At 59.9% G+C, this 57,671-nt stretch carries 52 protein-coding genes and 3 pseudogenes; 37 read left to right on the top strand and 18 right to left on the bottom strand.

Annotation, left to right across the window (positions count from 1 at the left end; all coding sequences use genetic code 11):
* The first annotated feature begins 803 nt into the window (after positions 1-803).
* From AC0L14_RS22005 to virB11, 11 genes are all read left to right on the top strand, one after another.
* Entirely contained in the window at positions 804-1,586 is a 783-nt protein-coding gene (locus AC0L14_RS22005) for a type IV secretion system lytic transglycosylase VirB1 (protein ID WP_473529590.1), read from the top strand.
* Positions 1,587-1,660: 74 nt separating this feature from the next.
* Entirely contained in the window at positions 1,661-1,966 is a 306-nt protein-coding gene (gene virB2, locus AC0L14_RS22000; RefSeq protein ID WP_245436993.1) for a pilin major subunit VirB2, read from the top strand.
* Positions 1,966-2,292: a type IV secretion system protein VirB3 gene (locus AC0L14_RS21995; RefSeq protein WP_019856520.1), complete on the top strand. Its 327-nt coding sequence runs from the start codon at positions 1,966-1,968 to the stop codon at positions 2,290-2,292. The genes virB2 and AC0L14_RS21995 overlap by 1 nt, the downstream gene beginning before the upstream one ends.
* Positions 2,292-4,661, top strand: coding sequence for a type IV secretion/conjugal transfer ATPase VirB4 (gene virB4 / locus AC0L14_RS21990; RefSeq protein WP_473529589.1), 2,370 nt, complete (start codon positions 2,292-2,294; stop codon positions 4,659-4,661). Before AC0L14_RS21995 ends, virB4 begins: the two co-directional genes overlap by 1 nt.
* A gap of 13 nt (positions 4,662-4,674) precedes the next feature.
* Positions 4,675-5,349: a TrbJ/VirB5 family protein gene (locus AC0L14_RS21985; RefSeq protein WP_473529588.1), complete on the top strand. Its 675-nt coding sequence runs from the start codon at positions 4,675-4,677 to the stop codon at positions 5,347-5,349.
* A gap of 51 nt (positions 5,350-5,400) precedes the next feature.
* Positions 5,401-6,288, top strand: coding sequence for a type IV secretion system protein (locus tag AC0L14_RS21980; RefSeq protein ID WP_473529587.1), 888 nt, complete (start codon positions 5,401-5,403; stop codon positions 6,286-6,288).
* A 24-nt stretch (positions 6,289-6,312) separates the two neighbouring features.
* Positions 6,313-6,471 (top strand): type IV secretion system lipoprotein VirB7, encoded by a 159-nt coding sequence (locus tag AC0L14_RS21975; protein WP_436251093.1) that lies wholly within the window; start codon positions 6,313-6,315, stop codon positions 6,469-6,471.
* Positions 6,468-7,181, top strand: coding sequence for a type IV secretion system protein VirB8 (locus tag AC0L14_RS21970; protein ID WP_473750730.1), 714 nt, complete (start codon positions 6,468-6,470; stop codon positions 7,179-7,181). Before AC0L14_RS21975 ends, AC0L14_RS21970 begins: the two co-directional genes overlap by 4 nt.
* A complete protein-coding gene (locus AC0L14_RS21965) occupies positions 7,178-8,059 on the top strand; it encodes a TrbG/VirB9 family P-type conjugative transfer protein (RefSeq protein ID WP_473529585.1) in 882 nt (293 codons plus the stop codon). The genes AC0L14_RS21970 and AC0L14_RS21965 overlap by 4 nt, the downstream gene beginning before the upstream one ends.
* Positions 8,056-9,195, top strand: a complete 1,140-nt coding sequence (virB10, locus tag AC0L14_RS21960; RefSeq protein WP_473529584.1) for a type IV secretion system protein VirB10 — start codon at positions 8,056-8,058, stop codon at positions 9,193-9,195. Before AC0L14_RS21965 ends, virB10 begins: the two co-directional genes overlap by 4 nt.
* The gene (gene virB11 / locus AC0L14_RS21955) at positions 9,179-10,219 is read left to right on the top strand and encodes a P-type DNA transfer ATPase VirB11 (RefSeq protein WP_027056317.1); all 1,041 of its coding nucleotides are present in this window, start codon (positions 9,179-9,181) and stop codon (positions 10,217-10,219) included. Before virB10 ends, virB11 begins: the two co-directional genes overlap by 17 nt.
* A 122-nt stretch (positions 10,220-10,341) precedes the next feature.
* Here virB11 and AC0L14_RS21950 read toward each other — a convergent pair whose 3' ends face one another.
* The 7 genes and pseudogenes from AC0L14_RS21950 to AC0L14_RS21920 all read right to left on the bottom strand — a co-directional run bounded on the left by AC0L14_RS21950 (position 10,342) and on the right by AC0L14_RS21920 (position 18,152).
* Entirely contained in the window at positions 10,342-12,882 is a 2,541-nt protein-coding gene (locus tag AC0L14_RS21950; protein ID WP_473750729.1) for a two-component system VirA-like sensor kinase, read from the bottom strand.
* Between the two features lie 986 nt (positions 12,883-13,868).
* Positions 13,869-14,474, bottom strand: a pseudogene (locus tag AC0L14_RS21945) (ISKra4 family transposase); the annotation flags it as partial.
* Positions 14,475-14,488: 14 nt separating this feature from the next.
* Positions 14,489-14,616, bottom strand: a pseudogene (locus AC0L14_RS21940) (IS630 family transposase); the annotation flags it as partial.
* Between the two features lie 112 nt (positions 14,617-14,728).
* Positions 14,729-15,616: a dihydrodipicolinate synthase family protein gene (locus AC0L14_RS21935; protein WP_473529582.1), complete on the bottom strand. Its 888-nt coding sequence runs from the start codon at positions 15,614-15,616 to the stop codon at positions 14,729-14,731.
* Positions 15,617-15,634: 18 nt separating this feature from the next.
* Positions 15,635-16,273, bottom strand: coding sequence for a LysE family translocator (locus AC0L14_RS21930; protein ID WP_010914002.1), 639 nt, complete (start codon positions 16,271-16,273; stop codon positions 15,635-15,637).
* An 84-nt stretch (positions 16,274-16,357) separates the two neighbouring features.
* On the bottom strand, positions 16,358-17,047 hold the full coding sequence (locus AC0L14_RS21925; protein ID WP_097572440.1) for a B3/B4 domain-containing protein: 690 nt from the start codon (positions 17,045-17,047) through the stop codon (positions 16,358-16,360).
* A 391-nt stretch (positions 17,048-17,438) separates the two neighbouring features.
* Positions 17,439-18,152: a carbonic anhydrase gene (locus AC0L14_RS21920; RefSeq protein ID WP_473750727.1), complete on the bottom strand. Its 714-nt coding sequence runs from the start codon at positions 18,150-18,152 to the stop codon at positions 17,439-17,441.
* A gap of 682 nt (positions 18,153-18,834) precedes the next feature.
* Between AC0L14_RS21920 and AC0L14_RS21915 the strand changes: the two genes are divergently transcribed.
* Together AC0L14_RS21915 and glmS are read left to right on the top strand one after the other, a co-directional pair.
* Positions 18,835-19,479: an acyl-homoserine-lactone synthase gene (locus AC0L14_RS21915; protein WP_473750726.1), complete on the top strand. Its 645-nt coding sequence runs from the start codon at positions 18,835-18,837 to the stop codon at positions 19,477-19,479.
* Between the two features lie 456 nt (positions 19,480-19,935).
* Positions 19,936-21,759: a glutamine--fructose-6-phosphate transaminase (isomerizing) gene (gene glmS / locus AC0L14_RS21910; RefSeq protein WP_473750724.1), complete on the top strand. Its 1,824-nt coding sequence runs from the start codon at positions 19,936-19,938 to the stop codon at positions 21,757-21,759.
* Positions 21,760-22,155: 396 nt separating this feature from the next.
* Here the strand turns inward: glmS and AC0L14_RS21905 are convergent, their stop codons facing one another.
* Together AC0L14_RS21905 and AC0L14_RS21900 are read right to left on the bottom strand one after the other, a co-directional pair.
* On the bottom strand, positions 22,156-22,419 hold the full coding sequence (locus tag AC0L14_RS21905) for a hypothetical protein (protein WP_006329192.1): 264 nt from the start codon (positions 22,417-22,419) through the stop codon (positions 22,156-22,158).
* A gap of 332 nt (positions 22,420-22,751) precedes the next feature.
* Entirely contained in the window at positions 22,752-23,915 is a 1,164-nt protein-coding gene (locus AC0L14_RS21900; protein WP_473750723.1) for a porin, read from the bottom strand.
* Positions 23,916-25,206: 1,291 nt separating this feature from the next.
* Here AC0L14_RS21900 and hemN (AC0L14_RS21895) point away from each other — a divergent pair.
* On the top strand, positions 25,207-26,532 hold the full coding sequence (gene hemN / locus AC0L14_RS21895) for an oxygen-independent coproporphyrinogen III oxidase (protein WP_473750770.1): 1,326 nt from the start codon (positions 25,207-25,209) through the stop codon (positions 26,530-26,532).
* 77 nt (positions 26,533-26,609) lie between these two features.
* On the opposite strand, the gene AC0L14_RS21890 is transcribed toward hemN (AC0L14_RS21895), so the two are convergent.
* On the bottom strand, positions 26,610-26,690 hold the full coding sequence (locus AC0L14_RS21890) for a hypothetical protein (protein WP_473529593.1): 81 nt from the start codon (positions 26,688-26,690) through the stop codon (positions 26,610-26,612).
* 990 nt (positions 26,691-27,680) lie between these two features.
* Here AC0L14_RS21890 and AC0L14_RS21885 point away from each other — a divergent pair.
* From AC0L14_RS21885 to AC0L14_RS21830, 12 genes are all read left to right on the top strand, one after another.
* Positions 27,681-28,070 (top strand): hypothetical protein, encoded by a 390-nt coding sequence (locus AC0L14_RS21885; protein WP_473529578.1) that lies wholly within the window; start codon positions 27,681-27,683, stop codon positions 28,068-28,070.
* A 588-nt stretch (positions 28,071-28,658) separates the two neighbouring features.
* On the top strand, positions 28,659-30,689 hold the full coding sequence (locus AC0L14_RS21880; RefSeq protein ID WP_473750722.1) for a conjugal transfer protein TraG: 2,031 nt from the start codon (positions 28,659-28,661) through the stop codon (positions 30,687-30,689).
* Between the two features lie 118 nt (positions 30,690-30,807).
* Positions 30,808-31,221, top strand: coding sequence for a CopG family transcriptional regulator (locus AC0L14_RS21875; protein WP_473750721.1), 414 nt, complete (start codon positions 30,808-30,810; stop codon positions 31,219-31,221).
* Positions 31,218-32,186 (top strand): P-type conjugative transfer ATPase TrbB, encoded by a 969-nt coding sequence (trbB, locus tag AC0L14_RS21870; protein ID WP_473750720.1) that lies wholly within the window; start codon positions 31,218-31,220, stop codon positions 32,184-32,186. Before AC0L14_RS21875 ends, trbB begins: the two co-directional genes overlap by 4 nt.
* A gap of 11 nt (positions 32,187-32,197) precedes the next feature.
* Positions 32,198-32,506, top strand: coding sequence for a TrbC/VirB2 family type IV secretion system protein (locus AC0L14_RS21865; protein ID WP_010914020.1), 309 nt, complete (start codon positions 32,198-32,200; stop codon positions 32,504-32,506).
* A complete protein-coding gene (locus AC0L14_RS21860; RefSeq protein WP_006329217.1) occupies positions 32,506-32,778 on the top strand; it encodes a VirB3 family type IV secretion system protein in 273 nt (90 codons plus the stop codon). The genes AC0L14_RS21865 and AC0L14_RS21860 overlap by 1 nt, the downstream gene beginning before the upstream one ends.
* Positions 32,772-35,222: a conjugal transfer protein TrbE gene (trbE, locus tag AC0L14_RS21855; protein ID WP_473750719.1), complete on the top strand. Its 2,451-nt coding sequence runs from the start codon at positions 32,772-32,774 to the stop codon at positions 35,220-35,222. Before AC0L14_RS21860 ends, trbE begins: the two co-directional genes overlap by 7 nt.
* Positions 35,219-35,944 (top strand): P-type conjugative transfer protein TrbJ, encoded by a 726-nt coding sequence (gene trbJ / locus AC0L14_RS21850; protein WP_065004902.1) that lies wholly within the window; start codon positions 35,219-35,221, stop codon positions 35,942-35,944. Before trbE ends, trbJ begins: the two co-directional genes overlap by 4 nt.
* 31 nt (positions 35,945-35,975) lie before the next feature.
* The gene (gene trbL / locus AC0L14_RS21845; protein ID WP_473750718.1) at positions 35,976-37,298 is read left to right on the top strand and encodes a P-type conjugative transfer protein TrbL; all 1,323 of its coding nucleotides are present in this window, start codon (positions 35,976-35,978) and stop codon (positions 37,296-37,298) included.
* Entirely contained in the window at positions 37,299-38,024 is a 726-nt protein-coding gene (gene trbF / locus AC0L14_RS21840) for a conjugal transfer protein TrbF (RefSeq protein ID WP_010914023.1), read from the top strand. It begins immediately after the preceding gene.
* Positions 38,021-39,049 (top strand): P-type conjugative transfer protein TrbG, encoded by a 1,029-nt coding sequence (gene trbG / locus AC0L14_RS21835; RefSeq protein ID WP_473750717.1) that lies wholly within the window; start codon positions 38,021-38,023, stop codon positions 39,047-39,049. The genes trbF and trbG overlap by 4 nt, the downstream gene beginning before the upstream one ends.
* Before the next feature lie 11 nt (positions 39,050-39,060).
* Positions 39,061-40,263: a TraB/TrbI/VirB10 family type IV secretion system protein gene (locus tag AC0L14_RS21830; RefSeq protein ID WP_473750716.1), complete on the top strand. Its 1,203-nt coding sequence runs from the start codon at positions 39,061-39,063 to the stop codon at positions 40,261-40,263.
* Between the two features lie 120 nt (positions 40,264-40,383).
* Here AC0L14_RS21830 and AC0L14_RS21825 read toward each other — a convergent pair whose 3' ends face one another.
* Genes AC0L14_RS21825 through AC0L14_RS21815 form a run of 3 tightly spaced genes read right to left on the bottom strand, consistent with a single transcriptional unit; the run spans position 40,384 to position 43,663 of the window.
* Complete coding sequence (locus tag AC0L14_RS21825; protein WP_027056295.1) at positions 40,384-41,385, bottom strand: tyrosine-type recombinase/integrase; 1,002 nt, start codon at positions 41,383-41,385, stop codon at positions 40,384-40,386.
* Positions 41,382-42,317, bottom strand: coding sequence for a tyrosine-type recombinase/integrase (locus AC0L14_RS21820; protein WP_473750714.1), 936 nt, complete (start codon positions 42,315-42,317; stop codon positions 41,382-41,384). The genes AC0L14_RS21825 and AC0L14_RS21820 overlap by 4 nt, the downstream gene beginning before the upstream one ends.
* Positions 42,314-43,663, bottom strand: a complete 1,350-nt coding sequence (locus AC0L14_RS21815) for a tyrosine-type recombinase/integrase (RefSeq protein ID WP_473750713.1) — start codon at positions 43,661-43,663, stop codon at positions 42,314-42,316. The genes AC0L14_RS21820 and AC0L14_RS21815 overlap by 4 nt, the downstream gene beginning before the upstream one ends.
* A gap of 54 nt (positions 43,664-43,717) precedes the next feature.
* On the opposite strand from AC0L14_RS21815, the gene AC0L14_RS21810 reads away from it, so the two are divergent.
* Positions 43,718-43,984, top strand: coding sequence for a DUF2274 domain-containing protein (locus AC0L14_RS21810; RefSeq protein WP_473750711.1), 267 nt, complete (start codon positions 43,718-43,720; stop codon positions 43,982-43,984).
* A 539-nt stretch (positions 43,985-44,523) separates the two neighbouring features.
* Here the strand turns inward: AC0L14_RS21810 and hemN (AC0L14_RS21805) are convergent.
* A complete protein-coding gene (gene hemN, locus AC0L14_RS21805; protein WP_473750710.1) occupies positions 44,524-45,873 on the bottom strand; it encodes an oxygen-independent coproporphyrinogen III oxidase in 1,350 nt (449 codons plus the stop codon).
* A 157-nt stretch (positions 45,874-46,030) separates the two neighbouring features.
* On the opposite strand from hemN (AC0L14_RS21805), the gene AC0L14_RS21800 reads away from it, so the two are divergent.
* Entirely contained in the window at positions 46,031-46,786 is a 756-nt protein-coding gene (locus AC0L14_RS21800) for a Crp/Fnr family transcriptional regulator (protein WP_473750709.1), read from the top strand.
* 3 nt (positions 46,787-46,789) lie between these two features.
* Here the strand turns inward: AC0L14_RS21800 and AC0L14_RS21795 are convergent, their stop codons facing one another.
* Complete coding sequence (locus AC0L14_RS21795) at positions 46,790-47,329, bottom strand: hemerythrin domain-containing protein (protein WP_473750769.1); 540 nt, start codon at positions 47,327-47,329, stop codon at positions 46,790-46,792.
* Between the two features lie 129 nt (positions 47,330-47,458).
* Between AC0L14_RS21795 and ccoN the strand changes: the two genes are divergently transcribed.
* The 9 genes from ccoN (at position 47,459) to AC0L14_RS21750 (ending at position 55,921) form a co-directional block, all read left to right on the top strand.
* Entirely contained in the window at positions 47,459-49,069 is a 1,611-nt protein-coding gene (ccoN, locus tag AC0L14_RS21790; RefSeq protein WP_473750707.1) for a cytochrome-c oxidase, cbb3-type subunit I, read from the top strand.
* A gap of 11 nt (positions 49,070-49,080) precedes the next feature.
* Complete coding sequence (ccoO, locus tag AC0L14_RS21785; protein ID WP_473750706.1) at positions 49,081-49,812, top strand: cytochrome-c oxidase, cbb3-type subunit II; 732 nt, start codon at positions 49,081-49,083, stop codon at positions 49,810-49,812.
* Positions 49,813-49,822: 10 nt separating this feature from the next.
* Complete coding sequence (locus AC0L14_RS21780) at positions 49,823-49,972, top strand: cbb3-type cytochrome c oxidase subunit 3 (RefSeq protein WP_473750705.1); 150 nt, start codon at positions 49,823-49,825, stop codon at positions 49,970-49,972.
* A gap of 2 nt (positions 49,973-49,974) precedes the next feature.
* Positions 49,975-50,838, top strand: coding sequence for a cytochrome-c oxidase, cbb3-type subunit III (ccoP, locus tag AC0L14_RS21775; protein WP_473750704.1), 864 nt, complete (start codon positions 49,975-49,977; stop codon positions 50,836-50,838).
* A gap of 210 nt (positions 50,839-51,048) precedes the next feature.
* Positions 51,049-52,608: a cytochrome c oxidase accessory protein CcoG gene (ccoG, locus tag AC0L14_RS21770; RefSeq protein WP_473750703.1), complete on the top strand. Its 1,560-nt coding sequence runs from the start codon at positions 51,049-51,051 to the stop codon at positions 52,606-52,608.
* Positions 52,605-53,102: a FixH family protein gene (locus AC0L14_RS21765; RefSeq protein ID WP_473750702.1), complete on the top strand. Its 498-nt coding sequence runs from the start codon at positions 52,605-52,607 to the stop codon at positions 53,100-53,102. The genes ccoG and AC0L14_RS21765 overlap by 4 nt, the downstream gene beginning before the upstream one ends.
* The gene (locus tag AC0L14_RS21760) at positions 53,099-55,378 is read left to right on the top strand and encodes a cation-translocating P-type ATPase (protein WP_473750701.1); all 2,280 of its coding nucleotides are present in this window, start codon (positions 53,099-53,101) and stop codon (positions 55,376-55,378) included. The genes AC0L14_RS21765 and AC0L14_RS21760 overlap by 4 nt, the downstream gene beginning before the upstream one ends.
* Entirely contained in the window at positions 55,375-55,530 is a 156-nt protein-coding gene (ccoS, locus tag AC0L14_RS21755) for a cbb3-type cytochrome oxidase assembly protein CcoS (protein WP_473750700.1), read from the top strand. Before AC0L14_RS21760 ends, ccoS begins: the two co-directional genes overlap by 4 nt.
* Positions 55,531-55,744: 214 nt before the next feature.
* On the top strand, positions 55,745-55,921 hold the full coding sequence (locus AC0L14_RS21750) for a DUF3363 domain-containing protein (protein WP_473750699.1): 177 nt from the start codon (positions 55,745-55,747) through the stop codon (positions 55,919-55,921).
* An 85-nt stretch (positions 55,922-56,006) separates the two neighbouring features.
* On the opposite strand, the gene AC0L14_RS21745 is transcribed toward AC0L14_RS21750, so the two are convergent.
* The 3 genes and pseudogenes from AC0L14_RS21745 to groEL all read right to left on the bottom strand — a co-directional run.
* Positions 56,007-56,231: a hypothetical protein gene (locus AC0L14_RS21745; RefSeq protein ID WP_473750698.1), complete on the bottom strand. Its 225-nt coding sequence runs from the start codon at positions 56,229-56,231 to the stop codon at positions 56,007-56,009.
* Positions 56,232-56,571: 340 nt separating this feature from the next.
* On the bottom strand, positions 56,572-57,348 hold the full coding sequence (locus AC0L14_RS21740) for a sulfite exporter TauE/SafE family protein (RefSeq protein WP_473750697.1): 777 nt from the start codon (positions 57,346-57,348) through the stop codon (positions 56,572-56,574).
* A gap of 122 nt (positions 57,349-57,470) precedes the next feature.
* Positions 57,471-57,671 (bottom strand): annotated as a pseudogene (groEL, locus tag AC0L14_RS21735) (chaperonin GroEL); the annotation flags it as partial.

Raw genomic sequence — 57,671 nt, 5'->3', positions numbered from 1 at the left:
TCATTGGGAGGTGGCCGGCGGCGCCAATCCTGTTCCCGGCGATCGGCAGGTCCGGTTACGGTTACGGTTACCTTGCGAGCTAACATTTCTCAGTTGATGCAATACCTTCCTTTTGAGCCTGTCACTGTACTTGCCGAGAGCGCTGTCGGACTGCGTCAATCCGCCTGCGGTTTCTGCCGATGGGACTGTGCGTGACCCACCAGTTCGCGGCGCGGCCGAACAGCTGAACCAGGTCTCGCACCAGGCCGGCTGCGCCGCCACGTCTTCCCAGTTGACCCTCGTCCCGCGTAGTTGCGCCTCCGACGAGCTTCGCGGACGAACTCGCGGTTTCAACCAATGCCTGAGTATACAGGGCGCATGGCTGTCTCTTGCAACAACGGCAGCATGCCGCAACATTGGGCTGCTCGGCGCCCTAGTCGGTTCTCGCGTTCGATCGACCCAAGCTTCCGCAGCCTGAGATGAACCCGCCAAGCTCCCCATTTTGTCCTTCGGCCGGCGCTGACACAAGATTCCATCACCGCCCATGCCAAGTCGCGGTTGACGCTGCAGGAGAAACGGACGTCCGGGGCGGGCAATCCCGCGCAGGAATGATCCACCACGATGGTCGAGATGTGCCGGCTGATCGCGCCCGCGCAACCCGCGCATGCGCAAGGTGCCCATGCACCCGGACATGAACAAGCTCTTTGCTTCAGTTGAAACCGAAAAGCTGAACTTGAACATCACGCAGTAACAAACCTGCCCGATAAGCGCGTGCCGGACAGGGCCAGAACCGGTCCGGACGCTTGGAAAGGTAGGGGATAGGAATGTTTATTGCAGCTTGGCCGCTGGCCATCGCCCTGTTGACATCCATGTCATTCCCAGCCGAGCCCGCGCCACTTTCGCCCCGTGAATTCCACCGCCTATCGCGCAAATGCGCTCCCTGGGTTGCGCCGTCCACGCTCGCCGCGATTGCCAAAATTGAAAGTGGCTTTGAAACGCTGGTGGCTCATGACAACACCACAGGTGAGCAGCTTCGCTGGACAGACCACCTGAAAGCGATGCGGGGCATCAAGAACCGCCTCGAAGCACAACATTCTGTCGATGTCGGATTGATGCAGATAAACAGCAAGAACTTTTCCTTCCTCAATCTCACGCCGGAAAAGGCTTTCGAGCCCTGCGCCTCGCTATCGGCCGCCGCCCACTTGCTTGAAAGCCGGTATGCCGGCGGCACGACTGCTCCGGCGCAGCAACTGGCGCTTCGCCGTGCCATCTCGGCCTACAACACGGGCGACGTCACGCGTGGCTTCACCAACGGTTATGTACGCAAGGTCGAGTCGGCCGCAAAGGACATCGCGAGTCATCTCGAGCGAACGCTGGAGCCGACCGCTCCAGATGCGCCACGCCTTGAGGCATCCGGGCGGAAAGCCGTGCCGCCTCTGCTCCAACAGAGCCAACAGGCCAATGGAAAGCAGCCCAACCAAAATTCTTGGGACATCTGGGGCTCGTATGAGTCAAACCGCTCCGGGGCCGATCCCTCCGGTCCGACAGGCAGCCAGGCTGCGGAAGAGCGGGAACCCTCGAACCCGAACAAACTCGTATTCGATTGAACCATGGAGATACAATGATGAAGCCACTCAAAATACTTCGTGCGCTTAAAACGCGTGTTCCTTCGCCTTTTTCCATGCTGCGCACGGCGGCTGAATATGTACCGGCCGCTGCTGCAGGCGCCGCGTGGACGGTCTTCTCCATCGGGCCAGCCTCGGCTCAGGTGACCGGAGGGACGGATCCCGCCAAGATGGTCCAGAATATCTGCACCTTCATACTTGGCCCCTTCGGACAATCACTGGCCGTGCTCGGACTCGTGGCCATCGGCATCTCTTGGATGTTCGGTCGTGCTTCACTTGGCTTGGTTGCGGGTGTCGTTGGAGGGATCGTCATCATGTTCGGCGCCAGCTTCCTGGGCAAGGCACTCATAGGCGGTGGCTGATGAGCGACCGGTTGGAAGTGAGCACCCTCTATGTGGCGGCGACACGCCCCGCACTGTTTCTGGGGGTGCCGCTGACGCTGGCCGGATTGCTGATGATGTTGGCTGGTCTCGTCATCATTGTCCTTCAAAACCCACTTTATGAAATCGTGCTCGTGCCACTCTGGTTCGGGGCACGGCTGGTGGTTGAGCGTGACTATAACGCCGCAAGCGTCGCGCTCCTCTATTTGCAGACTGCCGGCAGAAGCGTGGACGGGCCGGTCTGGGGTGGCGCGAGCGTCAGCGCCAATCCGATCAGAGTGCCGAAACGCGGAAGAGGAATGGTGTAATGTTTGGCGCCAGTGGCCGGACCGAGAGATCTGGCGAGATCTATCTTCCGTATGTCGGTCATCTCAGCGATCAGGTTGTCCTGCTGGAAGACGGATCGATCATGGCCATGGCACACGTGAACGGCCTGCCCTTTGATTTGGAAGACGCAGAGATGCGCAATTCGCGCTGCCGCGCGTTCAACACTCTCTTGCGCAACATCGCGGATGACAATGTCACGCTATACGCTCATCTTGTGCGCAATAACGATGTGCCGGAGCCGGCATCGCGCCAGTTTCAAAGTGCATTTGCTGGCAGTCTGAGCGAGGCCTATGAGCGCCATGTGCTGTCGGGCAAGCTCTTTCGCAACGATCACTTCCTCACTATCGTCGTGTCCCCCCGCACCGCAATCGGCAAGATAGGCTGGCGCATTGCCAAATCCCCCAGACGGAATGACAACGATCTGGCCACACAAATGCGAAGCCTGGAGGACCTCTGGCAGATCATTGCTGGCTCACTCGGCGGTTACGGTCTGCGCCGGTTGGGTATTCGCGAGAAAGGCAACGTGCTCTTCACGGAAATTGGTGAGGCGCTTCGGTTGATAATGACTTGCCGGTTTCTTCCGGTTCCGATGGTTACCGGCTCGCTTGGCGCCTCGATCTACACTGATCGGGTCATCTGCGGGAAGCGGGCGCTTGAGATTCGAAGACCCGGGGATAGCTCCGTGGGATCATTGTTTTCGTTCCGTGAATATCCGGCGACGACGCGGCCAGGCATGTTAAATCCCTTACTGTCCGCCAACTTCCCGCTTGTCCTGAGCCAGAGCTTTTCCTTCCTCACTCGGCCACAAGCTCATGCGAAGCTTAGCCTTAAATCCAGCCAGATGACGAGCGCCGGCGACAAGGCTCTCACCCAGATCAATGAACTTGCCGAGGCAGAGGACGCACTGGCAAGCAACGAGTTCGTCATGGGTTCGCATCATCTGAGCCTGTGCGTCTATGGCGACAGCCTCAATAGCCTTGCAGATCGCGCAGCAAATGCACGCGCAAGGCTGGCCGACACAGGCGCCGTTATCGTCCAAGAGGGTATCGGCATGGAGGCCGCGTACTGGTCCCAACTCCCGGGGAACAACAGGTGGCGCACGCGCCCCGGCGCGATCACCTCGTACAATTTTGCCGGGCTTGTCTCATTTGAGAACTTCCCCAGCGGTTCCAGCTCCGGCCACTGGGGCAAAGCTGTTGCGCGCTTTCGCACAAACGGTGGAACGTCTTTCGACTACATCCCCCATGAGAATGACGTCGGCATGACGGCGATATTCGGACCCGTCGGCAAAGGCAAGACGACGCTGATGACCTTTATCCTCGCGATGCTTGAGCAAAGCGTGGTCGATCGCAATGGTGCCATCGTCTTTTTCGATAAAGACCGGGGTGGTGAACTGCTGGTGCGAGCCACGGGAGGGACATACCTTGCGTTGCGCAGAGGCGCTCCGAGCGGCTTGGCCCCTCTGCGCGGACTGGACAACACCTCCGCCTCGTTGGACTTTCTGCGCGAATGGCTGATGGCCCTCATCGAGAGTGACGGCCGTGGTCCGATCTCGCCGGAGGAAAGCCGTCGACTGGAACGTGGCATTCTTCGTCAACTTTCGTTCGAACCCGCCATGCGCTCACTTGCGGGCCTGCGCGAATTCCTGCTGCACAGCCCCTCGGAGGGCGCGGGAGCACGGCTGCAGCGGTGGTGTAGAGGGAATGCGCTTGGATGGGCCTTTGACGGCGATGAGGACGAAGTCAGGCTGGATGCCTCCATTACCGGCTTCGACATGACGCAGCTCCTGGAATTTGAGGAGGTCTGTGCGCCGGCCGCCGCATATCTTCTGCACCGCGTGGGCGCTGTTGTCGATGGCCGTCGGTTCGTCATGAGCTGCGACGAATTTCGCTTCTATCTGCTCAACCCGCAGTTCTCGGCTGTTATCGACAAGTTCCTGCTCACCGTCCGCAAGAACAACGGCATGTTGATACTCGCAACGCAGCAGCCTGAACACGTGCTTGAATCGCCCCTCGGAGCCAGTCTCGTTGCACAATGCATGACCAAGATCTTCTACCCATCACCGACGGCCGACCGGGCCGCGTATGTCGATGGCTTGAAGTGCACCACGCAGGAGTTCGAGGCAATCCGCCAGGGAATGGCAATTGGCAGCCGCAAGTTTTTGCTCAAGCGCGAGAGCGGGAGTGTTGTTTGCGAATTCGATCTTGGCCAGATGCGCGAGTATGTAGCCGTACTCTCGGGGCGGGCCAACACCGTGCGCTTTGTCGACCAGCTTCGTGACCAGCACGGAGATGCCCCAAGTGCGTGGCTCGACAAGTTCATGGCTCGTTACCACGAAATTCAAGACTGACGGAGGAATATTCATGAGATTTCCCACGCTTGCAGCAACGACGCTTGCCGCTTCCTTTCTGCTTAGCGGACAGGCCCGGTCGCAATTTGTCGTCATCGACCCGGCGGTAGTAACACAAGCGGGCTTAACAGCGGTTTCCACTGCGCAGATCCTGATAAAGTCAGCCCAGACGCTCGCTTCCACGATGGAAATGGTGGAGATACTAGGGTCGTCATTCGGTGTCACGGGGCTGCTAAGTTCACTGAACCAAGGAAATCACTACCCGTCGGGCAATCAGCTTGAGAGGCAGATGTTTGAGGGTCAGGCGCCAACTTCGATTAAAGCGCGTGCAATTGCGGACAACCCAAACCGGAAAGTCGACGGCACGGATTCAGAAGCGAAACTGTTACAGGGACAAATCGCTGGTGCCATCAATGCCGCAGCTCTTGCAGCCGACACTCTGGGCGTAATGGACAAGCGCCTTAAGGCCAACGACAACACGCTTGGTCAGCTTTCCCGCTCGGGAAATATTGTGCAGGCCACCGTCACCAACGGTCTGGTCCTCAAGCAGATTCATGATGCGATTATCCAAAATGTCCAGGCCACGAGTCTGCTGACGATGGCCACTGCACAAGCGAGCCTTCACACCGCAGAGGAAGCCGCGATGCAGCGCCGCGAACGCCAGGAGACCGCCAGAATTTTTGAGTAGCGAGCTGAGTTCATCCGACTGCGCTGATCAGGGGCAAATAAGGCTCACGCAATGGTTTTCAAAATTCCTGCGCCATTCACGGCCATACACGCGATCTTTCATGGGGCCTTTACGTTGGGGCTGCACAAAGTGATTGATAGGATCCAAGAGGCGGTCAGTGCGCCTCTGGTTGCGTGTGTCACGCTTTGGATCATAATCCAAGGCTTTCTGGTCATGCGTGGTCAAGTCGACGCGCGCGGAGGTATCTCGCGCGTAATCATGGTATCGATTGTCGTCGCGCTCATCTTAGGGCAGGCCAACTATCAGCAGTACATTGAAGCGGTCTTCGACGACACGATTCCAAAGCTTGCTCACCAGATCAGCGGAAGCAACTTGCCCTTCATCGGTATCCCCCAGAAGCTCGACGTAATGTTTGCTGCAAGTCAGGTTGCCTTTCAGCGGATTGCTTCCGAAATTGGGCCAATGAATCAGCAGGACATACTTGCCTTCCAGGGAGCGCAATGGATTTTGTACGGCGCGCTCTGGACAGCGTTCGAGATCTATGATGCCGTTGGAATTCTGACGAAGGTGCTCTTGGCGATCGGCCCCCTCGTTCTTGTAGGCTATCTTTTTGATCACACTCGAGACATGGCTACCAGATGGATCGGCCAACTGCTCTCGTACGGGCTGCTGCTTCTCCTCCTCAACATCGTTGCAACGATAGTTATCGCGGCCGAAGCAGTCTCGCTGGGAGTCATGCTTGCGGTGATCAGATACACGGGTACGACAGCAGCCAAGATCATCGGGCTTTACGAGCTCGATATGCTTTTCCTAGCTGGTGACGCTCTGATCGTCGCGCTTCCGACGATCGCCAGCAGCATCGCCGGCGGTTCTTGGGCTGGTGCGAACCAATCTCTTAGCAGCTTAAATCGCCGCATTGCCAAAACGGCAGGTGGTTAATCAATCTACAACGCGGTGCCACACATGAAATACTGTCTACTTCTGTCAATACTTGCTTTGGCGGCCTGCAAGACAACCGACAGGCTTGCGACCTGCACCGGTTCGCCATTCCAACTGAACGTGGGACAATGGGAAACCACCCCTGAAGATCTTGAAGTCGAATGTGCGGAAGAGCCCAAGTGAAATTTCCTGAACATGCCCTTCTGGTGGAGAAAGAAACGCTAGCCGCCCACTACAAGAAGGTGGAAGCGTTTCAAACTTCACGAGCAAAGTCTGCGCGGCGCCTGTCAAAGGCCCTTGTGGCCTTTGCGGCAGCGGCAGTCCTAGGAAATGTTGCGCAGGCATTTACCATCGCTGCCATGGTCCCGTTGGCCAAGCTCGTACCTGTGTTCCTCTGGGTACGCCCGGATGGAACAGTTGACAGCGAAGTGTCAGTCTCTCGACTGCCGGCAACCCAAGAGCGAGCCGTCATAAATGCTTCGCTGTGGGAATATGTACGCCTGCGCGAGAGCTACACAGCCGATTCCGCCCAATACGGCTATGACATCGTATCCAGTTTCAGCGCACCGGCTGTGCGGCAGCAATATCAAGATTTCTTCAATTATCCGAATCCCACCTCGCCGCAAGTCACAGTGGGCAAGCTCGGCAAGCTCGAAGTCGGGCATATTTCCTCAAACGACATCAGTCCGGACGTTCAACAGATCCGATACAAACGCACCCTTTCCATCGATGGGCAGATGCCGTTGGTGACCACCTGGACAGCAACCATCCGCTACGAGCGCCTGACAGATCTGCCTGCCCAATCAAGGCTCACCAATCCGGGAGGTCTACTCGTCACTTCCTATCAAACCTCGGAAGATAGCGTATCGAACCTGGGTTACGTGCAGCCATGACAAAAAGAGCGTTTCTCGCACTGGCCTGTTCACTACTTTTAACGCTGGAGGCTTCCGCGGAAGACACCCCGCTTGCCGGCAAGCATGATGCGCGGATGCGCTACTTGGCTTACCGTCCCGACGAAGTGGTGCGCCTGTCGACCGCGGTGGGGGCAACGCTGGTCGTCACATTCGCGGCCAACGAGACCGTCGCAGCCGTGGCCGTTTCCAATAGCAAAGACCTGGCTGCGCTCCCTCGCGCCAACTACTTGTTCTTTAAGGCCAGCCGGATCCTCCCGCCGCAGCCGGTCGTCGTTCTGGCCGACAGTGAGTCCGGTACCCGGAGATACGTCTTCAGCATTTCAACGAGAGCGATGCCAAAATTAGATGAGCAGCAACCTGACTTATACTACAGTGTGCAGTTCACCTATCCCGGTGATAAGGCTGCTGCACTGAGACAGGAAGCAGAAAGGCGCTCGATTCTTGGTCAGGCCCGGGCAAAAGTGCTGCAGGAACAGAGGGTTCAGGATTTGTTGAATCGGCCCGCTGCAACTGCCAGTCCCGACGAAAGCAATTTTCACTACGTCGCAAAGGGCGATCGATCGCTGGCGCCGCTGGAAGTTTTCGACGATGGCTTTACCACCGTATTTGGCTTCGCAAGCAATTCCCGCATACCCTCCCTCTACATTATCAATCCCGACGGCAAGGAAGCCGCTGCCAACTACACAGTCAAAGGGGACTATGTTGAAGTATCCTCAGTCGCCCGGGAATGGCGTCTGAGAGATGGCAATACGGTATTGTCGATTTTCAACAGGGCATATGATCCTGTTGGACGAGCGCCGGGGACCGGTACAGTGAGACCCGACGTGTGGCGCGTTTTGAAAGGCTCGGGCCGATGAATGAAACCGGCCCACAGTCGGGACATGATGTAAATGCATCCGGATCGTTGGTCTCGGAGCCGGCCCGCCGGCATGTTTCGGGATCACAGAAATTGGTCGTCGCCGGTCTTGTTCTCATCTCATCTCTATCGCTCATCTGGCTCGGAGGTCGTCCCAGCACACAAGACGAACCATCTCAGCCAAACCCGCCAATTTCCCCGAACGCCGAGCCGTTCCGCCCCGTGCCTATTGAGCTTGCTCCCGAACCTCCAGCACCTGCAAAGGCGGCGCAGGCGGCAGATCCTGCGCCATCCACGCCGCAACCCGCGGCAGCTGAACCGCCGCCCGAGGAATCACCAATTTTCGCCTACAGCAGCAGCAGTCAAAAGCCCGACGTGGCTCAGCGGAGCGAAGACGACCACAAGGATGCTCCCGCGACCGCGGATGAGATTTCGATCGGTGGCGATCTGTCGGGCCGATTGAAGCCAGACATACAGGAGCCGAGCCGGGCCACACTTTTGCCGCACCCTGATCTCGTGATTACTCAGGGAACGATCATTCCTTGCCTTTTGCAAACGGCAGTCGACACAAATTTACCCGGTTATGTGAAGTGCGTCTTACCTAAAGACGTCCGCGGCGCCACCAACAATGTCGTGCTCTTGGATCGTGGGACGACCGTGATTGGCGAGATCCAGCATGGTCTCGAACAGGGGGATGCGCGTGTCTTCGTGCTGTGGACGCGCATCGAAACACCTGACCATGCCCTCGTTTCGATAGCATCGCCGGGCGCTGACGAGCTCGGCCGCTCCGGAGTGCCTGGCACGGTGGATAATCACTTCCGGGAACGCTTTGGCGGAGCAATGCTGATGAGCGTCCTTCAAGGCGCGTTCCAGGCGGCCGGTCAATACGCGGCGAGCTCTGGCGGAGGAAGCGGCATCAACAGCTTCCAGAGCAATGGCGGACAAGCCGTCGAGACGACACTGAGAGCGACGGTCAACATCCCGCCAACCCTGAAGAAAAACCAGGGAGATGCTGTATCCATCTTTGTGGCTCGCGACCTCGATTTCTCGGATGTATACGGTCTCACGGCAACCGTCGTGGCGCCAGCCCCCCAACATCGCCAACGCCGGAGAGACAACAATGCGATCGGAGGCTGACCCTCAATTGCGTTTGCTTCTCGACCCCGTTCTGAAATGGCTTGAGGAGCCGAGGACCGAAGAGGTCGCTATCAACCGGCCTGGGGAAGCGTTTGTGCGACAAGCCGGCGTCTTCACGAAACATCCGCTACCACTAGGTTATAACGATCTGGAGGACATCGCGATTCTCGCTGGAGCGCTGCGCAAGCAAGATGTCGGACCGCAAAGCCCCCTCTGTGCGACTGAGCTGCCGAACGGAGAGCGGCTGCAGATCTGTTTGCCGCCCGCTGTTCCCTCAGGAACAGTAAGCCTGACGATACGGCGTCCTTCAAGTCGTGTGACCGAACTGAAGGAAGTTTCTTCTCGCTACGAATACTCACGCTGGAATCAATGGCGGTCACGAAAACAGCGCCAAGAGCGGCAGGACCAAACTATTCTTCAGCAATACGACGATGGTGACTTGGAGAAGTTTTTGCAAGCGTGTGTTTCGGGACGGCTCACGATGCTGCTTTGCGGACCTACTGGAAGCGGCAAAACGACAATGAGCAAGACTTTGATCAACGCTATACCCCCGCAAGAGAGACTGATAAGTATCGAGGACACGCTGGAGCTTGTAATCCCGCACGAGAACCACGTCCGGTTACTCTATCCGAAGGACCGAGCCGGCGTAGGTGCGGTGACAGCCGAGCAACTGCTGCAAGCGAGCTTGCGCATGCGCCCTGACCGAATATTGCTCGGCGAGATGCGCGATGATGCTGCATGGGCCTACCTTAGCGAAGTCGTCTCCGGCCATGCGGGATCAATATCAACGATCCATGGGGCTGATCCGGTCCAGGGCTTCAAAAAGCTCTTTTCCCTTGTCAAGAGCAGCCCGCAAGGAGCCGCTGTGGAAGATCGAACGCTTCTTGACATGCTGTCGGCTGCCGTTGACGTCATTGTGCCGTTCCACACCCAAGGTGACCTGTACGAGGTGGGAGAGGTATGGCTCGCCGCCGATGCCCGGCGACGGGGAGAGACAGTAGCCGACCTCCTTAACAAGCACTAAGGCTAGAACAACGTCTCGGGATCGATAAGTCCATTGTGATGCGACGCGTCGTTTTGTTCTGCTTCGATGTCTTTTGCCAGGCCTTCTCACATTACTTGCATAGAATGAGCGAGTCGGCGGCATCACGCCATCATCATTATACGAATCGCATGCTCTATTGTCCTGGACGAGACCGGTCTCGCTAGCCGAAGGACGAAGGCCTGATTGTCAGATGTGACCGGCATGGGGTCGATGTCACCGATGACTATGAAAGGCACCGTCATGATGGCCGGGCATACGGACTCTGCCCGTCCTCGCTCGAGGAAAGCCGTCTTCGCCAAAATCAGCAGGTCAGCTGCCTTCCCGCTCTCGATCCAGCCGCAAAGACTTTCGAAGGTCGCGAAGCCGATCGGCTCATAACCCAGCGCGGCGATATTGTCCTTGTGAATCTCCAACTCTGCTGGATCGGGCTCCACGACTGCAATGATTCCGCCGTTGGCCGGTGATCCGTTGTATGGGCCGAAAGTGACGTCAGCGCTGACTGGCTCCTCCTCGGAGGCTGGCAAGTAGATATCAAAGCGCGTACCTCGGCCAACAACCGAGGTGACGTCTAGGCATCCTGCGAGCGCGCTCACGTGCCTGTCAACCGCAGCAAGACCCAGCCCGGTCCCGCCGACGAGAGAGCGCGTGGTAAAAAAGGGCTCAAAGACATGCGGAAGTATCGAACTTGCGATTCCTGGGCCATCGTCGCTGATGGAGAGGAGAACGTAATCTCCAGGTCTCAAGGTGCCCTGAGCCAGCGGCTTGGTTTGGCACACCTGGGCGCGAGAAACGCTAACCTCGACGCGGCCCTCGTTCAAGACAGCCTCCGACGCGTTCTTGCACAGATTCATGAGGATCTGCTGCATCTCGGTTGGGCTGCCCTCGACCACCGTTTGCCACTCGTTGATCTTGAAGTTCAACTGAACACCCGCACGAACTGTTACCCGCAGCAATGGCGCAAGATCCATGACAATTTCGGAGACGTTGAAAGGCACTGCAACGCGCTTGCGGTTTCGGCTGAGTGACAAGATCTGGTCAACGATCAGCTTGGCGCGGTGTCCAGCTAAGATGATTTGGTCGATGTGGTTCCGTATTCTGGAGGGGCGACGCACCAGACCTTGGGCAATTTCTGAATATCCGATTATTGCGCCTAAAATATTGTTGAACTCATGTGTGGCGCCGCTTGCGATCGTGCCGACGGTCCTCAGCCTTTCCGCCTGCTCCCATCGACTCACCAGAAGGTCGCGTTCGGCATTTACACGTTGCATTTCAAGATGGTTGCTCAAACGCACAATGGCACTGGCAAGAACCCACAGGTCGCCTGCTGAGGGGAGTGAGCGATCTCGTTCAAAAACAAGGATGCAAACCACAGCCTGCTGATCGGAGGCCCTGCAAGCAACAATTTGACAAACACCGGAAGTGTCTAGGGCGGTGCGAACCATTTCCGCCGCCGGAACGACGCGAAACACTGGCCGTCCGGCGCGGACAAGTGAAACGACTTCATCAAGAAGCGCGGCGTTCCAGACACGCATGCACGTGTTCGTCACAAAGCACTCGGTATGCCTGCTGAGACTCGGATCCACCTGAGCAAGCGCGCATTGATCCGCGTCGAAAGCGCGTTGAACAAGTCTAAGCGCTGCTTCGGTTGAAAAGCGCGGCGACGCGTTCTTTGCTTTACTTTCGTTGAAGCGAGCTTCGATCTCACGCATTGCCTCTTCAAGCTCCAGCCGCCTTTCCAACCGGTTCGTCCGCACATGCAGCCTGAAGGCCCGAATGATCGCAAACAAGCAGAGGCATATGGACACCGAGCCAAAGAAAAGTCGTGTGCGCTGCGCTTGCGCGCTGGCCAAGCTGTAGTCTTTCAGATATTCGCGCTCCAGTTCGGCGGCCTTGGCGAACGTGTTAAAGGATGCGATCCGATCGGCTGCGCGGTCCACTCTCGACAACGCGGACAGGATAGCGCGGCCGTTGCGGACAACATCGTGGGTGGCTTGGTCCTGGCTCGGAGGAAGTCGGCTGAGAGACTGATCGATCTGTGATGCGAGGCTGAATCCCGGTCTGGCCGAAAACTGAAGGATCAAATTGGAGAGTTCAAGCCTGTTGGACGGCGCCCCCTCAAGGCGATTAACCGAGCGAGCAAACCGTACGAGAGAGCTTTGCAGAAGCTCATTTTGCGCAGCCGCTGCCGAGATGGCAGCCTCTGTGTTCTCGACGGACTTTTTGAGCTGTGCAAGCAACCTGGAGTGCGCTCCGGAGCTCTCATCGGGCGAAATCTCGGCAAGGCGTCGCAAGTTTGTAACGTTCCTTTGCAATGCTTGGAGGGTAGAATCAACGGGGCGGAAGTCCAATACCATGTCGGTTCGAGCGCGGGCGACATCGCGCTGGAGCAATGCGTAGTTGATCTGAATCGTTCGCAGTTCACTTAGGACCGCCTCGTCGACCTGTGGGTCCTGCCTCTGTATCCCGACCAAGAGCGCAAACGAGGCCGCCAGGGCGATTACAAAAACGTTGTCGGTACTGAGCCTTTTTTCACAACGAAACGGCGTTTGATGCGCGGTGCGCGCCTTGCGAAAGTCCGATCTGAATTCTAGCTCCTCATTGCTTCGGTGTGCGGCCGGATGCTGCTGGAACAGGAAAACCATGTGTACCTCTCCCCTCATAAAGACGGCTTGGACACCGTCGCACTTTGCCCCCTTGGCCCCGCTGACCCTCCGTTGAATTTCGCGGCGATTAGACTTCGACCGTTCTGTTCCGAACTCTGGCCACTCGCGAGCTCGACGCGAACGTGGAAACTGAAGGCACGGCGTTACGGCACGTGAGAACGATAACTGGGCTATCCGTGAATGCTGATTTGATAGTTGTTGAGAAGGGAAGGCACCAATGCCAGGCTGACACCGCGTGACGGATTCAATCGAGATTTGCCTGTTTTCGCGCGGCGAGTCGAACCACGCCGATGTTGAAGGTACCGTTGAGTCTCGTCATAATGACGGCAGGAACCGAATACTCGTGAGCCTTCGTTGCGTCAGTCCGCTCAAGCCATCACGCACGCGGCAGAGCTAACTTCCGGCAAGAGTTTCATAGCTGGGCCAACAAATTGCGCTCTATGCCTGACCAGAGTAAGCAGGACGTACGTACGATCGGCATGATCCCCGAGGAGCGTTCGCACTTCATCTCTTATCCGGCGAAGGATAGCCCATTGAGCAGCTCACCATCGGTTATGAGATCGAGGCGACACACAAGGCGGGCAACCGGTCGCAGTATTCGGAACTGTCTTCCGAGAGATCATGGAGGGACAGACAAGCCGCACGCTGCAGCAGCCTGGGGATGACACCGGTCGGCCAGCCATTATGCCGCTAACCCGCTTGCGATCTCTGTGCATTGTATCTCCTGCGTGCAGCCCCTGCATTAAGCCAGCGTCGACGACCAGAGCCCATGTTCCACCAAACAAGGGTTAGCTTTCAAGAAGCTGATTGAACAAATTGATTGTTTGGATCGCACGCATCCGAACAATGGATGCAGCTAAATGCAGCGGCGGTTTTCGTTAGATGCGAGCGAGTGTCTCTTGGCAAGAACCACCGCGGGGCGCGGGCGAGGTGAGGGGCTGCACGCCAAGCGCGTCGGGACGGTCATCGAGGATCTGCGCGCGGGTTTGCAGCAGAAGATGTGCGCCGATCCTGCTCCACTTCATCTGCCGTTTGTTGGCGACCCGCTTGGAACGGCGTTGAGGGTGGCCTTGACGAGGGCCGAAGAGATTCCGGACCGCTAACGCTCGCCGTAATTAATCAGGCTGGCACTGTTGGAGGCGATGTAGGCCTGGTGAACTCGCCGATGGCGGTCAGGAACTTGCGCATGTTCGGCTAGCCTGTTTCGAGACCTTCCGCGTCGAATTGCAGGTCGGCGATTTCGTGACGGGCCCGATAGACGTCAACATGCCAGAGATGCCATTTGATCCTGCGCAGAGTTTCGAGCAGGTCCTGTCCGGTCTGCTCGTCCTGGTTTTCGAGCCCTTGCACGAACTGCCGAAGGACCCTGATGCGCACGGTGATATGGAACCAGTCGGCGATTCTTCCCCACCGTCGGTGATGAAGGTGATATCCTGATTGGCTTGGACGGGCTGCTTCTTGAGATGGTCGAGAATGCGCCGTTGCGGCTCGCGATCATAGCCATAGACGAAACCGATGTAGCGCGGAGCACCCTCTTCAGGCAGCGAGCGGCCTACGATCAGCTCGAAATTCTACTTCCGGTCGTTTGGTCGCGGATGAAAGTTCGATGCGGCTGCAGAACGCGTTTGCGATGGCCGCCCATCTTCCCGGCGCTACCGGAGCACGATAACGTTGCGACCATTTCACCACCGAAGAGACCGCAAAGCCAAAGCGCGACCAACCCGATCCAATTCTGCGCCGCCCAACTTCCATCTCGAACGGTGCGCGGAACACCCGCGCGCCGGGTGCCTAACTAGCAGTTGCACTGGGCATGCCCTGTGCTCGGCTATTCGAGCTTCTCCAATGCCTGCCTAATGTCATCTCCGGCGTCCTCCGGCAACGGCAAAATAGGGCGCGGTGGCTGGACGTGCGCCAGACCGAGGTAGTCGGCGATGACGAACATAACGCGGAAGCTGCCGTAGTGTTTGAACAAGGTCCAGAGCGGCCCGAAAGCGCGGTTCAACCGAGTGGACTCCACCGCGTCGCCGGACTGCGCTGCACGCGTCAGCGCAAGCGCCGGGACCGCCAGCAGACCTGCCGCAACGCTGTACCAGGTGTCACATCCGGCAAGCAGGGCATCCGCCGCGCCCCAATCGCCGCTGTATCCGATTGTGAACGTGTCAGGCGTCATCGACCGCAAACGTGCCAGTTCCCCCGCGTAATCGTCATTCGCCGCCAGAGGCATTTTCACCGCGACGATGTTGGACACCTCTGACAGCCGGGCGATCAATGCGTCGCTGAATGTGAAGCGCGTCGTGCTTGGATTGTTATATATGCACAAAGGCAATTCCCCCGCCTCGGCCACCGCGACGAAGTGCTGGAAGACTTCGTCCTCGTTCAGGGGAACGTAGGACATCGGTGCCAGGAGCAGGCCGTCAGCGCCAGCGGATTTGGCATCGCGCGCCAGAGCCTGAGCTTCATCGGTACGCAATGCACCCACACCCACGACAAGAGGCGTTTTGCCGCCGATGCATTCCACGGCAGCCTGAACGGCACGCTTGCGTTCTTCCCTGGTGAGGTAAGCATAACCGCCCGTGCTCCCCAGAAGGCCGATGGAGTCCGCTCCGGCGCGTTGAATACGCTCGAGAAAACGAGCCAGACCCTCGGTGTCGACATGCCCTTCCGCATCGGTTGGCGTAAGGGGGAACGCCGACAGGCCGCGAAACAAAGTCATCATCCATTCCTTTCGAAACTACATACGGGAAAGCAGCATACGCAGCCCGGCGAACGCGAAGAACATCGCCAACAGACTTTCGATCCAGCGGCGGCAGCGGCGATACAGAGCCACCATAGGCGGTGTGGAGAAGACAATGGCGTAGCCGCAGAATATCGTGACACTTAGGATGGCGCAGCCACCCAATATCGCCGCGATGCTCTGCCACGATGAATTCGGGCCGATCCCCAGCGTGACGAGCGCGATCCATGCTAGCACGGATTTTGGGTTCGCCAAATGCATCAAGAGGCCCTTCCTATAGAGCTCACCCCGCGAAAGAGCGACTTGGTCGGTCGATGCGCGCACCGCCAGCTTCTCGTTCGACGTAAGCGCCGACCGTCCCGCCCTGAAGGCGAGGAATAGCAGGTAAAGCCCCCCGAAAACCTGCAGAACGAGCAGTGCCTGGGCGTACCTGGCCAACAGGGCGGAGATGCCGGTGGAGGCCATAAAACCCCAAAAGATCGAGCCGCTGACGACGCCGGAGGCGAGCATGAGCGCAGCACCTCTGCCGCGCGCCATCGCAACCCCCATAATGCGCATGTTGCTCGGGCCGGGGCTCCCCGCGGCAATGACATATGCAGCAAAGACGATGAGCAACTGATGGAGATCGACATTCATTCTCTCAGCCCTTGATAATCTCGATCGGATCGATCGCGCCGGATGCCCCGGGCGGCCAGGGATCCGCTCGCTCGACAGGAAACCTCATCCGGCGATGGCAATTTCTTGGCTCGCGATTTTGCAGCCAGGCATCAAGGCATTCAGCCCTCCGACCATGGCATCCGTCGCCTCTGCCAATGCATCGTCCGGCATGGTCTCCAACGCCTCCAGTACGAACCACATCCGGCCTGTTAGGGTCTTCAGGCGGGTTCGAGTGCCCTGTCGCCAGTTCCAGCGTCGGCAGGTGACGCCAATGTCGTCGCGCCAGATGACCTCACCGGGCAAGGGAGGATCGTTGACCGCCTCTCCATTCATCATGGTGTCGAACGTCTCACTCCCGTCAGCGATCGTCAGGTGGGGTCTTCCGACATAGGCGTCAAAATTCTCTCCACCCACCGGGACTGCGTATTTCAGGCTGATGGCGTTGTAGAGATCGACGATCGGGTTGATCGTCGAAAGAGTGCCGTCTTTCAGAACCCGCTTTCTGAGGGCCTGGGCTGAGCACGGCGTACGGTTAGGCTTCGCGCCAAAGACGACGTAGGCGTCGGACCAACTCGCCAGATGAGCTTCTGCCCAAGCCGGGCCATCCGCCAACGCGCAATCGCAGGCTTCACCAAGCAATCGGGGATCGAAACGTCCTTCTCCAGCTGAAGTGGCATCGACGTAGACGCTCACGGCTCTAAATCCCGATGCAATATTCTTAATTCGACCGTCGATGATGGGACCCTCAAACATCCAGGCAACTCCATCAGTTCGAGCGCAAGCAATCCATGACCGGCGCGACCAGTCACGATCGCTTCCCTGACTGCAAGCCAATATTGCAGTTCACTGGTCCAAACTAAACTGCCACTTTTGGAGATTTTAATTGGTCCAGTATAAGGAGGGTTCTCGCAGCACGGGAGCGACGCGTCGAATTTATCAATCCCTGATCAAGCAGATCCAGGCCGGAGTGTACGGGTGTCGGTGACGCCACCCAGTTCTCCGCAAGCAAGCGGTTCCCCATGATCCGGTCATGCTGTTGTGAACCCTAGGGCATTATGGTCGATGCCAGCGCCACCAGGGTGGCGTCGTACTGTTCGAACCCCCCCGATTGTTACCGCGGTTTTGCTTGACGCGCGCGATGACCTTAGCTGAGGCCTAGGATGAAGCGCCGATTGGAGGGACGGATCGACCGCGCGTTAGATGCGTAAAGCGTCGTAAACCGCTTGATGTCTGCGGTGTCGACCTCGACCGGTTCCATTGCAACCATCCACTCCACGTTTTCGGTGCCGAGCGAGGCCGGCAAAAGCCCGTTGGGATCGAACTCGTCAACTGCCATCTCCTCGCCGGGCCGGGCCGGAAAGACCTTGGCGAGACCGGCAAAGCTGATATTTGTCGCGCCAGGCGTAAGAAGGGCGCTCAGCACACCCAGAGTATCGCTCTTTGTGTCTTTATGGACAAAATGCGCTTCCATCGGGAAGCTCATGCCCGCCACGTGATGCTCGCTCGGCGCGTGGAAATGCAACTGTGCCAGTTGGTAGACGCGATCCCCGCGGGTCAAGGTGCTGCCTTCCGGCATGTTGATTTGAATGGTGTGGCCGTTGTTCACCATCCTGCCGCCGCCCTTGAGCCAACTGATGTCGATGCGCGGTATATCCGCCTTTACCGTGCCGGCGATGTCGATGGGTGACTGCTGCCTGCCCGCCGAACAGGCGAAATTTCTCGTGTCCAGATCGACCCAATGCTCCGGCCCGACCGAGCCGCCATATCCCCAATGGGCGCTGGCCGCACGCGCGGTCTCGGCGCAGATCGGGCATATGCCCAGCGCGATGAATCCTCTAATCAGGTTACGACGATGCATATTGCCTCGCTCCTTGATGCGAACCTTATATGTCCCTGCTTCCAGTTGGTGCAGTCAAGGCACAGCCGCAAGGGCGGGCGTAGGTTGAGCAGCGCCACCAGCGTACACGCCAGCCAGTCTCGTCGAATTGGTAAACTGGAAGAAACGTTGCAGCCGGCGATCGTTTGAGGCCACGCTCGCCGGTCCGTGGAAATGGCTGGCGATGTGGCCCAGATTCACCGTGCTGCCGCTGATCAGGCCAACAACCAGCACAGCCGGCGTCGCCGGCCGGTCTGTTAACGGCGGTATGTGGCGCGTAACGTTGAAGCGGGAGTGTCGGGCAGGTAGTGCATTGCGAAGGATTCCTCTTTAGTGAGACGAATTCCTCCATTCCAACTGATTCCCGACCTCTCGGCCACCTAGTGTGTAGCCTGCCCACCATGCTCTCCAAGACCATAAAGGCATGGATCAAACTCGCGAATCCGCCTTGGAAAGCAGGTCTCAAAGGCCAAGGGGACCTTCCATCTGGAAAATGCCAAAGCAAAGCTCGGCGTTCGGACGATCCATGCGGTTGCCAGGCTGGCTGCCTCCGGTCAGGCGAGATCCGGATCCTTCCGCGAGGATAGCTGTAAACGTCTACAGGCTGCATCGCTGTGCGCTTTGCCCTTCGATGGCGGGAACACACCCCGCACGGAGGCGACGAATGATTCAGCTGATCACACCTGGCCTCTACAGCGAATTCGCAGGCGAGCTCAAAGAGATGCACGGGCTCAGATATCGGGTTTTCAAGGAAAGGCTCGATTGGGAAGTTCAGACCGGAGGCGAAATGGAAACAGACACCTTTGACGACTTGAAGCCTGTCTATCTGCTGCTCAAGGGATCCGATTGGCGAATTCGTGGCTGCGTGCGCCTCTTGCCAACCACTGGACCGACCATGTTGCGCGACACATTCCCGGCGCTGCTGGGTGAGGCTGTGGCGCCCGCGAGTGCCGACATATGGGAAAGCAGCCGTTTCGCGCTCGATCTGCCTCCATCAACGCCCAAGGCGGCAGGCGGCCTTGCCCAAGCAACCTACGAGCTCTTCGCCGGCATGATCGAATTTGGCTTAGCCAACAATCTCACCCGGATCGTGACGGTGACCGATACGCGTATGGAACGGATCCTTCGCCTCGCAACATGGCCATTGTCGCGCATCGGACAGCCGCAGCCCGTCGGCAAAACGGAGGCGGTGGCCGGTTTTCTCGAGATTTCTCACGCCAGCCTGTTGCGCATCCGCTGGAGGGGACGTCTGAACGGGCCGGTACTGTGGCAACCGATTCTCGGCCTGCCGCACGGCCCATACGGATAGCTAAGACGTGGTGCGTGGCCCCAGGGATCGGAAGAGGGTTTGCTTCTCGTCGCCGAAACGAGTCATTGCGTCCGGCCTGGAGAAGCAAGCCGAGGAAATGATGCATGAACCAGCGCCCGCACAATTGAACGGCGAGACCAAAGAGTGCGCTGGGGCTACCCAATCGCACTTGGCCCAAGTATTCCCCGTCTCCTCCGGCCGGCTTGCATGCTATTAACGCAGGAGATGGCGCCGGCCAGGATATCCGCAGCCCCTTGAAGGCGGGAGCGTACGCCCGTTTCACATCATCCGTATTGGGCTGAGGTTTAGTTCATCCATGGCGTGGATGATGGCTATCCCAACAATCAATTTTACCGAACTGACTGGATTCCATTAGAAGACTCTAACTGAGCGCACGCCGGGCGGCGTCCCTCGTCTGCGTCGGCTGAGGCTGCCGGGAAGAATTCGGAGAAGAATATGTGCGGGATTGTTGGCATCGTTGGGCAACAGCCAGTGTCGGAGCGCCTGGTCGACGCGCTGAAGCGTCTGGAATACCGCGGCTATGATTCGGCCGGCATTGCGACGATCACCGAGGGTACCTTGCACCGCCGGCGCGCCGAGGGCAAGCTCGTCAATCTCGAGAGGAGACTCAAGGAAGAGCCGCTGGGTGGTACCATCGGCATCGCCCACACCCGCTGGGCAACCCATGGGCCACCGACGGAACGCAATGCACACCCGCACTTCACGGATGGTGTGGCCGTCGTCCATAACGGCATCATCGAGAATTTCGCCGAACTGAAGGACGAATTGGCGGCGACGGGAGCCGAGTTCCAGACCGACACCGACACCGAGGTCCTTGCGCATCTCCTGGCAAGACACCGTCGGGAGGGCATGAGGCGTGGTGAGGCGGTGCATGCCATGCTGAAAAGCGTCAGGGGTGCCTACGCGCTTGCCATCCTCTTTGAGGATGATCCGTCGACTATTATTGCGGCGCGCAATGGACCACCGCTGGCGATCGGTCACGGCGACGGCGAGATGTTCCTGGGCTCCGACGCGATCGCGCTTGCTCCATTCACGAATGAAATCACCTATCTCATCGACGGTGACTGGGCCGTTGTCGGCCGGACGGGCGCTGATATCTTTGATTACGACGGCCAACCCGTCGCGCGTCCGCGCCAGACCTCCGTGGCCGTGGCCACTCTGGCCAACAAGGGCAACCATCGCCACTTCATGGAGAAGGAAATCCTCGAGCAGCCCGAGGTCATCGCCGATGCGCTCGGTCATTATATCAATTTCATCGAAAATGGTGCCGATGCGGTTTTTGGCATCGACTTCGCCAAGATCCCGAGCTTGGCGATCTCTGCCTGCGGCACCGCATATCTCGCCGGGCTGATCGGAAAATACTGGTTCGAGCGCTATGCGCGCCTGCCGGTCGAAATAGATGTTGCATCCGAATTCCGCTATCGCGAGATTCCGTTGTCGCCGCAGTCTGCGGCTCTGTTCATTTCCCAGTCGGGCGAAACCGCCGATACGCTGGCATCGCTGAGGTACTGCAAGCAGCTTGGGCTGAAAATTGGCGCTGTCGTCAATGCGCGCGAATCGACCATCGCTCGGGAGGCCGATGTGGTCTTCCCGATCCTTGCCGGCCCAGAGATCGGCGTCGCCTCCACCAAGGCCTTCACCTGCCAGCTAGCCGCTCTTGCCGCACTCGCCATCCACGCAGCCAAGGCCCGCGGAACCGTGACCGAAGATGAGGTGCAGGCGCTCGTCGAGAGCCTCGCCGAAATGCCGCGCCTCATGAGGCAGGTACTGGACAGCATCCAGCCGGAGATTGAGCTTCTGTCGCGCGAACTGTCAAAGTGTCATCATGTCCTTTATCTCGGCCGTGGCACAAATTTCCCACTGGCGATGGAGGGTGCGCTGAAGCTCAAGGAGATTTCCTACATCCACGCCGAAGGCTATGCGGCGGGTGAATTGAAGCACGGTCCTATCGCATTGATAGACGAGAACATGCCAGTGATCGTCATCGCGCCACATGATCGCTTTTTCGACAAGACCCTCTCCAACATGCAGGAAGTGGCCGCCCGCGGAGGGCGCATTATCCTCATCACCGATGGAAAAGGGGCAGCCGCATCGAAACTCGATACGATGCACACGATCGTGCTGCCGGCCACCGACGAGATTATCGCGCCGATGATCTTCTCGCTGCCGATACAGCTTCTTGCGTACCACACGGCGCTCTTCATGGGCACAGATCTCGACCAGCCACGCAACCTGGCAAAATCAGTCACCGTCGAATGATGTGACGCCTTCATTAGTCGCAACGCTCGCCCATTCGGAAAAAACTCCAAGCACTTCAACCGGGGCTCAAGCGCGCCGCTACCGCCTTGCCGTTATTTGCTGGAGCATGCCGTTTAGCGACGATTGGTTATCCCTTTGGCCTCCCCTCACGCTGCTTGGCTGTGCCTACGGGCAAACCCGGTCGAGAAAAGCATCGAATACGCAGCAGTAGCGCTAACCACAAAGCGATCCTCCTGCCGCATGCGGATAAAACCCTTCGCTGTCCACTATTTCGTCCTCGCTCGCTGATTGCGGCTCGCCGCGGTCTTCGTCGGTGAGACGGTTGCCCTTTGACTTTGCCAGGCGGCCAGCTGCGATGTGCGGGCTGTAGGAATCCCGTGTAACCTCGTTCTGGATCTAACGCTCACCGATAGGCCCGGCCAGTCGCAAGAGGACCGGGCGATGATCGGACACTTCCAGGAACCGCTCGATGGTTCGGTCGAGCGCGAGGATCATGAAATCGTGGCCGCACGGCACGAGATTGGGCGAGATAAAGACATGGTCGATCAGCGACTTGAAGGGCGCCTTGACGCAGGTGATTTGCTTGTCCGAAGCATCCTGCGCGGCGAGCGCGGTCAGGCCGGCGGCGGTCAGCGCGGTCTCCGGAAGCCAAGGTTGCATTGAGTCGCCGCCGATTCAGTCGTTATCGAAGCTGGGATACTGGGCGAGTTCGGCGATTGCTTCGGCGATCATGCGCCCACCCATCTGCCGGCGGCCTCCACCGTGTCGCCGGACTGCGCCGCACGCGTCAGCGCAAGCGCCGGGACCGCCAGCAAACCTGCCGCAACGCTTTACCAGCTGTCACATCCCGGCAAGCGGGGCATCGGCCGCGCCCTAATCGCAGCTGTATCCGATTGCAAACGTGTCAGGGCTTATCTGCCGCAGGCGTGGCAGGTCCCCCGCATAATCGTCATTCGCCGCCTGAGGCCACCGAGATGAAGCTCTTCCTCCCGTTAGAATGAACGTTCGAAACGGAGGATGCCGCCGACACTGCTCTTTTTGTTGGCATTAGCCCAGCTAATGGAAGGGTCGACCTTGCCGACGGCGAAGTCGCCGTAGCGGTCATAGTCGAGTTCGGCTGTAATTGTGAAATCTGAAAGTAACGCATAGGCGACGTTTGCAGCCACACCATAGTTCTTGAGCTGATCACCCGAGAGCTGAAGGTTGAACGAAGTTGTCTCATTGAGCTTGTAAGTGGCGCCGGCCCAGAAAGCCCAGTTACCGCCCCAACTTTTGTAGAACCCGCGACCATGAGCGTCGATTGCGTTAGTGACGTCATCGTTGAGCTTGCCGCTGGAGCCGTAGCCGAACATTCCGAATAGCGAGAGTTCGTCGGTAACATCGACGTCGATGCGGACCTTGCCGGCGACCGATTCGTAGTTGCTATCATAAGCGACAACGCCGGTGAACGCGCCCCAGTGTTGTGTGTATTTCACTCCGCCGACTAGGTGCGGAACGTAGCTGTCGATGGTGCCGACCAGGCCCGAGCCTTCTTCGAGTGAAACCACAGCCGAAAAGCCGTTACCGGCGTCAAAGTAGTACTGAACCACATTGGTATCGAAGGCGCCGTACGGGATAAGCATCTGATTGAGCACGTCGCCCGCGTAGCCAATAAACATGTCGAAGGCGGACCAGTCCTTGCCAATTCGGAGGCCACCAAGCTGAACCCAGGCGAAAGTCAACGTGATGCCTTGGCTGAAGGCATAGTATCGAGGACTGTCCGAACCGGAATAGGCGGTGTGCTTGCCGTAGTTCATGCGGGTCTCGATGAAGGTCTGCAATGTACCGAGTTCGGTCTCTTGCCCGGTCCAAGTTTTTAATGTGAAGCGCGTGTGGTTTTGCCATATGCCCTGGGCCTCGCCAGTCTTCACATCCGTGGTTCTAAATTGGTCATACGTTACGACATCGCCGAGGCCGATGTCGTAACGGACATAGCCGCCGATGCGCAGGCAGGTCTCGGTGCCGGGGATGTAGAAGTAACCAGCGCCGTAAACGTCGCAGATCTTGACGTATTCAACGGGCTCAGGCTCGGCCACGACGATGGCGCCGGCGGCTCGGGCACAGGAAACGGCGATCGGGGCCGCAGCTGAGCCGAGCAGGAGGCTCCTGATGTTCATACTTGATCTCCGTTCAAATATTAAAGAAGGGGACGTCAACGAACGAGCCAGCCCCTTCCTGTCCCCACAATCGAAAACGATGCACATCGCGCTGCGCCCATCGCAGTGTGACGCACGGGTCATAATAATGATTCAACAACAGCGGCGATGAAGCTGAATCATACTTTCACGCGATGAGATGTTGTTCTCATATCACCTGCTTGAAATGCCCAGGAAGGAATCAAACACTTCTGAGTCGATCGCCATGATTATCTCCGATAGCTGCGGGCGTACCGTCACAACGGCTTCGAAAATCACCCCGCAAGTGACGTGCCAACCTCACGACCAAGCTACGATTGACACTCAAGTTTGCCGTCGGACCTTGGTTTGCGTTTCCTTTTTTTGCTCCGAGGGTCAAGCTGAGCACGAAAAGCAAATGTTTCGGACATGGTTCGTCTGTTCGCTTCGCGACAGTATCGTTCAATGGCGATAGCTTTTTGTTTGTTTTGAGCCTCGACATTGTTGACGTCACGCGGGGGCACCGCTCGGTACGTCAGCTGAGATGCCCCACTGATGCCGACATGCCTACGCGTAAGCGTCCTCGTTAGGGCGAAGGGCGACACTTCGGCGGAGGTGCACCAGCTTTCCAGTTAGTCCGGACAAAGTGTTCCGAAAGGCGGGGAAGGTCGAAACGAACCGTGCGAATTCGCTCGATTGTCAGTTGCGAGCGATGCTTGAGTTGCGCTTCACTCCGGCGCTTTGCCGCGCCACAGGAGCGCGATTTGTCGGTGATCATGCGCCTGGCGTAGCGCTACTTTCAGAATTGGTTCATCAGGCTTGCAGCCTTGGCATTGCGGCAGACCTGGACGGTCTCCTCAAGCACATTCCCGCCCTGACAGACGGTGCGCCACAGCCAAAGCCTCGTGTCGGCAATTAAACGACGAACTCTGAGATGCCAGATATCGTTACGTGACGCCGTCTTACGACCAGCCGGCGAGCAAAAGTCTGGTCCCAACGCCGAATCGACTGGTCGGATGCGGCATGCCGCGTTCCAGCATCTCCTCGCCCCAGGCCGGACGCTGAAGGGAGGGGATAGTAGCCCAAAACGGTGTGCACGATAGTCTCGACGGGAAACCCATGGCGCTTGTCGCTGACCAGCGCGTGCTCATGCCGTCGCTGTCCAGCCAAGGCTGAACGGCGCTTGTCGCTGGGAAAAAATCGGGCCTAAAGCGGAACGGCCTGATATAGCGCAAAGACACAGGAGAGCGCAGCGGTAAGGATGGAAGGCATCAGCATGGGACGGTAACTGTTGTTGCAGACCACAAAATATCGCGAGGCCCGCCTGCCTTGGTACACCATCTATCCGACTGTCTCGGAGTTCTCTGGGGCGGTCGGCGCCGAGGCTTATGAGGAATGGCTCAGGAATCTACCGGCTGACGATCCGGCGTCACTCTACTTGCACGTTCCGTTCTGCCGATCAAAGTGCTGGTTTTGCGGCTTCCCCTCCGCCATCACTCGCCATAATGCGCCGATCCTCAACTATCTGGCGGCGCTACGTGACGAGATAGGTTTGGTCTCGGAGCACGCGCCGCAGGCGCTGCCCGTGAGCGATGTGCATTTCGGCGGCGGAACGCCAACTCTCATGGGGCCAGTTGAGTTCCTCCCCCTGATGGAGTTCCTGCGCCGCCAATTTGCGCTCGCGAAAACAGCTACGATCGCCGTCGAGATCGATCCACGCACGTTCACGGCCGAGATGGCCGAAGCCTTGGAAGCAGCCGGCGTGAACCGCGCGAGCCTCGGCCTGCAGAGCTTCGATCCCATTGTTCAAAAAGCGATCAACCGGGTCCAGAGTGAGGCGCAGACGGCGGCTGCCGTCGAAATGCTGCGTCGGCATGGAGTGAGAAGCATCAACTTCGACCTCATCTTTGGTCTCCCGCATCAAACGGTTCAGTCTTGCGTCGAGACCACGAGGGCGGCGGTCGCCATGCGCCCCAACCGGCTCGCGGTGTTCGGCTACTCGCACATTCCGTCCTTTATTAAGAATCAGCGCCTCATCGAGGAGGCATCTCTTCCAGGCTGCGCTGCCCGCGCCGAACAGGATGCGGCCATTGCCGTGACGCTGATTGCCGCCGGCTACCGAGAGATCGGGCTCGACCATTTCGCCTTGCCGGACGACGATCTCTCGCTGGCACAGAAAACCGGTCGCCTGCGGCGCAACTCGCTGGGTTACTCGGCCGACACCTGCAAAACCCTGATCGGTTTCGGCGCGTCGGCTATCGGGCGTGTCGGCGAGGGTTACGTCCAGAACGAGGTTACACGGGATTCCTACTGCCGGCACATCGCAGCTGGCCGTCTGGCGACGTCAAAGGGCTACCGTCTCACCGACGAAGACCGCGCGCGAGCCGCAATCATCGAGCGACTAATGTGCGATCTCGAGGCCGATGTGCCGGCAATCTGTGCCGCCCACGGATCTGATCCGATCCATTTTCTCGATTCAGCTGAACGCTTGGCGATGCTTGCCAAGGACGGGATTGTGGACATCGAAAAGGGTTTTGTCCGCGTACGGCGGCAGCATCGCTTTGCGATTCGCGCTGTCGCTGCCGCATTCGATGCTTTTCTCGACCGGGTTGCCCGGTGAGTCAGCCAACCAGTGTGAGGAGGCCAAGGCGACGCCGAAGCGAAATTCGACGCCCATGCGGTTTCCCTTCTTGTAGGTCAGGATTTCATAGCCGTCGCAGCGTAGCAGGCCTCAAGCGGCTTCCCGCCCTCGAAGAAGGCCACGGTGTCGCCATCGATCGTGATCCGCTCGACGTTGGTGCGATAGCCGATCTCGTAATAGGTGCGTACTCGTCTGAGCTATGGTCGCCGCTCTCCGCCTTATAAGCCATGACTGGATCGAGTTTCCATCCTTCAGGAAGGGATAGACCAACTGCTAATCCCCGGCCCAATCCGACAGGGCGCGCTGCTTGATCTGGTCGTCCTCAAATGTAGATCTGCTGGACCGCGGGATCGTGGCTATGTGCGTGATCTTTCTCAGCTGCTTGATCGTGGATCTTGCCGCTCCCGCCGACGGCCACGATGTTGAAGGGCCTGCCCTCCACGGCTGGTGAACGATCCCGCCGACACGATATAGAGCTTGCCTCCCAGAGGGTCGGTCACGACGATGTTGTCCCCCTGCCGCGGCGATGCACGGCCGTGCCCGTCCATCGAATAGGGGTCGTGAGTTTTAGCGAGTTGGCGATCTTGCCAGCGACGATATCAGTTGGTGGAGCTGCCCGTCCTGCGTAAAAGCATAGGCGTTGATGGTTTTATCTATTTCCAAGACGAAGTGCGCACCGTCAGAACAGCCATTGTCTCAGTCGAGGGCGGCGAGAATATCCACGCGGAACATTCCGCGAACGATGCATAGCCAAGGCGCGAAGCTTGGCGTTTTGGTGGCGCTCAACAAGGCGACAGCCGCAATGGAACGTGCTGCCAGAGAAGCCGAATCCGTAGAGGCGGGCGGCACGCTGCGGCCGCGCGTGCAAATCCGTAGGGTCGAGGAACTATTGAAGGGCAGAAAGCCCACGCTTCGACCTGTCTATGACAATATCTCTGCCGCCGCTGCCGCCCCGGCAGGCGGCCGCCGCGATTGCCAACGCCACAGGAAATACGGGACTCGCCGTCCTTCAGATATTCCATCGCCGGCAGCGGACAGAAAGCCACGGACGATCAGTCGTGAGCCGACACCTGTGAACAAGCCGTGTGCGACATTGCAATCATCCATCTATTGGCTCAACTGCCCACATGGCCGTGAATGAACTGGATTTGTTGGTTTTCCAGATGGCAGTGGAAAGCGTCCGCTCACTCTGCTTGAGCTTCAACGACAAAGCGGCGGAAATAGCCGCGAGGAGCCGCGGAATCCTGCTTTTCGACGTGCGGGTCAATGATGACGCCGAGATCCAGCGGGTCGCAGCCATCCGATATCAAGGCGGCCAGATTGGTGTGGTGGCGTTGGACAGACAAGGCCTTATTAGCCGCTACTGCGTTGTCAACGGTACCTTCTCCCGCTTCATTGCACCGCTGGAGAATTGGACCAGCATGCCGGTGTCAATGCAGGCCAAAATCGATGTCACTCACCATGCCGGCCTCTTCCTAGGCGCGTTGCGAAATGCCGGTCATATGCTTGGCAACTAGCGCTTGGCGGAACGCATCTGTGGATTTTTGAATTCGCCTCGGCGTTGATCTGAAAAGAAAGATGCTTGGCTCAGAAATGGTGTCTGGCTAACAAGGAGCACAGCGAATTGAGACTGAAACGCAGTCCAGCTGGGAAACCCAGCGCGAAGGCCGGAAGGTAAGGTAACTTACCTGAGATAGAGGCAACGGGAAGGCGCCTTCCACTTATAAGGCATCGCCCAATATGTCCGAGTTCGCCTGAGGAATTCCCATGGCGGGCAGGGCCACTTCGCGATCAGATCTCGATAGGCCTGCTGTACCTCAGACCGGACTCGATGTTCAGGATTTCCTCAGCGGCTTGCCCGCACACCACCGCCAGCTCCCCGACCCAATATCCGACGTGCTCACGATAAGCACGAACGATATGGGTCCCCTCCGACATAGCAGTCAAGACTCGCTCGGGAATGCGCGAATATTGACACACCTCCAAGGAGAGCAACGGCGCGCCAAACAGCCTCTCATCGCACCAAGTCGCACATAGGGCGCATTCCTGTTCCGGCCGCCCCGGGCGATGCTTGATCCACCTCTCCAGAACAGCGGAGCAAGCCAGTGACGCCCACGAAGCTTCTGATTGGGCAGATCGCCATTGTGTTCGCCATCGTTCTCGTCGGCGTGTGGGCTGCCACGCAATGGTGCGCTCATATGCTGGCCTTTCAGGAACAACTCGGCGCGCCATGGTTTGTCGCGGCTGGCTGGCCGATCTACGAGCCGTGGAAACTGTTGGAATGGTGGTTCCAATTCGATGCCTATGCGCCCGAGATATTCGACAAGGCGGGCATGCTTGCGGGCACCAGTGGATTCATGGGCTGTGCCGCTGCGATCGCTGGTTCCCTCTGGCGCGCGCGCCAGCGCGGGTTGGTCACCACCTATGGCTCCTCTCGATGGGCGGCGACGCGGGAGATCGAGAAAGCAGGGCTGTTTCAGCCGGCAGGCGTCATCCTCGGCAAACTGAAGGACCGGTATCTGCGTCATGACGGGCCGGAGCACGTCATGGCCTTTGCGCCGACACGTTCGGGCAAGGGCGTCGGACTGGTTGTCCCAACTCTTCTCTCCTGGTCCGGCTCGGCCGTTATTCACGACATCAAAGGCGAGAACTGGCAGCTGACCTCCGGCTGGCGGTCGAAGTTCTCGCATTGCCTTTTGTTCAATCCGACTGATCCGCGATCGGCCCGCTACAACCCGCTGCTGGAGGTACGCAAAGGTTCGGACGAGATTCGCGATGTCCAAAACATCGCCGACATTCTAGTCGATCCGGAAGGCGCGCTGGAGCGGCGGAATCATTGGGAGAAGACCAGTCATTCACTTCTGGTCGGCGCTATCTTGCACGTGCTCTACGCCGAAGAGGAAAAGACTCTTGCCCGCGTCGCCACCTTTCTGTCGGACCCGCAACGCTCGTTTGCCGCGACTTTGCGGCGAATGATGACGACCAACCATCTCGGCGCGGCCAACAAGCCTCAGGTCCATCCCGTCGTGGCCTCGGCGGCACGAGAGGTGTTGAACAAATCGGAGAACGAACGTTCAGGCGTCCTCTCGACCGCCATGTCTTTTCTCGGGCTCTACCGTGATCCGACCGTGGCGGCGGTAACATCGGACTGCGACTGGCGCATTGCCGATCTGATGGATGCCGAGTGGCCGATGTCGCTCTATCTGGTCGTGCCGCCATCGGACATTTCGCGCACCAAGCCCTTGGTGCGACTGATCCTGAACCAGATCGGCAGGAGGCTGACGGAGCGGCTCGAGGGTGACCCAAAGAAGAGCCGCAAGCATCAACTGCTCATGATGCTGGATGAGTTTCCGGCGCTCGGTCGCCTCGACTTCTTTGAGACCGCGCTCGCGTTTATGGCCGGTTACGGAATTCGTGCCTACTTGATCGCGCAATCGTTGAACCAGATTTCCAAAGCGTATGGCGAGAACAATGCCATTCTGGACAACTGCCATTTGCGAATTGCCTTTTCCTCCAATGATGAGCGCACGGCCAAGCGAATCTCGGACGCGCTTGGCACGGCCACGGAACTCAGATCCATGCGCAACTATGCGGGCCACCGGCTGGCACCTTGGCTCTCGCATGTCATGGTGAGCCGCCAGGAAACCGCCCGCCCGCTGCTGACACCGGGCGAGGTGATGCAATTACCGCCCGCGGACGAACTGGTGCTGGTTTCGGGATTGCCCCCCATCCGGGCCAAAAAGCTGCGATACTATGAGGATCACAATTTCACCGAGCGGGTGCTGCCTTCGCCGGTGTTGCGCGACGGACCCTACGCGGACTGCCCGATGTCGCGGCCGGACGATTGGACTGGGCAAGTACGCGGCGTCGACCCTCGTCTTGCGTCCGACGATGAAAGCCCTGGCGCCGCGCTTGCGGACGAGGGAGGTGTTCAGCAGCAGCGCCATCCTGGCCTACCCGAAGAACATACCGCCGTCACCCAGGAACCGGACCAGGACGATCTGTCCAGACCCGCAGACGATGATAGCGAGGCGATGGCGGACAAGCGCGTCATGGACCGGATCTCCACCGTCGCAGGTGCCTATGGCATCAACGAGGGAAGGGGCGATGATAAGGATATCGTCCCCGGCTTCTGAACGCTTTCCGCAGCTCGGGCGTATCTCAGCGTAGATAACGGCCGTAAGCAATTTTGGGCATCTCGATAATGCTTGTTCCGCCGCCGGCCCGCCAGCGCCGGCCAGTTGGAACAAGCGCATGAAGCCCCACCGCATTCGTCACCAGTTTCTGCTCGAACCGGAATTGAGCGAGAAGCTGGACAACCTCAGCCGCGATCCCTCGACCACAAAATCCGCGGTCGTCGCGAAGGCCGTAGAAGCTTTCATCGAGCGGCGTGGCGAGAATGAACTCGATCGGCGCTATGGCATGAGGCTGGACCGTCTTTCCCGCGACCTCAGTCACGTCAGGCGCGATGTCGAGATGACATTGGAAAGCTTGGCGCTCTTCATCCGCTTTTCGATCACGCTTCATGCCCACACGCCTGTTCCGGACAAGGCGACGCAGGCGATTGCCCAGGAGCGTTTCGACAAATTCGTCGAGCAGGTCGGTCGCCAGATCGCATCGGGGAAACGCTCGCTTGGCAAAGACAATGGCGGAGGAGGGGAAGGATGAGCGCTCATCCAGAGGCCGACCACCGACGCCGCGCCATGCTGCGCACCGCCATGGGTCCGACGATCACTGAGGCGATGGCCGATCCATTGGTCATCGAGGTGATGGTCAATCCCGATGGTGCGCTGCGGCTCGACCGGCTGGGAGAAGGCCGAATCGATACGGCCGTGCATATGCATCCTTCCGAGGCGGAACGCATCATCCGCCTGGTCGCTTCCCACGTGCGTGCCGAGGCGCATGCGGACAATCCGATTGTCAGCGCCGAATTGCCATCGGGCGAACGCTTCGAGGGACTGCTGCCGCCTGTCGTGCTGGCGCCTTGCTTTGCCATCCGCAAACCAGCCGCAAAGCTCTACACGCTGGCCAACTATGTTGCGGATCGCATCATGTTGCCGCTGCAGGCCGATGCGTTGATAAAGGCAGTCCGAGAACGGCGCAACATCCTTGTCGCCGGAGGCACGTCGTCGGGTAAGACGACGCTTGCCAATGCGCTGCTGGCCGAAGTCGCCGAAAGCGACGAGCGAGTGATCCTCATCGAGGACACCCGCGAACTGCAATGCGCAGCAAAGGACTGCGTTGCCCTGAGAACCAGGCGGGGCTCGGTCACACTCGCCGATCTCGTGCGCTCGACGCTCCGGCTCCGCCCCGACCGCATCATCGTCGGTGAAGTCAGGGGCGCGGAAGCGCTGGACATGCTCAAGGCATGGAACACCGGGCACCCCGGCGGCATCGCCACGGTTCATGCCAATTCGGCGCGCTCTGCCCTCTATCGCATCGAGCAGCTTGCACAGGAAGCTGTCGTCACCGTGCCGCGCCGCCTCATCGCCGATGCCATCGATCTCATCGTCTTCATCGCGGGGCGCGGCTCGTCGCGCCGCATCGATGCAATCGCTGAGGTCACAGGTCTCGACGGCAGCGGCGACTACGCCGTCACCCCACTCACGCCTCCGCAACTCCAGCAACTCTGAAAGGCCCCCTTATGCGCAAGAAGCTCCGCTTTCTTTCGTTTGCCGCGCTCGCGTTTCTTCTCACAGTTCCGGCGCACGCTGCCGGCTCCGGCATGCCTTGGGAACAGCCGCTGCAGCAGATCCTGGAATCGGTGCAGGGACCGGTCGCCAAAATCGTCGCGGTGATCATCATCATCACCACCGGCCTGACCCTTGCCTTCGGCGATACTGCAGGCGGTTTCCGCCGGCTGATTCAGATCGTCTTCGGCCTGTCGATCGCCTTCGCCGCATCGAGCTTCTTCCTCTCGTTCTTCTCCTTCGGCGGCGGGGCGCTCGTCTGATGGCCGCCGGAGTGCAACATATCGAGGGCTTCGAGGTTCCCGTTCACCGGGCATTGACTGAACCGATCCTGCTGGGCGGCGCGCCGCGGGCGGTGGCGATCCTCAACGGCACGGTGGCTGCGGCCATCGGACTAGGCTTGCAGCAATGGATTGCCGGGCTAGTGCTCTGGCTTGGCGGCCACACGCTCGCGGTCTTTGCCGCAAGGCGCGATCCCGACTTTGCCAGCGTGCTTGTCCGTCACCTTCGCCTGAGGGGATGGCTCGCATGCTGAACCTTTCGGAATACCGCGGCAAGGCCGACCGGCTTGCCGACCATCTGCCCTGGGCAGCACTGGTGGCGCCCGGCATCGTGCTCAACAAGGACGGCAGCGTTCAGCGGACTCTTCGGTTTCGCGGGCCCGATCTGGAAAGCTCGACCGAAGCCGAACTCATCGGCATCTGCGCCCGGGCCAACAATGCGCTTAGACGCCTTGGCTCCGGCTGGACATTGTTTTTCGAGGCCGAGCGCATCGAAGCGCTGGGCTATCCGTCCTCGCGTTTCCCGGACGCGGCGTCATGGCTGGTTGATGAAGAACGGCGTGCTGCCTTCGAAGGCAAGGTCGCGCATTTCGAGAGCCGCTATCACCTGACCTTGCTGTCCATGCCGCCACCGGACGCCCAGGCGCGGGCGGAAAGCGCGCTCGTCGACTCGCATCATTCAGAAGGCGAAAGAGACTGGCGCCAGGAGATGGCGCGGTTCCGTGACGAGACCGACCGTGTGCTGGATCTTCTGTCGGGCTTCATGCCCGAAGTGCGTCTGCTCGATGACGCCGAGACGCTGACATACCTGCACGACACAATCTCGACCCGCCGCCATCCGGTCGCCGTGCCGGAAACGCCGATGTATCTGGACGGCATCCTGGTCGATGTGCCGCTTACCGGCGGCTTGGAGCCGATGCTGGGTGAGCAACATCTTCGCACACTTACCATCCTCGGCTTTCCGAACCTCACCCGGCCCGGAATCCTCGATGCCCTCAATCATCAGGATTTCGCCTATCGCTGGATGACGCGCTTCATTCCGCTCGACAAGACCGAGGCCACCAAGACGCTGACCCGCTTGCGCCGGCAGTGGTTTGCCAAGCGCAAATCGATCGTCGCAATCCTGCGCGAGGTTGTAAGCAACGAACCCGTTCCGCTCGTCGACAGCGACGCCGACAATAAGGCGCTCGATGCCGATGAAGCACTTCAGGCCTTGGGCGGCGATTATGTCGGCTTCGGGTATCTCACTACAACGGTGACGGTATGGGACGAGGATCGCCAAGCCGCCGCTGAGAAACTTCGCGCGGTCGAGCGCATCATCAATGGGCTCGGGTTCACCACCATCCGCGAAAGCGTCAATGCGGTCGAAGCCTGGCTCGGCTCGCTGCCGGGTCATGTCTATGCCAACGTTCGTCAGCCGCTCGTTCACACGCTGAACCTTGCCCATCTCATGCCGCTTTCCTCGGTGTGGGCCGGTCCTGCGGCGAACGAGCATCTGGCTGAAGTCACTGGACGAGAGGCCCCGCCGCTCCTCATCGCCGAAACCAGCGGGTCGACTCCGTTCCGGCTTTCTTCCCATGTCGAAGATGTCGGCCACATGCTGATCGTTGGACCCACCGGCGCCGGAAAATCGGTGCTGCTTGCCCTGATCGCCCTGCAGTTTCGTCGCTATGCCGGCGCGCAGGTCTATGTCTTCGACAAAGGCAATTCGGCGCGCGCGGCAACGCTTGCCATGGGTGGACAGCATCATGCGTTGGGTTCGGACGATGCTCTTGCCTTCCAGCCGCTGCGCAATATCGGTGATCAGGGTACGCGCAGCTGGGCAGCTGAATGGATCGCCGGCCTCATCGCTCATGAGAATGTCACCGTCACGCCGGAGGTGAAAGAGGCGATCTGGTCGGCGCTCAACAGCCTCGCCACCGCGCCGGCGCAGGAGCGCACGCTGACCGGTCTGTCGGTCCTGCTTCAGTCCAATGCGCTGAAGTCCGCCTTAATGCCCTACACGCTCGACGGTCCCTTCGGCCGATTGCTCGATGCCGACGACGATCGGCTGGCCTTGTCGGATGTGCAGTGCTTCGAGACCGAGGAGCTGATGCATAGCCAAAGCGCTGTGCTGCCTGTGCTCACCTATCTCTTCCATCGCCTTGAGGAGCGGTTCGACGGGCGACCGACGCTGCTCATGCTCGATGAGGCCTGGGTCTATCTCGACAATCCGCTTTTTGCTGCCCGCATCCGCGAATGGCTGAAGGTGCTGCGAAAGAAGAACGTATCGGTGATCTTCGCCACGCAGTCGCTTGCCGACATCGCCGGCTCTGCAATAGCGCCGGCGATCATCGAGAGCTGCCCACAGCGCATTTTTCTCCCCAATGATCGTGCCGTGGAACCGCAGGCACGGACTGCCTATGAGCGCTTCGGTCTCAACGACCGGCAGATTGAACTGATCGCCCGGGCCACGCCGAAGCGGCACTACTATTTGCAGTCGCGCTGCGGCAACCGTCTCTTCGAGCTCGGGCTCGGCCCCATCGCGCTTGCACTTTGCGGCGCCTCGGGTCCAGCCGCGCAAAGCCTGATCGACAGGGTCCTGTCCGAGCACGGGCAGGACAGCTTTGTCTTTCGCTTCCTCGGCGCCCGCGGCCTGGATTGGGCGGCCGAGCTTCTCCAGCAATTCCCTCAACCAACCAAGGAGCAATCGTCATGATGCGGCGCCGCTTTCTCTCGGGCCTGATCACCCTTTCGTTGATCGCCAAGCCGATGGCCGACTACGTGCAGCCGGCCTACGCGCTTATCGTGTTCGATCCGTCGAACTACGCACAGAACGTGCTCACGGCGGCGCGCTCGCTGGAGCAGATCAACAACCAGATCCAGTCGCTCCAGAACCAGGCGACCGTGCTGCAGAACATGGCACGCAATCTTCAGAGTCTGGATTTTTCTTCCGTGGGTCAGCTTACCGGCTCGCTCCAACGGATCGACGGTCTGATGGACCAGGCAAGTGGCCTGAGCTTTGATCTCAACAAGCTTCAGGACCAGTGGCGTAATCAATATCCGGAAAGCTACGACGCCACGATCAAGGTCAGCGATGTGGCGAGCGCCGCACGTGACCGCTGGCAAAGCGCAATGCAGGCATTCCGTCAGACCATGGGTGTTCAGTCGCAGATCGTCGAGAATGTTCGCGGTGATGGCGACCTGCTTGCCGATCTCGTCAACCGCAGCCAAGGCGCGGCCGGTGCGCTTCAGGCAAGTCAGGCCACTAACCAGCTCCTTGCGCTTTCGACCAAGCAGCAGATGCAGATCCAGACGCTGCTCGCAACGCAGTTCCGCGCTGAGGCCGAGGATGCGGCGCGCAAGGCGCAGTCCGAGGAGGCCGCGCGCGAGACGACAAAGCGCTTCCTCGGCACAGGCACGGCCTATCCCGGCAACTGATCACCAATCTCTTGACGACGAGGAAGGCGGCATGAACGACCTTGGGGTCATTGATCGCTTCATGGAGACCTTCATCCGCTACATCGATAGCGGGTTCGGTCTGCTCTCGGGCGATGTCGCCTTCCTTACCACGACCCTGATCGGCATCGACGTCACACTTGCCGGCCTCGCCTGGGCATTCGGCGGCGAACCCAACATATTCGGCCGGCTCATCCGCAAAGTGCTCTATGTCGGCGTCTTTGCCTTCATCTTGAATAACTTCAAGAACCTCGCCGACATCATTTATCGGTCTTTTGCCGGTCTCGGCATTAATGCGTCATCCGGCAACCTATCTGCCGACAATCTCCTGCATCCGGGCCGCATTGCCGCAACCGGTTTCGAGGGCGCCTGGCCGCTTCTCGATCAGGCAAGCCAGCTTCTCGGCTTCCCCGAAATCTTCGGCAACGCGCTCACCATCTTCGTGCTGCTCGTGGCCTGGTTCCTGGTCATCATCGCCTTCTTCATCCTCTCCATCCAACTCTTCATCACCATCCTCGAATTCAAACTCACCACTCTGGCCGGATTCATTCTTGTGCCCTTCGCGCTTTGGAACCGGTCAGCGTTTCTCGCCGAGCGCGTGCTCGGCAATGTCATCTCGTCGGGCATCAAGGTGATGGTGTTGGCCGTCATCATCGGCATCGGCTCCACGCTCTTTGGCGAGTTCGCTTCCGCGCTGCAAGGCAAGGAGCCGGATCTGGCCGCCGCCATGTCACAGGTCCTGGGCGCCTTGGCGCTCCTTGGTCTCGGCATTTTCGGACCTGGGATAGCCTCCGGTCTTGTCTCGGGCGCGCCGCAGCTTGGCGCGGGCGCCGCACTTGGAACCACGGCAGCCGCAGCCGGTGCATCGCTCGTTGCCGCAGGCGCAGCATTTGCCGGCGCGCGCATGGCAACCGGCAGCGGTCTCGCCGCACTCCGTGCCGGCACGACCATGGGGTCAGCGGCTTCTACGGCCTGGCAGATGGGGCGCGCAACATCGCCCGAGTCCGGCCTGCCCGGTGTAGCTGCTGGAATGCATGGTGTGACCAGCGCCGCCGGCGGCGCCGCAATGCGGGCGGCACGATCTGCCGCAGGAGGCTTCGGGCGCAGCGTTGATGCCGGGCGCGAAGCTGCCTGGACCGCGACCGGTGGTGCGCCGACCGCATCCATGACCGGAAGCCCTACTGGTCCGGTCGCTGATGCCGCGCCCGGCTGGGCCAGGCGCCTGCGTTCCGAACAGACAGCCCGTGCCCACCGTCACGCCGCCATGCAGGCCGTCCGTGAAGGCGACAGGCCGGGAGGCAGCGCCAATCCCTCTCTCAATGACAAGGACGACTAAATGCTATTCAAGCGACCCATTCAACGTTACGGCAAGACGCCCGAGCCGGTCACGCCGTATCAGAAGGCCGCGCAGCTCTGGGACGAGCGCATAGGCTCATCTCGAGTGCAGGCCCGCAACTGGCGGTTCATGGCTCTTGGCTGTCTGACCTTGGCGGCCGGACTTTCCGGCGGACTCGTGTGGCAGTCGATGCAGAGCCGCGTCGTGCCTTACGTCGTCGAGGTCGACGGCTTCGGCGAGGCACGCGCCGTTGCGCCGGCAATCCGGGACTACGAGCCCTCCGATGCCCAGATCGCGTGGCATCTCGGCCGCTTCATTCAGAATGTCCGTTCCGTTTCCACCGATCCGGTGCTGGTGCGGCAGAACTGGCTTTCGGCCTATGACTTCGCCACCGACCGCGCGGCGCTCTTTCTCAACGAGTACGCCAAGGCGAACGATCCTTTCGGTCAGATCGGCACACGCAGCGTGTCGGTGCAAGTGACCAGCGTGGTCAGAGCTTCCGACAGCTCGTTCCAGGTCAAATGGGCCGAGCAGGTTTTTGAGCGCGGCAGCCTTGCCAGCACGACGCGCTGGACCGCGATCCTCACCATCGTGATCCGCCCGCCAAGCAATACTGACCAACTGCGCAACAACCCGCTCGGCGTCTTCATCAACGCCATCGATTGGTCGCGCGAGCTCGACAGTGCTGCGCCGACGTCCGTTTCCCCAAAAGGAGTCCACCAATGAAGAATAGAATGTCGTCGGTCCGTGCCGTGCTGATCCTGTCGGCCTCTACAGCGGTCCTCTCCGCCTGCGCGTCGAAGCCGGTACCGCCGCCTGAGATTTCCTATGATGCTGCCGATTTCAAACCAGCCGCAATCGAGAAGCCGCCGGAGAAGCCGGTCAAGATAGTCGAGGTGCCAAAGCCGCTGCCGCTACCCGGTCAGTTACAGCCCAATCCGGGCAGGGTGGCCGAAGACAAGCGCTCTCCTGAAGAACGGGTCTCCGATGCCAATAAAGCAGCGACGCAGCAACCTACCAGGTATGGGTACATGAATGCGGTTCAGGTTTATCCATTCGCCGATGGCGCGCTCTATCAGCTCTACGCCGCACCGGAGCGCGTCACCGATATCGCACTCCAGCCGGGCGAGAAGCTAACAGCCGTGTCGGCCGGCGACACGGTGCGTTGGGTGATCGGCGATACCGTCAGCGGCACCGGTGACAATCAGCGCACCCATGTGCTGGTAAAACCCTTCGCGCCGGGGCTTAACACCAATCTGGTGATCACCACAGAACGACGCACCTACCATTTGCAGCTTCAAAGCACCGAGAAAACCTCAATGGCGGCGATCTCTTGGACCTATAGCGAGGACCAGATCATCGCGCTACGCCAGCGCAACGCTCAAGCCGAGGCTGCCATGCCGGTAGCTTCGAATGTGGCGCTCGAGAATATCCGCTTCCGGTATTCAATCACCGGCGACACACCACCCTGGAGGCCGATGCGCGCTTTCGACGATGGCAGCAAGGTCTATATCGAATTCCCCCGTCGCATTGATCAGGGTGAAGCGCCTCCTCTCTTCATCGTCGGCGCTGATGACAATGACCAGCTCGTCAACTTCCGTATGCGCGGCAACTATTACATCGTCGATCGCCTCTTTGCTGCCGCCGAACTGCGCCTCGGCGCCAAACAGCAGCAAGTGGTGCGCATCACCAGGACTGACGGCCGGCAACCGCCGCGGCGGATTCCGCTCTTTGCGCGGCCCAGCAGGTGAGGGGAGCGCTCATGACCGATACTTCCCGATCCGATGCGCCGCCGAAACTCGATCCCGAGCAGCTGCAATTGCGAGCCTCGCCCCGCCGCGCTGTCCGATTCAGGCGCGGTGTGATCGTCGCCATCGCTGCAGTCGGATCCGGTGCCATTCTGGGCGTCACGATGATGGCGCTTCAAGGACCGGCATGGCGTATCAAGCACCAGGCAAAGGACCGCTATAACACCGAGCGCAAGCCACCCGCCGAGGGACTAGAAGCGCTTCCCAAGGACTATTCCGGGATCATGCCGAAGGCCCCTGTGCTCGGACCGCCACTGCCCGGCGACCTCGGTCGCCCCATCCTTGAACGCCAACGTCAGCTCGGCATCGCGCCAGGGCAGGATATCTCCGCCGAGGAGCAGCGCCTTGCCCAGCAAGCAATTGAGGCGCGCGAGTCGCAAGTCTTATTCCGGATCGACAATCGACCCAGACAGACAGATGTCGCCGGCGACGGGCCGCGTGCGCAGCAGCCGTCTGAGGCGCTTCCGCAATCCGGAGCGACGCGCGCGTCAGCTTCCGTTGCCCCAGCCGAGGGTGACCAGAACAACCAACAGCGCAAGCTCGATTTTATCAGTCAGCGGAACACAAGCGGGATCTACAATCAGCACGCGCTGCAGACGCCGGCCTCACCCTACCAACTGATGGCCGGCAGCGTGATTGCGGCCAGTCTCGTCACCGGCATAAATTCCGACTTGCCTGGCCTTGTCGTCGCGCAGGTCACCGAGAATGTGCACGACACAGTCACCGGCAGCATTGTGCTCATTCCGCAAGGCTCACGCCTCATCGGCACTTATGACAGCGTCGTGGCTTTTGGGCAGAGGCGCGCATTGCTGGTCTGGCAGCGAATAATCCTGCCCGACGGTTCCTCGATCGAAATCGACAATCTGCCAGCGACGGATACTGCCGGCTATGCCGGGCTTGAGGACAAGGTCGATTTTCACACCTGGCAGCTGATCAAGGGAGTTGCTCTCGCGACGCTATTGGGCGTTGGTACCGAGTTAAGCTTTGGGGAAAACGAAAGCGACCTGGTCAAGGCGATCCGGGAATCCACTCAGCAAAACATCAGTCAAGCCGGCCAGCGCATCACCGAAAGGAACCTCAATATTCAACCCACCATTACCGTCCGCCCCGGTTGGCCCCTACGCGTCATTGTACACAAGGATCTCGTATTCCGCTAGCGGAATACGAGATCATATGCCGCCCTGTGGACTATCCCGAGTTGCGTGGGCGGGTGGTGGTCGAAGGGGCAATAAAGCGAGAGGATCGGGGCGCCAAATATCGGCATAGTTCTGGTCCTTCTATAGCTGGTTGAGGAACGTCAGCAGCCGGTCATCGGGACGGAACTTGCCCGGCTTGCTGTCAAAGGGGATGGTTTTTGCGAGGATCTTTTCCTTCAGGGCCAGATCCGCATCGAGATAGATTTGGGTGGTTTCAATGGATTCATGCCCCAGCCACAACGCGATAACGGTTTGCTCCACCCCGGCATGCAACAGGTCCATCGCCGTCGTGTGGCGCAAGCAGTGGAATGTGATGTGCTTCTTCCTCAGCGAGGCACAGACTCCGCTGGCGGTGGCCAGATGCTTTGTCAGCAGGCGCTCCACGGCGTCCGCACTCAATCGCCCGCCGCGCATGCTTGGAAAGACAATGCCGTCTTCGGCGGCGCTTGTTTCATCGAGCCATGCTTCGAGGACTTTGGCGACAGGTTTGCAAAGTGGGATGGCGCGCTGCTTTCGCCCCTTGCCGAGGACTTCGACATGAGCGCCGGTGCCCAGCGTAACATCCTGGCGTCTCAGGCCGGTCACTTCGGACAGGCGCAGGCCCGTCTGCAAGGTCGTCAGCAACAGCGCGTGATCCCGTCGGCCCTTCCAGGTGCTCCTGTCCGGCGCGTTCAGAAGCGCGTCGACCTCCGGGCGCGTCATGAAGTCGATCAGCTTGCGATCAAAACGCTTGGCCGGCATGGCGAGGACGCGCTGGATTTGAGCGCTGTGGGTCGGCATTTCATAGGCGGCGAAGCGGAAGAACGACCGAATGGCGGTGAGGCGAAGATTGCGGGTGCGCGCGCCAACGCTCCGCGTCTTCTCGAGCTCGTTCAGGAACGCAGAGATGAACGGGGCGTCGATCATTTCGAATGCCAGGCGATCCGGCGACGTGCGCAACCGCTTCTGCGCGAAGCGCAGCAGAAGCCTGAACGTGTCCCGATAAGATCTGATCGTATGCGCGCTGACCCGCTTCTGCTGCATCAGCCGCTGGGTGAAGAACCGTTGCAAGAGCGCCGGGAAGGTCGGGAGCGCGAGGGTCATGTGGAGGCCTCCCAATAATGCTCGAGCCGCGTCACAGCCTGCTGCATGAGAGATGGGTTCTGGTGCAGATACCAGTAGGTGTAGTTGAGATGGGTGTGCCCGAGGTAGGTGGACAGCGCCGGCAGGCGGCGCTCGGGATCCGCGCCTGCGCAATAGCATTGCCGCAAGACCTCGACGGCCATGGTGTGGCGCAGATCGTGCAAACGTGGCCCCGTCGCATCCGAGATGCCGCGCAATCCGAGTTTCCGGGACAGTCGGCGGAACGACAGTTCCAAAACCGAATGCGTAATGCGACGGCCAAGCGGCGAGATGAAGAATGGCCGGGCGCTGTGTCCCGCCAGGAACGCATTGCGCTGTTCCAGGTACTGCTTGAGGACAGCGCAGGTCGTCGCATGGACTGGGACCAGGCGGGATTTTCCGAACTTCGTGTTGCGTATGGTCAGGACACCGTGGTCGAGATCGACGTCCTCCAAATCAAGGTTCAGTACTTCGCCGAGACGCATCCCGGTGACACTCAGCAGGCCGAAGATCGTATAGCGCGACCAGCGCGAGATCGGCTTGGCTCCCCGCCGTCGTTGCAGGCTGGCGGCGAGAACGCGGGCTATCTCTTCCTGGCGGAAGATATGAGCCTGGAAGGTGCTTCGTTGCCGCGGCAGCAAATCCGTCGGGGGAATCTCGGTGCGCGGGTCCGTCACGATACGGTAGCGCGCAAAACTGCGCACGGCGCGCAGTCGTCCGGCGAGGTAGTTAGGATCGGTCGATTCAGGCTGTTGCGCCCAGGTCAGAGCCAGCTTCGATGTGATCCAGGCAGCGCGCCGCCGCTCCATGAACTGCGCAAAATCCAAGAGCAGCCGCTCGTCCTTTTTCAGCTTGAAGCCGAGGGACCGGCGCAACTCCAGGTAATCGACAATGCCGTCGCGCAAACTGTTCATGGCATAGTCCCCGGCCATGGCAGGGCGACTTTGCGCAAAGCATCCAGATCGACCTTCGCGTATCGCCGCGTTGCATCCGGGCTGCGATGCCGCAGCATCTGGCCAATATCCGTCAGCGACAGCCCTTGGCGCAGCATGTCGACGGCAAGCGCATGACGAAGCTGATGCGACCCAGTGAGACCGGGCTTAATCCCGGCACGCCTGATCGCACGCGCGACGATCTGGCCTACGTCGCTGGACGACCTCAAACCTTCAAAGGGGGCGCGGGAGCGCAAGAACACTCTGCGGCTGGCCGATTCCGGCCGTCCGCGCTCCAGATAGGCTGCAATCGCCTGCCCCGTGTCATGAGGCAAGGGCAACGGCCGTTCCGTACGGCCCTTGCCATGCACGCTCAGCGAGCCTTCACCCCAATCGATATCCCCCAGTTCAAGCCGGACAACCTCTCCTGCGCGCAGCCCGAGCCGCGCGAGCAACAACAGGATGGCTCGATTGCGCAACCCGGCTGGCGCCCGCCATTCCTTGCTCGCGTTCAGAAGAACCCGAACACAGTCGGCTGGCATCGCTCTCGGAATCGACGCCATCGACCATCCGGCAACGGATGGGACTGCCGCGGCAAGATCGGTATGGATGTAGTCGCGGTACCGCGCGAAGCGGAAGAACGACCGCAGTGCCGTGACGATGTGCTTTGCCGAAGCGAATGTGCGGTCCTGCGGCGCATTTCGCCGGATGTAGTCCGCAATCTGGCTGGCATGCACGGATGCGAGATGCAGTTCGCCCTCGCCGGATATGTCCGTCAGAAAGCGCCTGACATATCCGGGGTAATTCTCGATGGTCGCCGCTGCCAGGCCGCGCTCATCGTGCAGGTAGGACCTGTATTCCTGCAAGACCAAGTCAACAGGAGATATCTCGACCGAAGCCGTGGCCCTGCCGTCGATAACGCCTTTTTCACGAAGCCAGGCCGTCACGCCGGACAGCGTGATGCGGTCGCCGCCCTTGAGACAGCGGAGTTGAGCCCGATCACGCAGGAATGCTTCTTCATGTGCGGTCGTTATCTCCTCGACCGCGATGCCCTCCCGGTCCAGCCATCGGCTGAACTCATTGATGAGGAACGTTTTCTTCCAATAAGAAACCTGCGAGTACCCCTGATCGGCAAGATACTCGGCATAGGGCTCAAAATAGGGAGCCAGCGGACCCTCGACCAAAAGCCGAGAGCGCCTCTTTCGACTTGCTCTGTTCATCGGAAACACAGTGTCGGCGGGTTCTGGACGAACCAAACTATGCCGACTGGTTCTCCTAATATTACCACAGAAAGGAAGCACATGCGCACGCAACTCGGGATAGTCCACAGGGCGGCATATGATCACGTGCTGCGCCCATACCCAAGTTGAACAGGAGTAATCATGGTAGATCTGAAACTTGGAAAACTTCCAGACCGGACACCTTCGAAGATGACCATTACCGTTAGCGCCGACCTGAACCAAGCACTCAAGGACTATGCGGCGCTTTACCGTCAGACCTATGGCGAGTCTGAAACGGTAGCGGAACTCATACCTTTCATGCTGGCAGGGTTTCTGGAAGGTGACAAAGCGTTTGCGAAGGCCAGAAAGGAAAGCTTGCCTGCCGCGGGCATGTCAGAGAAATCGCGACGCGTGTCAGGTTCCGAGTAATCGAAGCACAAAGTTGGTCAATGGCGCAAGCCGCCCGATTGCCTAATACCCCGGCGGTCGCGGCCTACCGATCCGTCATGGTGAGGCCTATGCGCGAACTTCGAGCAAGCTGGAGGTCAAGTAAGTGCCTGGGCGGCCCGGAAACCGCGAACAGGCGCAGGGCGTGCTAGCCGCACTGATGCATGGTTTCAGACACGTGGGAACGCCGTGCGGTTGTTACTCAGAATGAGCTCATCTCAAAGGGGCATTCAAGAGCCGCAGCGCTGAGTAGCGGAAGCCGCAATGGGGTGCGTCGCTGACATTCAGTGAAAGACTGGGCCGAACAATCCAACCTGCTTGGGCGGATACGAAGTGGAGCCCTGCCTGCAGGGTTCCGGCGGGTCCCAGCCCTCTGCCATGCGACCCCCTTTGGGAAATACCCGCGTCGTCACAGCATCGTAAAGTGGCGCCATATACACTATCGAATTGTTAGCTGCTGGTTTCGGCGATTTTGAGGAGGTTCGCGATCGACTGAAGACGGTGACGTTCGTCTGTGGCACTCAGACTGCCACTGAGTGCCTGGCCGTTCCACTTTCGAAATATTTGTCGAACTTCGCTGCAATGCTCCTTACAAAGGGACGACTTTCCGCCGATACGACGTAACTGTCACCTTGGAGTTCAAGCGGTCGAGCAGGGTCGCCAATGGCGATGGAGCTTGCTTGGAAAAGAAGCTTTTGTCCGGCTTCCCCGAACCGTTCCACCAGATCGGCTGCTGAAAAGCCGAAATCGCACATCAAGCGCTCGATGATCCAGCCGCGAACACGGTCATCTTCGGAAAACGCGATGCCGCGGACCGCGGCCAGATGTCCCCCCTCGACCATGCGTCCATATTCGGCTGTCGACGGCATGTTCTGCGAATAGCCCTGTCGAAACCGGCTGATCGATGACGGCCCGAGCCCGATCAGTGTTTCGCAGCGATCCTCGGTGTAGCCCTGGAAATTGCGGCGGATTGTTCCCGCGCGAGCCGAGACTGCAAGCGCATCATCCGGCCTGGCGAAATGGTCTATTCCAATCGCCTCGTATCCGGCGCCCATGATCAGACGGGCGGCAATTTGCCACTGAGCGAACCGTTCGGCCGGACCCGGCAACCATGCCTCGTCGATCATAGTCTGATGCTTCTTGAACCAGGGCACATGCGCGTAGCCGAACAGCGCCATCCGGTCCGGCTCCAGAGTCAGCGCCTGCGCCACGGTGGAACAGACGCTCTCCCTGGTCTGATGCGGCAGGCCGTAAAGCAAATCGAGGTTCACGGACCCTACGCCGCGAGAGCGAATGCCGTCGACAACCGCCTTGGTCTGCAAAAAGCTCTGCTCGCGGTTGATCGCCTTCTGCACCTTCGGATCGAAATCCTGAACGCCGAGGCTCGCCCGCGCCATGCCGATCTCGGCAAGTGTATCAAGGCGGGCTTCGTCCATGTCGTTGGGTTCGATTTCAACGCTGATCTTCGCATCGGCAAGAAAATCGAAGCTATCCCGCAGGACAGTTCCCAAGGCTATCATATCCTCGGGCTTCAGCATGGTCGGCGAGCCGCCGCCGAAATGCACGGCGCGGACATGGGCCTTGCCGCCGACAAGACCGGCGACAGTCGCGATCTCCGCGTGAAGCGAGCGGAGATACGAAGCCACCGGCTCGTAGCGGCGGGTCTGCTTTGTATGGCACGCACAGAACCAGCACAGCCGGTCGCAATAAGGGATGTGCAGGTAGAGCGAGACCTCGTCACCGCTTTCGAGCGCCTTCAACCAGCTTCGATAGACATCAGCGTCGACGCCAGGATGGAAATGCGGCGCGGTCGGGTAACTGGTATAACGCGGGACGTTCTCGCCAAGCCTGGCAGCTAATTCCGGTCTCATTTGGTGGTCCGCCGTTTTTGCCTCGCCGGAAGTCTGGACGCGTCGAAGAGCCAAAGCCCTGATTTCGGTCAGCCTCCAGCACGGACAAACTGCCGCAAGGATTTCTCTGCCATCGCTTGCTATCCTGCCGAAACTTGGGATCGGTAGCGCGAGCGTAATGACAGTACGGCAAGACATTCACAGTTCCGGCATTCCCGTTCTTTGCCTGTCTTGCGCAGCACGACATCGCGGCGTCTGCGGTGCGCTCGATCCAAACCATTTGGTTGGGCTCGCCAAAACTTCGTCGCGGCACAAGATCGAGCCGGGGGTCGAACTGATCGCCGACGCCGAGGCCGTCGACAGCTATTCAAACTTGCTTTCAGGCGTTGTGAAGCTGACGAAGTGCCTTTCGGACGGCCGCCAGCAGATTGTCGGTCTTCGGTTCGCACCGGATTTTCTGGGACGGCCCTTTAAGGTGAAAAGCACGATCAATGTGGAAGCGGCAACCTCCGTCTCGCTGTGCTCGTTTCCGAAGGCGGCCGTTGAACGGATAATGAAGGAATCACCGGGACTCGAGCATCGCCTGCTCAAGCAGACGCTGGACGAACTCGACGAGGCACTTGAATGGATGGTGACTCTCGGGCGCAAGACCGCACCGGAGAAGGTGGCGAGCTTTCTCCTCATGATCGCCCGGAATATGGATTCCAGTATCGACCCGGCGGCTGGGTCGGCATGCTTCGATCTGCCGCTGACACGTGCCGACATCTCTGATTTCCTTGGACTGACGAACGAGACCGTGAGCCGCCAGCTTACGCGATTGCGGGCTGACGGCGTGATTCGGATCGAGAACAAACGCCATGTAACGGTCGACAGCATGAGCCGGCTGGAGCAGCGCTGCGGCGGCCGAGGCGCGCGGCAACCGGCCTTTGAATGAGACCTAAGCGTCGGGGCCTTCGTCGCTTATTACGATCCGCGGCAGGACATGCTCGCGTTCGAAAGCGATGTGTCGCCGCAAGCCTTCGAAGAAGCCGCGTAGCATGAATCCGACAGCTTCCGCGCTCTCTATCGGATCACCATGACCGATCGCTAGGAGCGTTTCGGCCACCTCGCCAGCGAAGCATTGATCCTCAAGGTGCTCGATGCGCAACCGGCTGGTAGAGGCAAGTTTGGCCTCGGCCGGGGTCAAGTGCGCCTCATACGCAGGGAAAATCACCCTCTCCTCAAACCCATGAATGTCACGGAGCAGCGGAACGATCTTCTTGGCCGTTCCAACACATTTGAGGCGGTCGACGTTCGGCAGTGCATCGGCAATGCTTTCCAGCGAGAAGCAGAGCTCCAGCTTTTCCCGATGGGCAAGCTTCATGACCTCGCCCGGAATCGCCTCTGTGCCGGCCTGGCGCGAGAAAGCCGCACTTGTCCATGAGCGGGTTGGCCCGTGCTGCGTTTCCTTGTTCAAATCGCCACCTTCTGATTGCACCGAACTCGATGCTGCCCGAAGCAAAATCGTGCGGCTCTGACATGGATCAGGGCGAGCGGGCGGCAACTACGGAATTAATGCACCGCGGATTTGGCGTCCGCGCATTGGAATCCTGGTCGGGGACATGTCATGAAATTCGGCACGGAGATCGTCGTTCTAAGCCTGTTTGCTTTTGCGGCAGTGGTGGCTGCCGGCTTCGGCGTAGACGGACCTTTTCGCCAGCATATGTGGGTGCTGTTCTTCGCCGTGGCTGGCTTTAACGCGATCCTGCTGCGCAACTGGGATTTCAAGCCGGCGGCTCCGATCGACAACTCCGCCTACATGGATGGCCCGATCCGCTACGGAGCCATCGCAACGGTATCCTGGGGCGTCGTCGGCATGCTCGTCGGTGTGATCATCGCGTTACAGCTGGCCTACCCTCACCTCAACATCCAACCCTGGTTCAATTTCGGACGGCTGCGGCCGCTGCACACATCCGGCGTCGTCTTCGCCTTCGGCGGCAACGCGATGCTTTGCACGTCGCTCTATGTCGTGCAGCGCACCTGCCGCGCCCGGCTGTTTGGCGGCAATCTGGCCTGGTTTGTGTTCTGGGGTTACCAGCTGTTCATCGTCATGGCCGCGACCGGCTACCTGCTCGGCATCACCGAGAGCCGGGAATACGCCGAACCGGAATGGTATGTGGACATCTGGCTGACCATCGTCTGGGTCGCCTATCTCATCCTGTTCCTCGGCACGATCCTCAAGCGCAAGGAACCGCATATCTACGTCGCCAACTGGTTCTACCTGTCCTTCATCGTGACCATCGCGATGCTGCACGTGGTCAACAACCTGTCGATGCCGGCCTCGCTCTTGGGTTCCAAGAGTTACTCCGCCTTTTCCGGCGTCCAGGACGCGTTGACGCAATGGTGGTACGGCCACAACGCGGTCGGCTTCTTCCTCACCGCCGGGTTCCTCGGCATGATGTATTATTTCGTGCCAAAGCAGGCGAGCCGGCCGGTCTATTCCTACCGGCTGTCGATCGTCCACTTCTGGGCGATCATCTTTCTCTACATCTGGGCCGGCCCGCACCACCTGCATTACACCGCCTTACCCGACTGGGCGCAGACGCTTGGTATGGCCTTTTCGATCATGCTGTGGATGCCGTCATGGGGCGGCATGATCAACGGCCTGATGACGCTTTCGGGCGCCTGGGACAAGCTACGCACCGATCCGATCATCCGCATGATGGTGATGGCAGTCGCCTTCTACGGCATGTCGACTTTCGAGGGTCCGATTATGTCGATCAGAACGGTCAATTCGCTGTCGCACTACACGGACTGGACCATCGGGCACGTGCACTCCGGTGCGCTTGGCTGGGTCGGCATGATCTCGTTCGGCGCGATCTACTACATGGTGCCGAAACTGTGGAACCGCGACCGGCTCTATTCGATGCGCCTCGTCACCTGGCATTTCTGGCTGGCGACGCTGGGCATCGTCGTCTACGCCGCGGTGATGTGGGTGTCCGGCATCATGCAGGGCCTGATGTGGCGCGAATACGATGAGCAGGGGTCCCTCGTGTACTCCTTCGCCGAAACCGTCGCCGCCATGCACCCCTACTATGTCATGCGAACAATCGGCGGCGCCATGTACCTCTCCGGTGCCCTCATCATGGCCTGGAACATCACCATGACCATCCTCGGCCACCAGCGCGAAGAGCAACCAATGCCGGGTTCCGAGCCCGCCCTTCGGCCTGCCGAATAGGGAGTCAGACAATGGGCTTGATGGACAAACACGCGATCATCGAGAAGAACGCCACACTACTTCTCGTGGGCTCCCTTCTTGTCGTGACCGTCGGCGGCATCGTCGAGATTGCACCGCTTTTCTATCTCGACAACACGATCGAGAAGGTCGAAGGCATGCGGCCGTATTCGCCGCTCGAACTCGCCGGACGCAACATCTATGTGCGCGAGGGCTGCTACCTCTGCCATAGCCAGATGATCAGGCCTTTCCGGGACGAGGTCGAGCGCTACGGCCACTACAGCCTGGCGGCCGAGTCCATGTACGACCACCCCTTTCAGTGGGGCTCGAAGCGGACGGGGCCGGATCTGGCCCGGGTCGGTGACCGCTACTCGAATGCATGGCATGTCGGGCATCTTTCCGATCCACGTTCGGTGGTGCCGGAATCTATCATGCCGAGCTACGCGTTCTTGAAGGACGTCCTGATCGACGTGAAGGACTTCTCGACGCATCTGGTTGCGAACGCGCGTGTTGGCGTCCCGTACTCCGATGACATGATCGCGCACGCCAATGCCGATCTGATGGTCCAGGCCGACCCCAATGCCGACACCTCCGGCCTCGAGAAACGCTATCCGAAAGCCAAGGTCGGCGATCTGGACGGCAATCCGCAGCAGGTGACCGAGATGGATGCCCTCGTCGCCTATCTGCAAATGCTGGGAACACTGGTCGATTTCAAGACCTATGACGATGCAGCCGGCTACCGCTGAGGGGGACGCAATGAGCTATGACTTGATGCGGGAATTCGCGGACAGCTGGGGTCTGCTTGCCATAGCGCTCTTCTTCGTCGGTTGCATTGCCTTTGCCTTGCGTCCCGGCGGCAAAACGCAGGCCGAGCAAGCCGCCCAGATTCCACTCAAGGGCGACTGATCATGAGCAGTGAGCACATCGACGAAGTCTCGGGCATCTCAACGACCGGTCATGAATGGGACGGGATAAGGGAGCTCAACACTCCATTGCCCCGATGGTGGGTGATAACCTTCTACATCACCATCGGTTGGGCAGTGGCTTTTACAATTGCGTATCCGGCTTGGCCCATGCTGTCTTCCGCGACCAAGGGTGTGCTTGGCTATTCCAGCCGCAACGATGTCAAGAATGAGCTGGCGGCTGCCGAAGCTGCCAAGGGCAAGTTTGTCGCGGCCATCCAGCAGAAGACCGTATCCGAGATTGCAGCCGACGACGCGCTGCGTGAATTCGCGGTAGCGGCGGGCGGAGCTACCTTCAAGGTCAATTGCGTGCAATGCCACGGCTCGGGCGCCCAAGGGTCGAAGGGTTTTCCAAACCTGAACGACGATGACTGGCTGTGGGGCGGCACGACCGAGCAGATCCAGCAAACGATCGCGCACGGCATCCGTTTCGTATCCGACTCGGAAACGCGGCAGTCGGAAATGCCCCCCTTCGGTGACATCATTACGCCCAAACAGATCGCACAGGTTGGCGCCTATGTCGCCAGCCTCTCGGGCAAGGTCCAGGATGCAAGTCTGATCGAGCCCGGCGCCAAGGTATTCGCGGAAAACTGCGTCGCCTGTCATGGCGATAACGCGAAAGGCAACAGAGAACTCGGCGCGCCCAATCTGACCGATTCGATCTGGCTCTACGGATCCGGCGAGACAGCCGTCGCCGTCCAAGTTCGAGCGCCGAAGCACGGTGTCATGCCGGCCTGGATCGGGCGTCTCGGCGAGACCAAGGTTAAGGAACTTGCGGTTTATGTCCATTCGCTTGGCGGCGGAGAATAGGAACGGAAGCCTATTCTCGGCCCTCCCCGCCAAGCGACGGGGCCCGGCACGAGTCGGGCCCCGACACCATTCCGGCATGCGGCGATTGACCCTGCAGCAAGCGGCGCGGCCCCATGCGGCGAAGCGGGCTCACTGCAGACCGGACGTCTGTCGAAGCAGACAAGTCCATCGCACAACGATGTCAGGGGCCGCGCGCAAGTGGAGATACACGTGCTGGATAAAACGCAGATGGAGCGGCTCGAGGCAAAAGCGGTAAATTCCGCCAAGACCCGTCAGCCGCTCTATGCCGCGCGCAAGAAGATCTTCCCGAAGCGCGCCTCAGGCAGCTTTCGCCGCTTCAAATGGCTGGTGATGGCGATCACGCTCAGCATCTACTACCTGACGCCGTGGCTGCGCTGGGATCGCGGACCGTTCGCGCCGGCCCAGGCTGTGCTGCTCGATCTTGCCAACCGCCGCTTCTACTTCTTCTTCATCGAGATATGGCCGCAGGAATTCTACTATGTCGCCGGCCTTCTGATGATGGCCGGCATCGGCCTGTTCCTGATCACGTCCACCGTTGGCCGCGCCTGGTGCGGCTATACCTGCCCGCAGACCGTATGGGTCGATCTTTTCCTAGTCGTGGAGCGGGCGATCGAAGGCGATCGCAATGCCCGCATGAAACTCGACGCCGGCCCATGGACGGCGCGCAAACTGGTACTGCGCGTAACCAAGCACGCCATCTGGCTGGTCATAGCGGTAGCCACCGGCGGCGCCTGGATCTTCTATTTCGCCGATGCGCCAACGCTGGCTGGCGAGGTCTTCACCGGCACCGCCGCGCCCGTGGCCTACTTCACCATCGCCGTGCTGACGGCGACCACCTACACATTCGGCGGGCTGATGCGCGAGCAGGTCTGCACCTACATGTGCCCATGGCCGCGCATCCAGGCGGCCATGCTCGACGAAAATTCGCTCACCGTGACCTACAACGACTGGCGCGGCGAACCTCGGTCGCGTCATGCAAAGAAGGTCCAGGCTGCGGGGCAACCGGTCGGAGACTGCGTCGATTGCAACGCCTGCGTCGCTGTCTGCCCGATGGGGATCGATATTCGCGACGGCCAGCAGCTCGAATGCATCACTTGCGCGCTCTGCATCGATGCCTGCGACAGCGTCATGGACAAACTCGGCAAGGAGCGCGGGCTGATCTCCTACGCGACGCTATCCGATTACAACGCCAACATGGCGGTGGCGACCGCAGGCGGCTCCTGTTCGGTGAACCCGTCGCTCGTCCGGACCGACGGCGGCGCTTTCTCCGACAAACTAGCCCATTTCCATCTCCGCAAGATACTTCGGCTGCGCACCTTCATCTACATGGGCGCGTGGTCGGCGGTCGGCCTTGCGCTGCTCTATTCGCTGCTGACCCGCGACCGGCTCGAGGTCAACGTTCTGCACGACCGCAACCCGCAATTCGTCACGCTGTCCGACGGTTCGATCCGCAACGGCTATACCGTCAAGCTGCTCAACATGATCCCCGAGCCGAGAACGATCGTCGTCACGATGCAGGGATTGCGGGGAGCCGAAATGAGCGTCGTTGGTGTCGATCTTCCCGCAGACCGGTCCTTCGCCGTCGCGGCCGAACCCGACCGGCTGAAGACGCTGAAGGTTTTCGTGCGCCAGCCAGCGGATCAGGTTGGAAGCGCAACGCAAACGTTCAAATTCCGCGTCGAGGACAAGGCGAGCTTCGAAACGGACGAATACACGGCCACTTTCAACGCACCGGAGGCCGCCAGATGAGCGCCAATACGCAAAAATCCCGCGAATTCACCGGCAGGCACATGTTGGTCACCATTCTCGCCTTTTTCGGCGTGATCATCGCGGTCAATCTGACGATGGCGACACTCGCCAGCACGAGTTGGACCGGGCTTGTCGTCGAGAACACCTATGTGGCAAGCCAGCAATTCAACCGAAAGGCCGAGGAAGGGCGTGCGCAGGCGGCACTCGGCTGGACCGGCAAACTGACGATCGCTGGGGGTGAGGTCCGCTATAGCTTAAGCGATGCCACCGGCAAGCCGGTCCCCTTGCATGGCGTGAAGATACTGTTTCGTCATCCCGCCTACGAGGCCGGGGACAAGGCCGTCACTCTCGCCCTCGCCTCGGACCAGGAATTTGCCGCTCAGCACTTGCCAAGGGATGGCGTCTGGATCGTCGAAGTCGACGCCGATGCCGGTCTGACAGAGCCCTATCGCGACGTTCGCCGAATCATGATTTCGCAAGGAGCGCTGCAATGAGCTGCTGTGCGCCGGGCGCTGAAATAGCGCTGGATCTGAACGGGTTTACATCCGCCCTGCCGTCGAGCCAGGAGATCAGGCTGGCAAGCCGCTCGCTTGGCGGCGACCTTCGCCAGACCGATCTGTCAGTACCGACGGTTCACTGCGCAGCTTGCATCCAGACGATCGAGACGGCTCTCGGAAGCCTCGATCGCGTCGAGGGCGCTCGTGTCAACCTGTCGACGAAACGGGTATCCGTCCGGTGGCGTGGGGATCAGGTTCCGCCATTCGTCGCCGCACTTGGACGGCTAGGCTACCCGGCGCATCTGTTCGACCCCGAGATTGGCGAGAAGGATAAAACGCTTTCGGAGCTGATCCGGGCCGTGGCGGTCGCCGGCTTTGCGGCAGGCAACATCATGCTGCTTTCGGTCTCGGTCTGGTCCGGCGCTGAAGGCGCGACCCGAGACCTGTTCCATTGGGTCTCGGCGCTGATCGCCATCCCGGCACTCGCCTTCGCCGGCGGCATCTATTTCCGCTCGGCCTGGAATGCGTTGAGCCACGGCCGCATGAACATGGACGTGCCGATTGCGGTTGGAGTCTCGCTTGCCTACGCGATGAGCCTCTACGAAACCATCAACCATGGCGACCACGCTTATTTCGACGCGTCGGTATCGCTGCTGTTCTTCCTGTTGATCGGCCGCACACTGGATCACGTGATGCGGGAGCGTGCCCGGACCGCGGTCAACGGCCTGTCACGGCTGGCAGCGCGTGGCGCCATGGTGCTGCGCGGCGACGGTTCGCGCGATTATCTGCCGGTTGACGAGATCGAACCAGGCATGCATCTGCTGATCGCGGCCGGCGAGAGGATTCCCGTCGACGGCAAGATCATTCAAGGCTCTTCAGATCTCGACTGTTCTCTGGTTTCCGGTGAGAGCACGCCTAGAACCGTGACGTCGGGGGAAACCGCGCAGGCCGGCACGCTCAATATCACCGGCCCGCTGACCATCGAGGCCACGGCCGCCGCGAAGGATTCCTTCCTGGCCGAAATGGTTCGGCTCATGGAAGCCGCCGAGGGCGGTCGTGCGCATTATCGCCGTATCGCCGACCGCGTTTCAGCGCTCTATGCTCCGGTCGTCCATCTGACCGCCTTCATGACGTTCCTTGGCTGGATGGCGGCCACCGGCGACTGGCACCGGGCAATGACGATCGCCATCGCCGTTCTCATCATCACGTGCCCATGTGCGCTCGGCCTCGCCGTGCCGATCGTGCAGGTGGTCGCGGCGCGGCGTCTGTTTGAAAGCGGCGTCATGGTCAAGGACGGTTCGGCCATGGAGCGCCTGGCGGCGATCGATACGGCGGTGTTCGACAAGACTGGAACGCTTACGCTCGGACAGCCCCGGCTCGTCAACGCGGCGTCCATCGATCCGGCCATGCTGGCAATCGCAGCCGCGATGGCCGCGCATTCCCGTCATCCGTTTTCGAGAGCGATAGCCGGCTCTACGGGCTTTGCCGGTCAGCCGAAACTGGAGTCCGTCAGCGAGCACCCCGGCTTCGGGATCGAAGCCACCGCCGCGGGCAGCACCTGGCGGCTTGGCCGGCGCGGCTGGGCCGGGTGGAAGGCTCGAACCGGTGGCGAAAGCGGGCATGGCGGAACAGTCCTGACGAAAGATGGGATCATTGTCGCGTCCTTCGTTTTCGAGGATGCGCTGCGTGCCGATGCCGGGGCCGCCCTAGCGCAGCTGAATGATGCTCAAGTGTCGGTGGAAATGCTGTCGGGCGACACCGCTGCCGCCTGTGGCGAAGTCGCGGAAATGTTGGGTATCTACCGCTTTGTTCCAGCGCTGCTTCCCTCCGGCAAGGTCGAACGCATCGAAGCGCTGGCGCGAGCCGGCCACAGGGTTCTGATGGTTGGCGACGGGCTCAACGATACACCCGCGCTGGGCGCGGCACATGTCTCGATCGCTCCAGCCACCGCCGCCGACATTGGCCGCAACGCCGCGGATTTCGTGTTCCTGCGTGAAAGCCTTTCGGCAGTACCCCTTGCGCTGGACGTCTCGCGGAAGGCAGGGCGGCTGATCCGCCAGAACATAGCCATCGCGATCATCTACAACGCCGTTGCCGTGCCGATCGCCATTCTGGGGCATGTCACGCCGTTGATCGCCGCGATCGCGATGTCCGCCTCGTCGCTGCTGGTGATCGGAAACGCGCTGCGGCTGCAGGGCTTTGTGCTCGCCGCGCTGACGAGCGCTTCTTCGGCAACGCGTTCCGGCATTCGCTCATCAGCGCGGCCGTCATGACGACACTCGTCTACCTCATACCAGTCGCCCTAATTTTTGGCGCACTGGGGCTGTCTGGCTTTCTATGGGCGTTGAGAAGTGGCCAATATGAGGATCTTGATGGAGCCGTTGAGCGCATCCTCATCGACCGGGACGACAAGCCGGGACGCTGAGCCAGATCGCTGTCCCGACGCTGTGCGCATGCCAGCCGTCAGCCGACTCGGAATAACAATTGAGGCTCCGCAATCAGCTAAGCCACGCTTGACGTAGATTTGTGAAAAGCCCCGTCGCTCGAAGGACTGCGTCGCCGTTTCCGCCCCAACATAGACGCGGCCAATGTCGCGGCCGCCCATGGCCGGCGCTGCAACATCGACATTCATTTGAGGCATGACCGGTCCGCCACCGAACGCTTCGCCGAAACCCGTGCGGCGGCTGGAATCGATCCGCCGCGCGACCGGCGGCGTAGCGCGCGAAGCGGACGGCACTTGGACTCATCCGCCGGACCATCTCGACCGTGTCGCCGATTCCGAACGTCGGCGGGCCACGGCCGAGCCTGTCGCGTGATCTGATTGCCAGACGACGAAACAGCGTGTCTTCGCGATATTTGCGAAGCAACTCGTCGAGAAATGTCACGGTGTGGCGAAGCTCCTCAATTTCGACTCACGCCCCCAGCCCCTCCCAGCAGCGAGAAGACGTTGAACCAAAAATGATAGTCGCGCTCTCTGCCGTCAAAGTGCGCATCTAGTGCGCAATGAGCGGCGGCAGTGATCGCATACGATCCATAGAGGTCGGTAATCTTCTCAGCCACTGTTTCAGCATCAGCCTCATCCCAGAGCGCGACGTCGTTGAATTTGTTGGGGCGAATGTCCGACATCACTTCATTTCGCTCTACAATCAGATTGTAGTGGCAATCCCACTCCAGGAAAACTGCGTCGGATCAGACCGGCGCGCTGTTGTTCATGACGCACGGTGGCAGAACGAAGATCGGCTTCATCCCGATTGTGGGCTTCCTCGGTTGCTGAATGCCTGTTCGATTGCCCCTTTGATCTGCGCTATGAGCACTTTGTCAAATGACGAGAACACATGAACATCGCCGCTGGATGTGCGGAAGACAAGCGTTGATTTAGCATAGCAACTCCAAATCCCGCGCCGAAAAAGACAACAATGGCAAGCAGGAAAAGCGCAGCCTTAGAAGGGCAGTCCGCTTGCTCAGGTCAGACGAATCCCAGTTGTTGCGCGGTCTGGAACAAAGCGAGCAGCATGATCAGGCAGCCGACGAGGCGCAAAAGCGTGCGCTCGGCGATCGCCTTGAGCATCCATGCGGCAAGCGGAGCGGCGACTATGCCGCCCACGATCAGCCCCAGCACCGAGCTTGCACGTGTCGACAGCGCCCCCGCTTCCTGCCAGTGCCCAGTGAAGAGCGCGACGATGAAGGTAATGGACACCGAAAGCGTGATCAGGAACTCGGCCGCATTGACAGTACCGATCACGTAGCGGGGCGGCGCGCCGGCGCCGAGCATCCCGGTCACGACCATAGGACCCCATCCGCCGCCACCTGCCGCGTCGAGGAAGCCGCCGACGGTGGCCAGCGGCGCCACAAGGCGGGTAGGAACCGGATTGCTGGGGATCTTGCGGAACGACCGGAGGAACAACCAGAGCCCGATCACAGCGAGATAGGTCGTAACATAGGGTTTCACTATGTCGCTGTCGAACGAGGTCAGCACGAAGGCTCCGAGGCATCCGCCGAGAATGCCGAACGGTGCAAGCCGCCAGAACAGCTTCCAGTCGATATTGCGGTGGTAGTGGTGCGCCGTGCCGGAAGCGGCCGTGGTGAATATTTCCGCCGCGTGCACCGCTGCGGAAGCCTGCGCCGGCGGAACACCGAAGGAGAGCAGCACGGTGGAGGAGATCGCGCCATAGGCCATGCCTAATGCGCCGTCAACCGCCTGGGCGAGGAAGCCGACCATGGCGAACAGAATGAAGTCAGTCATTGGTGTCCGCCGTGAAAGTGCCGCCGTATGTAGCCTTGTGGATGGGCGATCGGGCTTGGCTCCGCGTCAGAGAAAAGGGCGGCATCGCTGCCGCCCCTCGAGATTGTTGAGGTGCGTGGACCTTAGAAATCCATACCGCCCATACCACCCATGCCGCCAGGCATACCGCCAGGCATGCCGCCGCCAGCCGACTCCTTCTTCGGAGCCTCGGCGATCATGGCTTCGGTGGTGACCAGCAGGCCGGCAACCGAGGCCGCGTCCTGGAGAGCCGTGCGCACGACCTTGACCGGATCGACGATACCCATGGCGATCATGTCGCCATA

This window comes from Mesorhizobium sp. WSM4841 (genome assembly GCF_055811515.1).
This window is presented reverse-complemented; position numbering and strand designations above follow the sequence as displayed.

Bases quoted from the DNA above. Each gene is read 5' to 3' on its own strand.
- AC0L14_RS22005 (WP_473529590.1), top strand. From the start codon at position 804: ATGTTTATTGCAGCTTGGCCGCTGGCCATCGCCCTGTTGACATCCATG.
- virB2 (WP_245436993.1), top strand. From the start codon at position 1,661: ATGCTGCGCACGGCGGCTGAATATGTACCGGCCGCTGCTGCAGGCGCC.
- AC0L14_RS21995 (WP_019856520.1), top strand. From the start codon at position 1,966: ATGAGCGACCGGTTGGAAGTGAGCACCCTCTATGTGGCGGCGACACGC.
- virB4 (WP_473529589.1), top strand. From the start codon at position 2,292: ATGTTTGGCGCCAGTGGCCGGACCGAGAGATCTGGCGAGATCTATCTT.
- AC0L14_RS21985 (WP_473529588.1), top strand. From the start codon at position 4,675: ATGAGATTTCCCACGCTTGCAGCAACGACGCTTGCCGCTTCCTTTCTG.
- AC0L14_RS21980 (WP_473529587.1), top strand. From the start codon at position 5,401: ATGGTTTTCAAAATTCCTGCGCCATTCACGGCCATACACGCGATCTTT.
- AC0L14_RS21975 (WP_436251093.1), top strand. From the start codon at position 6,313: ATGAAATACTGTCTACTTCTGTCAATACTTGCTTTGGCGGCCTGCAAG.
- AC0L14_RS21965 (WP_473529585.1), top strand. From the start codon at position 7,178: ATGACAAAAAGAGCGTTTCTCGCACTGGCCTGTTCACTACTTTTAACG.
- virB10 (WP_473529584.1), top strand. From the start codon at position 8,056: ATGAATGAAACCGGCCCACAGTCGGGACATGATGTAAATGCATCCGGA.
- virB11 (WP_027056317.1), top strand. From the start codon at position 9,179: ATGCGATCGGAGGCTGACCCTCAATTGCGTTTGCTTCTCGACCCCGTT.
- AC0L14_RS21950 (WP_473750729.1), bottom strand. From the start codon at position 12,882: ATGGTTTTCCTGTTCCAGCAGCATCCGGCCGCACACCGAAGCAATGAG.
- AC0L14_RS21935 (WP_473529582.1), bottom strand. From the start codon at position 15,616: ATGACTTTGTTTCGCGGCCTGTCGGCGTTCCCCCTTACGCCAACCGAT.
- AC0L14_RS21930 (WP_010914002.1), bottom strand. From the start codon at position 16,273: ATGAATGTCGATCTCCATCAGTTGCTCATCGTCTTTGCTGCATATGTC.
- AC0L14_RS21925 (WP_097572440.1), bottom strand. From the start codon at position 17,047: ATGTTTGAGGGTCCCATCATCGACGGTCGAATTAAGAATATTGCATCG.
- AC0L14_RS21920 (WP_473750727.1), bottom strand. From the start codon at position 18,152: ATGCATCGTCGTAACCTGATTAGAGGATTCATCGCGCTGGGCATATGC.
- AC0L14_RS21915 (WP_473750726.1), top strand. From the start codon at position 18,835: ATGATTCAGCTGATCACACCTGGCCTCTACAGCGAATTCGCAGGCGAG.
- glmS (WP_473750724.1), top strand. From the start codon at position 19,936: ATGTGCGGGATTGTTGGCATCGTTGGGCAACAGCCAGTGTCGGAGCGC.
- AC0L14_RS21905 (WP_006329192.1), bottom strand. From the start codon at position 22,419: ATGCAACCTTGGCTTCCGGAGACCGCGCTGACCGCCGCCGGCCTGACC.
- AC0L14_RS21900 (WP_473750723.1), bottom strand. From the start codon at position 23,915: ATGAACATCAGGAGCCTCCTGCTCGGCTCAGCTGCGGCCCCGATCGCC.
- AC0L14_RS21885 (WP_473529578.1), top strand. From the start codon at position 27,681: ATGGCCGTGAATGAACTGGATTTGTTGGTTTTCCAGATGGCAGTGGAA.
- AC0L14_RS21875 (WP_473750721.1), top strand. From the start codon at position 30,808: ATGAAGCCCCACCGCATTCGTCACCAGTTTCTGCTCGAACCGGAATTG.
- trbB (WP_473750720.1), top strand. From the start codon at position 31,218: ATGAGCGCTCATCCAGAGGCCGACCACCGACGCCGCGCCATGCTGCGC.
- AC0L14_RS21865 (WP_010914020.1), top strand. From the start codon at position 32,198: ATGCGCAAGAAGCTCCGCTTTCTTTCGTTTGCCGCGCTCGCGTTTCTT.
- AC0L14_RS21860 (WP_006329217.1), top strand. From the start codon at position 32,506: ATGGCCGCCGGAGTGCAACATATCGAGGGCTTCGAGGTTCCCGTTCAC.
- trbE (WP_473750719.1), top strand. From the start codon at position 32,772: ATGCTGAACCTTTCGGAATACCGCGGCAAGGCCGACCGGCTTGCCGAC.
- trbJ (WP_065004902.1), top strand. From the start codon at position 35,219: ATGATGCGGCGCCGCTTTCTCTCGGGCCTGATCACCCTTTCGTTGATC.
- trbL (WP_473750718.1), top strand. From the start codon at position 35,976: ATGAACGACCTTGGGGTCATTGATCGCTTCATGGAGACCTTCATCCGC.
- trbF (WP_010914023.1), top strand. From the start codon at position 37,299: ATGCTATTCAAGCGACCCATTCAACGTTACGGCAAGACGCCCGAGCCG.
- trbG (WP_473750717.1), top strand. From the start codon at position 38,021: ATGAAGAATAGAATGTCGTCGGTCCGTGCCGTGCTGATCCTGTCGGCC.
- AC0L14_RS21830 (WP_473750716.1), top strand. From the start codon at position 39,061: ATGACCGATACTTCCCGATCCGATGCGCCGCCGAAACTCGATCCCGAG.
- AC0L14_RS21825 (WP_027056295.1), bottom strand. From the start codon at position 41,385: ATGACCCTCGCGCTCCCGACCTTCCCGGCGCTCTTGCAACGGTTCTTC.
- AC0L14_RS21820 (WP_473750714.1), bottom strand. From the start codon at position 42,317: ATGAACAGTTTGCGCGACGGCATTGTCGATTACCTGGAGTTGCGCCGG.
- AC0L14_RS21810 (WP_473750711.1), top strand. From the start codon at position 43,718: ATGGTAGATCTGAAACTTGGAAAACTTCCAGACCGGACACCTTCGAAG.
- hemN (WP_473750710.1), bottom strand. From the start codon at position 45,873: ATGAGACCGGAATTAGCTGCCAGGCTTGGCGAGAACGTCCCGCGTTAT.
- AC0L14_RS21800 (WP_473750709.1), top strand. From the start codon at position 46,031: ATGACAGTACGGCAAGACATTCACAGTTCCGGCATTCCCGTTCTTTGC.
- ccoN (WP_473750707.1), top strand. From the start codon at position 47,459: ATGAAATTCGGCACGGAGATCGTCGTTCTAAGCCTGTTTGCTTTTGCG.
- ccoO (WP_473750706.1), top strand. From the start codon at position 49,081: ATGGGCTTGATGGACAAACACGCGATCATCGAGAAGAACGCCACACTA.
- AC0L14_RS21780 (WP_473750705.1), top strand. From the start codon at position 49,823: ATGAGCTATGACTTGATGCGGGAATTCGCGGACAGCTGGGGTCTGCTT.
- ccoP (WP_473750704.1), top strand. From the start codon at position 49,975: ATGAGCAGTGAGCACATCGACGAAGTCTCGGGCATCTCAACGACCGGT.
- AC0L14_RS21765 (WP_473750702.1), top strand. From the start codon at position 52,605: ATGAGCGCCAATACGCAAAAATCCCGCGAATTCACCGGCAGGCACATG.
- AC0L14_RS21760 (WP_473750701.1), top strand. From the start codon at position 53,099: ATGAGCTGCTGTGCGCCGGGCGCTGAAATAGCGCTGGATCTGAACGGG.
- ccoS (WP_473750700.1), top strand. From the start codon at position 55,375: ATGACGACACTCGTCTACCTCATACCAGTCGCCCTAATTTTTGGCGCA.
- AC0L14_RS21750 (WP_473750699.1), top strand. From the start codon at position 55,745: ATGACCGGTCCGCCACCGAACGCTTCGCCGAAACCCGTGCGGCGGCTG.
- AC0L14_RS21745 (WP_473750698.1), bottom strand. From the start codon at position 56,231: ATGTCGGACATTCGCCCCAACAAATTCAACGACGTCGCGCTCTGGGAT.
- AC0L14_RS21740 (WP_473750697.1), bottom strand. From the start codon at position 57,348: ATGACTGACTTCATTCTGTTCGCCATGGTCGGCTTCCTCGCCCAGGCG.